48 protein-coding genes (2 of these 48 cut by a window edge) are annotated in these 57,671 nt (G+C 44.0%); 21 read left to right on the plus strand and 27 right to left on the minus strand.

Translation table 11 applies throughout. The annotated features are described in order from the left end of the window. Positions 1 to 49 carry the 3' portion of a DoxX family protein gene (locus CLV42_RS18860; RefSeq protein WP_106603477.1) on the plus strand. It extends 371 nt beyond the left edge of the window, so only the last 49 of its 420 coding nucleotides appear in the window; the start codon falls outside the window, past its left edge; the stop codon is at positions 47 to 49. A gap of 10 nt (positions 50 to 59) precedes the next feature. Then, complete coding sequence (locus tag CLV42_RS18865) at positions 60 to 431, plus strand: dimethylsulfonioproprionate lyase family protein (protein ID WP_211303487.1); 372 nt, start codon at positions 60 to 62, stop codon at positions 429 to 431. Positions 432 to 573: 142 nt separating this feature from the next. On the opposite strand, the gene CLV42_RS18870 is transcribed toward CLV42_RS18865, so the two are convergent. The 3 genes from CLV42_RS18870 to CLV42_RS18880 form a co-directional block, all read right to left on the minus strand. Next, positions 574 to 1,113, minus strand: a complete 540-nt coding sequence (locus tag CLV42_RS18870; protein ID WP_106603478.1) for a hypothetical protein — start codon at positions 1,111 to 1,113, stop codon at positions 574 to 576. 323 nt (positions 1,114 to 1,436) lie between these two features. Further along, positions 1,437 to 3,329 (minus strand): FG-GAP-like repeat-containing protein, encoded by a 1,893-nt coding sequence (locus CLV42_RS18875; protein ID WP_106603479.1) that lies wholly within the window; start codon positions 3,327 to 3,329, stop codon positions 1,437 to 1,439. A gap of 76 nt (positions 3,330 to 3,405) precedes the next feature. Then, positions 3,406 to 5,568, minus strand: a complete 2,163-nt coding sequence (locus tag CLV42_RS18880) for an FG-GAP-like repeat-containing protein (protein ID WP_106603480.1) — start codon at positions 5,566 to 5,568, stop codon at positions 3,406 to 3,408. Positions 5,569 to 6,445: 877 nt separating this feature from the next. Between CLV42_RS18880 and CLV42_RS18890 the strand changes: the two genes are divergently transcribed. Both CLV42_RS18890 and CLV42_RS18895 read left to right on the plus strand, forming a co-directional pair. Next, positions 6,446 to 7,432 (plus strand): aldo/keto reductase, encoded by a 987-nt coding sequence (locus CLV42_RS18890; RefSeq protein WP_106603482.1) that lies wholly within the window; start codon positions 6,446 to 6,448, stop codon positions 7,430 to 7,432. A 458-nt stretch (positions 7,433 to 7,890) separates the two neighbouring features. Next, complete coding sequence (locus tag CLV42_RS18895) at positions 7,891 to 8,979, plus strand: 3-oxoacyl-ACP synthase III family protein (protein ID WP_106603483.1); 1,089 nt, start codon at positions 7,891 to 7,893, stop codon at positions 8,977 to 8,979. 63 nt (positions 8,980 to 9,042) lie between these two features. Here CLV42_RS18895 and CLV42_RS18900 read toward each other — a convergent pair whose 3' ends face one another. The 7 genes from CLV42_RS18900 to CLV42_RS18930 form a co-directional block, all read right to left on the minus strand. Beyond that, on the minus strand, positions 9,043 to 9,531 hold the full coding sequence (locus CLV42_RS18900; RefSeq protein WP_106603484.1) for a hypothetical protein: 489 nt from the start codon (positions 9,529 to 9,531) through the stop codon (positions 9,043 to 9,045). A gap of 153 nt (positions 9,532 to 9,684) precedes the next feature. Next, positions 9,685 to 10,296, minus strand: a complete 612-nt coding sequence (locus tag CLV42_RS18905; RefSeq protein WP_106603485.1) for a class I SAM-dependent methyltransferase — start codon at positions 10,294 to 10,296, stop codon at positions 9,685 to 9,687. 20 nt (positions 10,297 to 10,316) lie between these two features. Continuing rightward, positions 10,317 to 11,090, minus strand: a complete 774-nt coding sequence (locus CLV42_RS18910) for a hypothetical protein (protein ID WP_106603486.1) — start codon at positions 11,088 to 11,090, stop codon at positions 10,317 to 10,319. Beyond that, the gene (locus tag CLV42_RS18915; RefSeq protein ID WP_106603487.1) at positions 11,090 to 11,470 is read right to left on the minus strand and encodes a GntR family transcriptional regulator; all 381 of its coding nucleotides are present in this window, start codon (positions 11,468 to 11,470) and stop codon (positions 11,090 to 11,092) included. Before CLV42_RS18915 ends, CLV42_RS18910 begins: the two co-directional genes overlap by 1 nt. A gap of 9 nt (positions 11,471 to 11,479) precedes the next feature. Beyond that, the gene (locus CLV42_RS18920) at positions 11,480 to 12,271 is read right to left on the minus strand and encodes a hypothetical protein (protein ID WP_106603488.1); all 792 of its coding nucleotides are present in this window, start codon (positions 12,269 to 12,271) and stop codon (positions 11,480 to 11,482) included. 14 nt (positions 12,272 to 12,285) lie between these two features. Continuing rightward, positions 12,286 to 13,122: an ABC transporter ATP-binding protein gene (locus tag CLV42_RS18925; RefSeq protein WP_106603489.1), complete on the minus strand. Its 837-nt coding sequence runs from the start codon at positions 13,120 to 13,122 to the stop codon at positions 12,286 to 12,288. A 312-nt stretch (positions 13,123 to 13,434) separates the two neighbouring features. After that, positions 13,435 to 13,797 carry a winged helix-turn-helix transcriptional regulator gene (locus tag CLV42_RS18930; RefSeq protein WP_106603490.1) on the minus strand — a complete coding sequence of 121 codons (363 nt, stop codon included), beginning with the start codon at positions 13,795 to 13,797 and terminating at the stop codon, positions 13,435 to 13,437. Between the two features lie 105 nt (positions 13,798 to 13,902). Between CLV42_RS18930 and CLV42_RS18935 the strand changes: the two genes are divergently transcribed. Beyond that, positions 13,903 to 14,664 (plus strand): SDR family NAD(P)-dependent oxidoreductase, encoded by a 762-nt coding sequence (locus tag CLV42_RS18935; RefSeq protein ID WP_106603491.1) that lies wholly within the window; start codon positions 13,903 to 13,905, stop codon positions 14,662 to 14,664. A gap of 143 nt (positions 14,665 to 14,807) precedes the next feature. On the opposite strand, the gene CLV42_RS18940 is transcribed toward CLV42_RS18935, so the two are convergent. Then, positions 14,808 to 15,917: a hypothetical protein gene (locus CLV42_RS18940; protein WP_106603492.1), complete on the minus strand. Its 1,110-nt coding sequence runs from the start codon at positions 15,915 to 15,917 to the stop codon at positions 14,808 to 14,810. Positions 15,918 to 16,117: 200 nt separating this feature from the next. Continuing rightward, a complete protein-coding gene (locus tag CLV42_RS18945) occupies positions 16,118 to 17,116 on the minus strand; it encodes a helix-turn-helix domain-containing protein (protein WP_245901691.1) in 999 nt (332 codons plus the stop codon). A gap of 90 nt (positions 17,117 to 17,206) precedes the next feature. Between CLV42_RS18945 and CLV42_RS18950 the strand changes: the two genes are divergently transcribed. The 6 genes from CLV42_RS18950 to CLV42_RS18975 all read left to right on the plus strand — a co-directional run bounded on the left by CLV42_RS18950 (position 17,207) and on the right by CLV42_RS18975 (position 22,429). Then, a complete protein-coding gene (locus CLV42_RS18950) occupies positions 17,207 to 18,316 on the plus strand; it encodes an FAD-dependent monooxygenase (protein ID WP_106603493.1) in 1,110 nt (369 codons plus the stop codon). 42 nt (positions 18,317 to 18,358) lie between these two features. After that, on the plus strand, positions 18,359 to 18,943 hold the full coding sequence (locus tag CLV42_RS18955) for a Crp/Fnr family transcriptional regulator (RefSeq protein WP_106603494.1): 585 nt from the start codon (positions 18,359 to 18,361) through the stop codon (positions 18,941 to 18,943). Between the two features lie 177 nt (positions 18,944 to 19,120). Beyond that, the gene (locus tag CLV42_RS18960) at positions 19,121 to 19,855 is read left to right on the plus strand and encodes an SDR family NAD(P)-dependent oxidoreductase (protein ID WP_106603495.1); all 735 of its coding nucleotides are present in this window, start codon (positions 19,121 to 19,123) and stop codon (positions 19,853 to 19,855) included. 56 nt (positions 19,856 to 19,911) lie between these two features. Continuing rightward, positions 19,912 to 20,661 (plus strand): SDR family NAD(P)-dependent oxidoreductase, encoded by a 750-nt coding sequence (locus CLV42_RS18965; RefSeq protein ID WP_106603496.1) that lies wholly within the window; start codon positions 19,912 to 19,914, stop codon positions 20,659 to 20,661. A 108-nt stretch (positions 20,662 to 20,769) separates the two neighbouring features. Further along, positions 20,770 to 21,345 (plus strand): Crp/Fnr family transcriptional regulator, encoded by a 576-nt coding sequence (locus CLV42_RS18970; RefSeq protein ID WP_106603497.1) that lies wholly within the window; start codon positions 20,770 to 20,772, stop codon positions 21,343 to 21,345. Positions 21,346 to 21,409: 64 nt separating this feature from the next. Continuing rightward, complete coding sequence (locus CLV42_RS18975; protein ID WP_106603498.1) at positions 21,410 to 22,429, plus strand: NAD-dependent epimerase/dehydratase family protein; 1,020 nt, start codon at positions 21,410 to 21,412, stop codon at positions 22,427 to 22,429. A gap of 92 nt (positions 22,430 to 22,521) precedes the next feature. Here the strand turns inward: CLV42_RS18975 and CLV42_RS18980 are convergent, their stop codons facing one another. Next, complete coding sequence (locus CLV42_RS18980) at positions 22,522 to 23,484, minus strand: helix-turn-helix domain-containing protein (RefSeq protein WP_106603499.1); 963 nt, start codon at positions 23,482 to 23,484, stop codon at positions 22,522 to 22,524. An 83-nt stretch (positions 23,485 to 23,567) separates the two neighbouring features. Here CLV42_RS18980 and CLV42_RS18985 point away from each other — a divergent pair, with 83 nt between their 5' ends. Further along, positions 23,568 to 24,740, plus strand: coding sequence for an FAD-dependent monooxygenase (locus CLV42_RS18985; protein ID WP_106603500.1), 1,173 nt, complete (start codon positions 23,568 to 23,570; stop codon positions 24,738 to 24,740). A 162-nt stretch (positions 24,741 to 24,902) separates the two neighbouring features. Here CLV42_RS18985 and CLV42_RS18990 read toward each other — a convergent pair whose 3' ends face one another. Continuing rightward, positions 24,903 to 25,688, minus strand: a complete 786-nt coding sequence (locus CLV42_RS18990) for an AraC family transcriptional regulator (protein ID WP_106603501.1) — start codon at positions 25,686 to 25,688, stop codon at positions 24,903 to 24,905. 94 nt (positions 25,689 to 25,782) lie between these two features. Between CLV42_RS18990 and CLV42_RS18995 the strand changes: the two genes are divergently transcribed. The 4 genes from CLV42_RS18995 to CLV42_RS19010 are packed head-to-tail and all read left to right on the plus strand — an operon-like array spanning position 25,783 to position 30,008. Beyond that, positions 25,783 to 26,028, plus strand: a complete 246-nt coding sequence (locus CLV42_RS18995; RefSeq protein WP_106603502.1) for a hypothetical protein — start codon at positions 25,783 to 25,785, stop codon at positions 26,026 to 26,028. Then, complete coding sequence (locus tag CLV42_RS19000; RefSeq protein ID WP_106603503.1) at positions 26,025 to 27,359, plus strand: TolC family protein; 1,335 nt, start codon at positions 26,025 to 26,027, stop codon at positions 27,357 to 27,359. Before CLV42_RS18995 ends, CLV42_RS19000 begins: the two co-directional genes overlap by 4 nt. Positions 27,360 to 27,369: 10 nt before the next feature. Then, positions 27,370 to 28,416: an HlyD family secretion protein gene (locus tag CLV42_RS19005; protein ID WP_106603555.1), complete on the plus strand. Its 1,047-nt coding sequence runs from the start codon at positions 27,370 to 27,372 to the stop codon at positions 28,414 to 28,416. Positions 28,417 to 28,418: 2 nt separating this feature from the next. Then, on the plus strand, positions 28,419 to 30,008 hold the full coding sequence (locus CLV42_RS19010) for an MFS transporter (RefSeq protein ID WP_106603504.1): 1,590 nt from the start codon (positions 28,419 to 28,421) through the stop codon (positions 30,006 to 30,008). A 56-nt stretch (positions 30,009 to 30,064) separates the two neighbouring features. Here CLV42_RS19010 and CLV42_RS19015 read toward each other — a convergent pair whose 3' ends face one another. Both CLV42_RS19015 and CLV42_RS19020 read right to left on the minus strand, forming a co-directional pair. Next, positions 30,065 to 30,799 (minus strand): LytR/AlgR family response regulator transcription factor, encoded by a 735-nt coding sequence (locus tag CLV42_RS19015; protein WP_106603505.1) that lies wholly within the window; start codon positions 30,797 to 30,799, stop codon positions 30,065 to 30,067. A gap of 4 nt (positions 30,800 to 30,803) precedes the next feature. Then, complete coding sequence (locus CLV42_RS19020) at positions 30,804 to 31,862, minus strand: sensor histidine kinase (protein WP_106603506.1); 1,059 nt, start codon at positions 31,860 to 31,862, stop codon at positions 30,804 to 30,806. Positions 31,863 to 32,222: 360 nt separating this feature from the next. Between CLV42_RS19020 and CLV42_RS19025 the strand changes: the two genes are divergently transcribed. Next, positions 32,223 to 34,607 carry a TonB-dependent receptor domain-containing protein gene (locus CLV42_RS19025; RefSeq protein ID WP_170117567.1) on the plus strand — a complete coding sequence of 795 codons (2,385 nt, stop codon included), beginning with the start codon at positions 32,223 to 32,225 and terminating at the stop codon, positions 34,605 to 34,607. 55 nt (positions 34,608 to 34,662) lie between these two features. On the opposite strand, the gene CLV42_RS19030 is transcribed toward CLV42_RS19025, so the two are convergent. The 10 genes from CLV42_RS19030 to CLV42_RS19075 all read right to left on the minus strand — a co-directional run bounded on the left by CLV42_RS19030 (position 34,663) and on the right by CLV42_RS19075 (position 51,661). Beyond that, positions 34,663 to 36,981, minus strand: a complete 2,319-nt coding sequence (locus CLV42_RS19030; RefSeq protein WP_106603508.1) for a hypothetical protein — start codon at positions 36,979 to 36,981, stop codon at positions 34,663 to 34,665. Between the two features lie 220 nt (positions 36,982 to 37,201). Beyond that, the gene (locus CLV42_RS19035) at positions 37,202 to 38,569 is read right to left on the minus strand and encodes an alpha-L-fucosidase (RefSeq protein WP_106603509.1); all 1,368 of its coding nucleotides are present in this window, start codon (positions 38,567 to 38,569) and stop codon (positions 37,202 to 37,204) included. Between the two features lie 25 nt (positions 38,570 to 38,594). Next, positions 38,595 to 40,673 (minus strand): alpha-N-acetylglucosaminidase, encoded by a 2,079-nt coding sequence (locus CLV42_RS19040; RefSeq protein ID WP_106603510.1) that lies wholly within the window; start codon positions 40,671 to 40,673, stop codon positions 38,595 to 38,597. 6 nt (positions 40,674 to 40,679) lie between these two features. After that, positions 40,680 to 41,822, minus strand: a complete 1,143-nt coding sequence (locus tag CLV42_RS19045) for a family 20 glycosylhydrolase (protein WP_106603511.1) — start codon at positions 41,820 to 41,822, stop codon at positions 40,680 to 40,682. Positions 41,823 to 41,929: 107 nt separating this feature from the next. After that, positions 41,930 to 43,129, minus strand: coding sequence for a DUF4998 domain-containing protein (locus CLV42_RS19050; protein ID WP_106603512.1), 1,200 nt, complete (start codon positions 43,127 to 43,129; stop codon positions 41,930 to 41,932). Between the two features lie 18 nt (positions 43,130 to 43,147). Next, positions 43,148 to 44,332: a DUF5000 domain-containing lipoprotein gene (locus CLV42_RS19055; RefSeq protein ID WP_106603513.1), complete on the minus strand. Its 1,185-nt coding sequence runs from the start codon at positions 44,330 to 44,332 to the stop codon at positions 43,148 to 43,150. Positions 44,333 to 44,362: 30 nt separating this feature from the next. Beyond that, a complete protein-coding gene (locus CLV42_RS19060; RefSeq protein WP_106603514.1) occupies positions 44,363 to 46,228 on the minus strand; it encodes a RagB/SusD family nutrient uptake outer membrane protein in 1,866 nt (621 codons plus the stop codon). Positions 46,229 to 46,239: 11 nt separating this feature from the next. Then, entirely contained in the window at positions 46,240 to 49,734 is a 3,495-nt protein-coding gene (locus tag CLV42_RS19065; protein WP_245901692.1) for a TonB-dependent receptor, read from the minus strand. Positions 49,735 to 49,830: 96 nt separating this feature from the next. Further along, on the minus strand, positions 49,831 to 50,997 hold the full coding sequence (locus CLV42_RS19070) for a FecR family protein (protein ID WP_170117568.1): 1,167 nt from the start codon (positions 50,995 to 50,997) through the stop codon (positions 49,831 to 49,833). 136 nt (positions 50,998 to 51,133) lie between these two features. Then, positions 51,134 to 51,661: an RNA polymerase sigma-70 factor gene (locus CLV42_RS19075; protein WP_106603516.1), complete on the minus strand. Its 528-nt coding sequence runs from the start codon at positions 51,659 to 51,661 to the stop codon at positions 51,134 to 51,136. A gap of 519 nt (positions 51,662 to 52,180) precedes the next feature. Between CLV42_RS19075 and CLV42_RS19080 the strand changes: the two genes are divergently transcribed. From CLV42_RS19080 to CLV42_RS19095, 4 genes are all read left to right on the plus strand, one after another. After that, entirely contained in the window at positions 52,181 to 53,077 is an 897-nt protein-coding gene (locus tag CLV42_RS19080; protein WP_146154422.1) for a beta propeller repeat protein, read from the plus strand. A 40-nt stretch (positions 53,078 to 53,117) separates the two neighbouring features. Continuing rightward, positions 53,118 to 54,227, plus strand: coding sequence for an ankyrin repeat domain-containing protein (locus CLV42_RS19085; protein ID WP_106603518.1), 1,110 nt, complete (start codon positions 53,118 to 53,120; stop codon positions 54,225 to 54,227). Between the two features lie 244 nt (positions 54,228 to 54,471). Continuing rightward, positions 54,472 to 55,185: a hypothetical protein gene (locus CLV42_RS19090; RefSeq protein ID WP_106603519.1), complete on the plus strand. Its 714-nt coding sequence runs from the start codon at positions 54,472 to 54,474 to the stop codon at positions 55,183 to 55,185. 132 nt (positions 55,186 to 55,317) lie between these two features. After that, positions 55,318 to 56,118 (plus strand): YwqG family protein, encoded by an 801-nt coding sequence (locus CLV42_RS19095; RefSeq protein ID WP_106603520.1) that lies wholly within the window; start codon positions 55,318 to 55,320, stop codon positions 56,116 to 56,118. A 74-nt stretch (positions 56,119 to 56,192) separates the two neighbouring features. Here the strand turns inward: CLV42_RS19095 and CLV42_RS19100 are convergent, their stop codons facing one another. Continuing rightward, positions 56,193 to 57,671, minus strand: partial view of an SEL1-like repeat protein gene (locus CLV42_RS19100; protein ID WP_106603521.1) — the 3' portion only. 492 nt of this gene lie beyond the right edge of the window; the window shows 1,479 of its 1,971 coding nt (coding positions 493–1,971); its start codon lies off the right edge, out of view; the stop codon is at positions 56,193 to 56,195.

The following is a 57,671-nucleotide window of genomic DNA, read 5'->3' on the forward strand; positions in this document are numbered from 1 at the left end:
AACTATTCCATATTACAGGTTCAGCATTGACCAATTACTAATCAAATAAACATCCAATTATGAAAAATACTGTTATTAGTACTGATATTAACGATTATGTTGTGAGAAAAGCACAAAAGGAATGGCAACCGTTGGTGGAAAAGGGGATACATTATACGGGTATCTCGGTAATATCCCTTCATTATGATCAACAGAAGGAACGATCAACGACTATTCTGTTAAGATTTGAGCCAGGAGCTTCTTATCCGTATCATAACCACCCGGCAGGGGAGGAAGTGTATGTATTAAGTGGAGAGGCTATTTTTGAAAATGTTGTATTATCGGAAGGGGATTATTTATATACTCCGCCCGGCTTCAAACATGCCGTTACAACAACAACAGGTTGTACGTTGCTGTTTGTTGTTCCGGAGGAGGTAGAAATATTAGTATAGAGAGCGTTTCAACTTGATCCACCTGGGATCAGGTTGAAGCCCTTTAGGCACAGCTGTGCCTACCCACTTTAAATGAGGGAACAATATATGTCAAGGCTCTCCAGCCAGGAAAGAGCCAATTCGTAAATAGTGAAGACGTTTTTTATGTAAGCAGCAATTCCTTCACCGTTTGCCTCTGTGGCAGACTTACCACATCCACGATGACTTTACCACCTGCAGGCAGCGTCTTTGCTTTATAATGCCAATCTACTCCGTTCCAGCCCAGAATAGCCTTCCCGCGCTCCTTAACAACACCGTCGGCGTCTACCACCGTTACCTCTACTTCTGCTACACGGAACTCATTTTTAGCAGTCACCACCACTTCCTCTTCCTCTAATCTGATACTTTGGATCTCAGGACTGCGGTAAGCATCCTTGACTGCTATATTATAGGCATTTTGTCCTGGTCCTGCCAGCGACGCATAGTAGGCTTTTACCTCCGGATCGGCCAATGCCCGCTGTGCACGTGCCGAAGCGATGCTCATCTTGAGCCTTGCTTCTAACTGCTTTTGTGTAGGCTTTTTCTTGGAAGGGCCGCGTTTCGTCGCCATAATAATCTGCCCATTCCGTTCGTAGATCGTGAGTTGTTTGCCGAGTGTACCCCGTACAAGTTTCAGGAGGATATTGTCTTTAACAATGGCCATAAAAAAGGTTTTTTGAGGTTATAGATTACAAGTTTACAGTCTCAGTATCTCGAATATACGAAGAACTTACTAAATGGGTACTAAAATGTTATTTAAAGGTCACTTCAATATCGAATTGATATATAGATACCCTTTTTATATCCTTTTAGTACCCTTTTAATGCCCTTTTGGTAAGTTCATCGTGAGCCGTAGGTAGTATTGCTGTATATTAAATGGTATAAAATGCAAAAACCGCTCGCAGAGCGGTTTTTGCATTTTTAGTGCCCGGTATGTATTATCCCAGCCAGGCTTCTATTCCGGCCAGCGACGCTTTTACATGCAGCCTATTTTTTTGTTCCGGGAGCTGCCATACGGGCTGGTACGTATGAATGTCCAAGGAAGATCGCGCAGATACCCTCATTCAGCTGTAGATTGGAGTATCCCGGAGCTCCTACCAACAGATCAGGATACCCGTCTCCATTTACGTCTCCTGCACCTGCAACTGAAGTTCCCATCAAACTATTGGCCTTGGCGCTACGTTGGCCGCCTCCGGGCCAAAAGTTTAGTCCTCCGTAGGGATGTCCGAGATATATCGACGAGCCTCCTTCATCCGGCTGGTCGTTTTCATTCCTTATTAGTTCGCCTTTAGGCAGGCCCACTACAAGATCATCATAGCCATCCTTGTTTAAGTCTCCGGCTAATGACAGCTGTGATGCAAAAAGTGTCGAATCCATACTCCCTACAACTACCAGCTTAGGTGTAGTGACGAGTCCCGTATTACTGCCGGTGAACAGATAAAAGGCTCCGGCCTGCAGGCGATTATGCTCCACATCAGCATAGTCTTTTGCACCTATTACGATGTCATCAAATCCATCACCGTTCACATCCCCTCCGCCGGTTATTGCACAGCCAAAAGAACCTGCATTAACAGGACGCAGTATTGTTTGAGAAGGAGTCGTTTCGACACCTGCAAAATCCGAGTAATAAATATATACTCCTTCATTTGAGGCCACCATCACCGCACGTGAACCCGCGCCCTTGATATTCCCTGCATCTGATACTTTTGTGCCAAACCCGGTTGTTCCGCTGATAGCTATTTCAGTGGTGAATGGATTTTCCAATCCCCAGCCGCTTCCATATACAACTGTAACATATCCTTCACCGTTATTTGCACCTATCAGGATATCATCATTCCCGTCACCATCAATGTCCGGTGCAATAGCCACACTGATCCCAAAATGATCTCCCTGTCTTGAAGAGCGGATTATTTCCGGGGTAGTGCCCAAACCCGTTGATGAGCCGTAATAAACATACACCTTCCCTGTGTCGTTATTAAAGGTACCTGAGTTATAAGGTGCGCCCACTACAACGTCATCGTACCCATCACCATTTACATCGCCTCCGCCGGCCAGATATTCTCCAAAATGGCCCTCTGCTACATTTTTTTCCAACAGGGTGTAATAGTTAGGATTGATGCCATAGGGGGCACTTCCATAGTAAACAAATACGGCTCCTTCATGGGATTCACCATGACTATAATAGGGGGCTCCAACTATCACGTCGGCATAACCATCGCCGTTTATATCCCCCGCGCCTGCAGCTGCAGTGCCCATTCGGGCTCCCACCTGGTCTGATTGCATCAGGGTACTGGCACCCAGAAGTGTCGACCCACCACCGATTGTCAAAATAGCAAGCGGGTATGCTGCATGCCTGGCATCTACAGAGATCTCTACGTTGTTCTGATGTACAGTAAAATGTGCCGGCAGGCTTTGACCATTTGCATCTGATACTTTCAGACTGCCATAGTTAAGCTGTTGCCCTTTATTACGAAATGTGATACTGGTCGCACTGCTATATTGCGCATCCCAGTCTTTTTCCGCCTGTAACTGAACGGTTAGTTTGCCTGCAGCAGGCGCCTCCTGGATGACAAATTTCTGCCGGATACCCCATTCGTCATTTAAGTATTCCACTTTGAAATGATGATCATGATCAAATGCCACAATATTTTCATGCATGGACATAAGGGGCTGGGCTACTGGTTTATATCCGCCTACCTTTTTTATTATGAGTTTAAACGCCAGTTGCTGACCCGCATCTCCGGATGTGATATTTAATTCATTTCCCGTGTAAGTTGCGTGTAGTCCATTTATTGGATCAAAGCTGCGGTAAGTGGCGGTATTTGCTTGTACAGTCAGCGCCGTCAAAAACAGAAAACCTGAAAAATAGTGCTTTTTCATGGTGAGGAGAATTATAGGTTATACATTAGGGTGAGTTAACTGCCCGGATCTGCTATCCGGGTAGAAGCATACATGGCTATTGCTTAATAATCTTTTCCCGGATCACTTTACTTCCATTATTAATGATCATAAAGTAGGTACCTGGAGCAAGTGTGCTTACATCAATAGCCTGATTTCCACTATCCACTTTTCCTAGCCTGACTGTTTTTACAACTGAACCCATTACATCTGATATCTGGATATACGTGTCGGCCCCCACATCCAATCCTTCAAACTGAACCGACAGATTGTTCAGTACGGGGTTAGGGAAGGTTTTCACAACTGCCGGTGTTTTTGTTTCCACGACATCATCTGGTTTAGTATTGGCCATACGGGCCAGACTATATGCGCCACCCAGGTAGATGAGTGCTACTCCTTCATCAACCTGTCCTTTGTCATATAGTGGTGCGCCTACTATGATATCATCATACCCGTCGTTATCTACATCTCCTGCGCCGGCTACTGAACTCCCTAACCAGGAATTTGCCTGGGTGGACTGTATGGTTGCTCCGGCGAGAGAATCTAATCCTGATGATTTGCCATAATAGAGCCATACTTTTCCCAGATTCGGTTGTGCCGGAATACTTTCCCACCCAGGGGATGAAACAATTACGTCCGCATGTCCATCGTTATTTACATCTCCCGCAAATGCCACCTGTGCCCCTAAAAGCGCAGAATCCTTATCACCCTTTATTGTCCGCCAGGGCGTCAAAAAGTTTGGGACAGTACCTGTAGCATCATTACCTCCGCGAAATACATATACTGCTCCTGCGTGGTTGAGGCTTCCATTTGTATAGTCTTTTGCTCCCACGATTATATCATTATATCCGTCGCCGTCTATGTCATGCTGAGCTGCTATAGAACTACCAAATGATATCCCAGGAACAGGGCTGTGTATGATCTCGTGATAGGAAGGATCTATTTCTTGGCCCGTATGATTGAATACATGGAGGTCTTCTCCCGCTGTCGCCAACAGATAGTTTCCACTCATCCCATCCAGGTTTCCGCTGATAAGTACTTTTGTACCAAAACCTGTGGTGCCGCTTGCAGTGACTTCGATGATCAATGAGTTATTTATTCCCCAGACAGAGCCGTAATAAATGGTCACATATCCGGCACCATTATTTGCTCCGATAACAATGTCTGCAGGCTTATCATAATTGAGCTTTGCAACGAACACACTGACACCAAAATTGTCGCCCTGCCTTGCGGAACGTATAATGTAGGGCGTAGGATTTATGCCCGCTGCCGAACCATAATAGACATATACATACCCCGTATCACTGCCCGGCATACCCGCTTTATAGGGAGCTCCTACTACCACGTCATCATAGCCATCGCCATTAACGTCTCCGCCGCCGGCTATAACCTCGCCAAAATGCCCGTTTGCAACATTCCGCTCAAGCACAGTAAAAACAGCATTCGGGGCGATACCATTGGCTGCACCATAGTAAACAAATACTGCGCCTTCCGCTGTTTGACCATTGCTATAGTACGGCGCACCAACAAGAACATCTATAAATCCATCGCCATTTATGTCGCCCGCAGTTGTTGTTGCTGTTCCAAATTGAATACCTGCCTGATTACGTTCAAGTACGGTTCTGGCGTGCCTTTCCGTCAACGGGCCTACGATAGTTTGAACGGAAACCGGGTAAGCTGCCTGCCCGGCATCTACAGCTATCTCTACCTGGTTTTGTTGCACAGTAAAATGCGCGGGAAGCTTTTTACCTGTTGCATCCTGTACTTCAAGATCGCTGTAATTAAGTATTTGATCCTTGTTCTTGAACGTAAGGCTATTGGCGCTACCATACATGGCCTGCCAGCTGTTCTCCGGCTGAAGTTGTACTGTCAGTTTACCATCGGCTTCGCCGGGTTCCCGGATGATGAAACGTTGCCGGATACTCTGTTCATCATTGGTGTATTCCACCTTGAAGTGATGATCATGATCGAATTGTACCGCGTTCTTTTGCCTGGTAACAAGAGGCTCAGGCACAGGTTTGTGTCCGTTTACGGCTTTTATCGCCAGACTAAAAGTCCATTGCTGTTCCGCGTCCTGCGGCATAATACGCATTTCATTAGGGGTATAGCTCGCGTTAAGGCCAATCTTAGGTCCCGGACTGTTGTCGGTAACCGGAAAGGTATTAGCTCTTACGCCAACGCCAATAAGCAATAAAATGGCTGAAAAGTAGTGCTTTTTCATGGTGCGGGTTATATGGGTTATAGAATAGGTTGAATATTTACAGGGATCTTAAGCTAACATTTTGACTGCGCGAAAATAGGAAAAATATTTTAATGTGAAATATCCCTCGCCGAATCTTGCACCAAGCATAAGCACATGTGGTCTTAAATAATTTCCGCATCGTAGACATTTTAATAATTCAATTTGTCCGGGAGTCTAACTCCTGTTTTTTTTAAGAGGAGTTTGTGGGTAAGGATAATCGGACAATAATGGTTTTGAAATAAGAATGTCCACAAGAATAATCATAATGTCACTCTTTATTAGAGAGAAAAAACTTTATTTGCGAAGAAGAAATTCCACATGATGAACATATTTCAAATCCGCAATATAATAGCCAGGAAGTAATCATCTGGATGCTATTGTACAAATGAAATCTAAAATAAGTCAGCATGCCTTTCTTATTCCGCATTATCAACCTCTGGGCTCTATTATTATTAACAGTTACAATGAACTTTTATTTTCGTCCCTTATATAAGAATGCTACTTATCTGGCTGATCTGAATAGTGCAAGCATCCCCGATTTTGGAAAAGAAAGCACATTGCTTAAAATTAAACACGTTTCAATAAGGCCCGTGTATCATATAGCGCTTAGGTTTAATGGACTATTCGCGCCAAGTCTGTGGCGTATAAAGTAATTCACTTTGGTTTTTGAAGATTTTTAAGGTTCACATCCTGTCATTCCGGATTATGCGATTTCTTTTATCGCTACAAAATTACAGGTTCCGCAATCCCTTTTGATATCGGCCTTCCCATTCAGTAATATTGGTAGGAAACCCCGTAATCTGTGTACAAAACGGCTCGCCCTTCCTCCACAATTTTGCAGCAGAAAACATACAAAATGAAAACACGACAATTAGGAACCTCAGGACTAGAAGTGTCCGAACTTGGTTTCGGCTGCATGGGATTAAGCCATGGTTACGCTAACCAGCCGGACCGGAATGAAGCCATTCGCGTGTTACGCGACGCCGTAGAACAGGGTATCACCTTCTTTGACACTGCAGAGGTTTATGGCCCTTACACCAACGAGGACATCGTGGGAGAGGCGCTGGAGCCGTTCAAGGGCAAGGTGGTGATCGCCACCAAATTTGGATTTAAGAATGGATCGAACGCTGAACTCGACAGTCGCCCTGAGACAATCCGAAAAGTGGTGGACGCATCACTCAAGCGCCTGCGCATCGATTCGATCGATCTACTCTACCAGCACCGTGTGGATCCGACCGTTCCCATTGAGGATGTGGCTGGCACCGTGAAGGATCTCATTGCCTCGGGTAAGGTGAAACACTTCGGGCTATCAGAGGCTGGGGTCGTAAACCTCCGTAAAGCCCACGCCGAGCAACCTGTGACGGTACTGCAGAGCGAGTACTCCCTTTGGTGGCGTGAACCCGAAGAAAAGGTCTTTCCCGTGCTTGAGGAGCTCGGGATCGGTTTTGTACCCTTCAGCCCACTCGGCAGGGGCTTTCTGACCGGCAAAATGAATGCTGACACACTCTTTGAGAAAGAGGATGGCCGGAGTTACTTTCCACGTTTTCAGAAAGAAAACATGGAAGCTAATCAAGCCTTTGTGGATATTCTCGCCCGCGTTGCAACGCAGAAGGGAGCCTCCATTGCGCAGGTAGCGCTCGCCTGGATCCTGGCACAGAAGCCATGGATTGTTCCGATTCCGGGTACGACGAAATCGGAACGACTGAAGGAAAATATCGGCGCGGCGGCTCTGGAGCTTTCTCCCACGGAGCTAAACACCATCACCGAGGGCGCAGATAGCATCGAAGCCAAGGGGGGCCGGTATCCAGAAAATTTGGACAAGGTGATAGACCGGAAAGCTTAGACGATTGTGCGGTCGACCTGATGGCGATTTCCATTGAGACCGGTAGCCGGCTCTATTCGTAGAGCCGGCTACCTTGATTGCAATTAGCCCACACCAATACCGATAGCTCAGGTAGAGTTGCAATAAAACCCGCTACCACGAAGAAAGTGCCAGGCTATGTCTCCAACGATAAGAACGAACAATGGAGCTGTCAAATAATCCGTTTAAGATCTGGTTTATGTCAGTAAATGTAGTCCTGTAGATTTCTTTTCCTCTTTTGTTAGCATCTTCCAATTGCAGAAAAACAGGATCTTTTGTTTAAATCCAATCGGCGAGAAGCTTTAGAGATCAGCAAGAACAGAAAAATAGGCTGATATATAAGAGAATAGATTCTAATGTATTACATTTGTTTAAACTGCCATAGTAAATTAGCAGTATTGACAGTGAGTAACCAGGCTCATAAATATCAAGGATAATTTATGGATACAAATTTCTTTACGGTCATCATCGGTAGCGGGAGTTATATTCCAACTTTAAGGATCTCCAATGATCATTTCTTAAATCATGTTTTCTACGACAAAGATGGTACGGTCTTATCGAAGGTGAATAAAGATATCATCCAGCAGTTCTGTAAAATTACCGGCATACGGGAACGCCGATATGTCTCAGATGATCTGGTTGCTTCTGATATCGCAGGACTGGCGGCAGAAGATGCGTTAAAATCAACTGGCATTGATCCGGAAACGCTCGATTATATTATTGTTGCCCATAATTTTGGAGACATCAAGGCGGAAAACAGGCGTAGCGACTTCGTTCCTGCATTGGCGTCAAGAGTAAAGCATCATCTGGGGATTATTAATCCTCTCACTGTAGCTTATGATTTGACATGGGGCTGTGCCGGATGGCTTCAGGGGATAATTCAGGCTGACTATTTCATAAAGTCCGGAAGCGCAAAAAGAGTGATGGTCATCGGTACTGAAACTTTATCCCGGGTCTGCGATCCTCATGATAGGGATAGCATGATCTATGCGGATGGAGCCGGCGCTGTTATACTGGAAGCACGGCATAGCAGTGTGCCTATTGGAATTCTTTCCCATGTGGCAAAATCCTATGCGGATGATCTGGCTTACGTTTTGGGAATGGGGTGCTCTTACAATCCTAATTTTGGAGGGGATGCATTATTCTTAAAAATGAATGGACGGAAATTGTATGAAAATGCCTTGAAAACTGTTCCATTGACAATTAAGGATTGTATTGAAAAGGCCTCGCTTTCGATTTTGGACATTGATAAGTTGCTTATCCACCAGGCAAACGAGAAAATGGACGAAGCCATCCTCAGGGAGCTGTTCAATATGTATGGAAGAGAACACGTGGTGCCTACGGATATCATGCCAATGACGATTTCCTGGCTGGGCAACAGCTCTGTGGCAACTCTTCCTACACTTTTTGATTTGATGTCTAAAGGTGAGTTTGTTAATCAGCAGATCACCAAAGGGACGACTGTCGTCTTTGCCGCTGTGGGTGCAGGAGTTAATATGAACGCAATAACATACCGGGTTCCTTCTTAAGCAGGGCCCGGTGATGATGATGGAGAAAATTAACTTTGTATCAAATGAGGGCTCTTAATAGTGTCAGAAGAGGTACATTATTAAAATATAGATCACTGCAAAGGGAATTATTACCGTTCTGGCTATTTGTCTATACCCCACATAGGCGCCAAAATATTCCGCTAGCGGATCTATGCATAAGCAATACACAAAGAATCCCCTTATCATCAATGGTATCAGAAAACCGTTGATGCTCCCTTTACCTTTGAAGTAACTGTATGCCATTCCTACGTGAATAACCAGAGAGAACAGCTGTTCCGCATAAATGTAGATCCAGCCCCATAGCTTCTTTGGTTTAGACAGCTTATAGAAGGCCCAGGGTATGTAAAACAGCGAAGAGAATTTCAGGAATAAGTAGAGGCCAAGGTGACAACTTTTACATTGTACATAATCGACCAGTATACCAAGTGTTCCGGCAATAGACCATGCATAGAAAATGGCAAGGAGAATCAGCAGGAATTTGACCCATATAATAGGGTTCTCTTTCTTAATTGGAGATATAAAAGTATTCAATATTGAGGTATTAGGGCATAAAAAGCAATAAATTTACGTGTTATTTTTTATTTTCATAATTATTCGATTAGGCTATACTTCTTCCGCTGATGTCCTTTTTTAGAGGCCGGCGAGTCGTTTATACATCAAGGGCGCTTTAGGAGGGAGATAGCATTACACTTTCTGCAAACACCAGGTGGTCATGCACCGCAGGTTTTGTACATTGGTGGTTTTTATTGGTTCGTGGAGCCGGGCGTTGAGGCTTTCTGTATACTGAAGCAGTAATTGTTCGTTCACCAGAAAACGTTCGCTGCCATCAGGCAGAAGATAGCGACCATTACCCAGGTGCTGCACCAGTGTTTCAATCCCGATATCCGACGCCAGTCTCGCAAATAGATAGCCTCCGGGCTTCAGCACCCGCCACATTGAATGGATCATATTATCAAAATGATCAGGATTGTTGGCGAAGTGCAATACCGCACTGCTGATCACCAGGTCAAAGTAATTATCATCAAAAGGTAGGTTTTCAGCCGAAGCAATTGCAAAGTTCTCTATCGGGTTAGCAGGGCTCAGTGTTTGAGATAATTGCTTAACTGCTGATACCGCATCAGGATTAGGGTCAATGCCATATACCTCATAGCCGTTTCTCAGGAAATAAACCAGGTTACGGCCGCCCCCACAGCCTGCGTCGAGCACTTTTTTACAATTATCATATGTGCCTTTAAGCAGTTGGTCGAAGAGGTATATATCTATATTTCCATAAAGTTGCTGAAGGTTCGATTGCATGGGTCAAAGTTAAACCTGATTTATTTGTTACCGGGAAAATGTTTTTTAATCGTACCACCTGAAAGAACAATTGCCGAAGTATCGGAAACTTTGAAATCAATTGAATCGATCTGTGCATGTCCGACATCTATAAACGAATTGCCGGATATTTCGGCATGGAGATTTTTAATATGAAAAGCATCCCATCCTTTTACATCAGCAGGAATTTCATTTTTATCTTCTGCTCCTCCCTTTTTTAAGATCGGTGAAATTTCAAAAACTACCGCTGTTGTATCCGAAGCTTTGATTGAAATCTTATCGAAATTATAGGACAAGCTCTCTACTTCAAAATTTGATTTTCCTGAAATATTGACGGTTAGGTCTTGTTGCTTTAGTTTCAACAATTTTAAGTTAGTATTGAAACCGGTAACGGATATTAATTCCGGAGAGAAAATGCGCACCATATTCCCATATTTAATTTGATTCTTTTCATACACGTCTTTGTACTTGTCGGGAAAATTCAGATATAGCGTATCATTTCGCACAAACGTAGTTATTCTTTTATCATGATAACCCCACCATCTCTTGAATACGCGCACAGAAGGCTTTGTGGATGGCTCATAGACAATATTAGAAATATTACCTCCCGTAATTACAAGATGCCTGAATGGTTTTTCGAGTACTGTTCCGTAAAGGAAATATATTTCTCCTTTATCATTTTTGTCGTATTCCTTTTTAAACATGAAGGCAGAAACCACCATGCTACAGCATAATATCAGCAGTATCCCAATAAGGATTTTTTTAGTCCATTTCATTATTTCTTGTTTAGAAAGTTAGTCTTTACAAATTTTTCGTATAATTTTTCTACCTGCTTTATATCAATTTTTAACAAGTACATGTTGCGTAACATGTCAGGAAGTTCATATTCCAAAAATTGCTCCCGGCGAAAGGACAGGATATTTTCTTCTGCTGCCGGATCAATAAAGAAACCAACACCCCGTTTATTAACGATGATATTTCGTTGCTGTAAAAAATCATATGCCCGCTGTACTGTATTAGGACTTATCTCAATCATTTCTCCTAAGTCACGGATGCTTATAATTTTTTCTTCTGACTTCCATTTTTTCAGCAGAATCTGTTCGCACATGTACAATGCAATCTGGATATATATTGCAGGACTGTCTTTAAAAACCATTATAATGTTTTAAAATTCTTTTTCTTTTAATCTGAGTAAAGAAAGTACCCAAAGTATAGCAGGAAGTACAAATCGAAAAGCGATTTTTACTATATCTGCATTTTCAGAAGAAAGGTCCAGCCGGGCACGTTCTTTTCCTACCCATAACCATACTATAGAAAAGGGGAATGCGGTTTGCACATTCTTAATAAGTAAGTTTATAATGAACAGATTCAGTAAAAAGCCTGCGACTAAAATTGAACAGATCACCAGGGCAGTTTTAATAAAAGCCGCTTTATTGAAGAACAAGGCACCCAGCATCATGATGCCTGTAAAATTAAAAAACATCGTAAAGTTTTGAGCGGCTGTAGAATCTGTAAAGCGTAAGATGTTTACCAGTTCGTATTGTTCTTTGTAATAAGGAGAATGAGTATTTAAATTGTGATGATATTGTGCAACAAATGCTAAATCTATCAGACGAAAATATACAAGGAAAAGAAAGAAATAAAGCCCAATAATCAGGATGCCAGATAACCATTTTTCTAACACGGAAGCTGGTAAGGTGAGGAAAGAGACACCTGTTGCGTCATTACTGAAATAGCCAAATACAACAGATGCCATCAGCGCTCCCCCCAAAGTAAGCCCAACCAGGAAGGCATCATTTTGTGCTTCAGCTATTCCCTGCAAAAGCATCACCATACCATAGAATACCAAAGTGACAATGAAGCACAATAGCATGGATCCGAAAACCGATGCGGTTTTTTCAATGAAAATTTTCCGTATAAGCCATCCAAAACGGCTTAAGCTAAGTATGTCATTCATAAGATCGAAATGTGTTATTTATTAAAAACAGCTTTTACCATTACAGGGTTTTCTGTTGCTGCATTAAAGAGTTGTTCAAGATTGATCTGGCTTTCCAGACCATTGGTATTTTCTATAATAACAGCGCGTCCCTTCAATAATTCTTCTTCATAAAAGACCGGTTGCTCGTTATAATTTTCTTCCACTATTTTAAATGACAGTTTTTGGCCAATAACCTCTACCGGCGCATTCAGCACCAACTCGCCATTATCTACAATAACAACCTGATCGATAAGATTTTCAAGATCACGTGTTTGATGAGTAGATATAAAAATGATCCTGTCATCATGCATGGAAGAAGATATTAGTTTCCGAAACCTTTTCTTGGAAGGGATATCGAGGCCATTCGTGGGTTCGTCCATAATCAATACACTTGTATTACAGGCCAGTGCAAAGGCAATAATGAATTTCTTTTGCTGCCCGAAGGATAGTGTATTTAGTTTCTTATCAGTTTGTATATCCAGCTTTTCAAGGTATGTATTGAGCATTGTGCGGTCAAAAGCAGGATAGAATGGGGCGAAAATTTTTACATAATTGTTAATTGTCAATGCAGGTACATATACTTCTTCCGGAATAAAGTAGATAGTCCTTAAAAAGGATGGCTGGCGGCCGGAAGGATTAAACCCATTCACAGAAACAGTACCAGATGTAGGATAAAGCAGTCCTATCAGGTTTTTCAGCAGTGTTGACTTGCCTGCTCCGTTTTTTCCGAGTAATCCATAGATCCTCCCTCTTTCAAGGGAAAGCTGTAGGTTCTGGTATAACAAGCTGTTTGCTTTGTACCCAAAGCAAAACTTATCGAGAAGTATCATAGTGTAGTAGATATGTTGTACACTAAAGGTAGAAACATTTTTTAATCTGACAAATTAATTCAATAGTCTTTTTCATCTGCGATCAACAGTCATGTTTCTTACTGAGTAGTGGGAAATAAAAGATGAACACTCCCTCTTCAATGATATCCATTGGGTTCAGCATAAAATACTCATTAACAAAAACGCCTCGTAAATATTATTTTACGAGGCGTTTTTGTTAATGGCAGATTGATACTATCTAACCAATGAGAATTATTTCCTACGCGGAGAAATCAGGCATCTGATGACCAGATTCATACATGATAGTTGTTTTTATGTACCGAGGATCTTGTGTCGGTGTAGCTTTCCCCATTTGGATAATTCGTCAATAATAGGGTTTAGGGTTTCTCCATAATCGGTGATCTCGTATTCAATGATTACGGGACGGCCGCTGATGACATTTCTCCTGATAAGGCCGTTAATTTCCAGTTCCTGTAGCTCCTTGGAGAGCATTTTGGAGCCGATGCCTACGACCTCGCGCTTGAGGTCAGAAAAGCGTTTCTTACCAAATCTCAGGTCACTGATGATACTGATCTTCCATTTACCATTGAGCACATCCATGGTGTCCTGGATGGCTTTCAGTTCCCTGGTGCATTGCGAGAGGGTGTGGCGTTCGCTGCAATTTACATCGTCCATAATAAGTAGGTTTGGTTTCCTCGAGGGAACAAGTTCCCTTTAGGAAACAAGTATCTTTTGTGAAGTTACTCAATTTACCTTTGTCACATCAAAATAATTAATACTATGCAAACAGCGGTAATAACAGGCGCATCTTCAGGATTAGGAAAGACATTTGCAATACGCCTGGCAGAACAGGGGTACAATCTCATTCTGGTGGCAAGGCGTCAGGCTGAACTGGAACAACTGGCAGCACAATTAAAGGGGGATGTGAAGATCATCATAGCGGATCTGACTAATACCGCAGATGTAGAGAGGGTAGCGAATGTACTCACTACGGATACTTCTATTTCTATGCTGATCAATAACGCAGGTACATCAGTTTTATCCACTTTTACAGAGGGTTCATTGGCAAAACAACTGGAGCAGATCAACCTGAACCTCGTTGCACCCGTACAATTATCCCATGCAGTAGCGCAAGGATTCAAACAACGCAACCAGGGGACCATCATTAATATTGGGTCAGCAATAGGTTTTAATTCACTCGCTTTTACGAGTGTATACAGTGGTACCAAAGCATTTTTAGACAAGTTCTCACAAGGCTTACAGGAGGAATTCAAAGGTACCAACGTAAAGATCATATTGGCAGCACCCGCAGGGGTGGCAACGGAGATCTATGAAAAAGCCGGGGTGTCCATATCATCTTTTGATCCGGCGCTGATGATGACGATTGACAATTGTGTAGATGCCATATTGAGTGGGGTTGCTAAGGGAGAGACAGTGATATTGCCTTCTGTGGAGGATTATCAGTTATTCCAGGATTATGAGCAGGCAAGAATGAAGCTGTTTGGCGCGACGCAGACAGGAAAGCCGGCTTCGAGATATTAACAGGCTTGCAACATAGGAATAAGTTGCATGCAAAGAATACAGGTATATAACATTGGCAGGTGGAATTGGGATTGGTGGTCCGGGGTTATCTGATACTGTAGAAGACAGGAGGGGCGCCTTGTTCGTAGACGCCCCGCTTGTTTTTATTTTATTGTAATTGTGACCTGGTTGGAGATTTTTCGGCTATTATCTACTAAGACGTTGTATGCCGTTACGGTATATGTTCCGGGAGACAGGTTTAGGTTCACACCTAACTGGAAAACAGCATCCCAGTGGCTCCGTTTCCAACTGGTGCCTGTGCCGCCACATTCGTTTGAATTGTTGTCGAGGTCTATATCATAGGAGCCTACGATCACACCTGCTGCAGTGCTGATACTCAAGTGGGTGGTTACTACTTTGACAGAAACACCATAAATATAGTCGGCGTAGGTATTGCTGTGAGCAACACCGAAACGGCCATCGGCAATGATGAAACCACAGCCTCCGGTAGTATTTGGATAATAATGGAGGCTGTCAATGTGGACGTCGGTATTGACTACATTGTAGGTCATTATATCGTTTCTGGCAGGATCGGCGTCATCGTATTCGACATACTGATTGTTCAATTTCAGATAGAATTGCTGCTGGTATTCAAACGGATTATGTGATAATACATTTGGGATCTGAAAGGTGAGCAAACTATCGCTAATGATCTTGATCGTTACATCGACTTTCTTAGAGGTATCGGAGGATGCTACCAGCTGGCCGGCAATGTTTTCTTTTGAAAATCCTGTTCCAAAGACCTTATGCGTGGCACCTTCTAGTGAGTAAACAAAATTGTGGTCTGTCAGAGAAATAGAATCTTCTGCGGTTAGCGGGGCTTCTTTAAATGTGAGGTATGATGTAGTAACTGTTTTTTCGTCGAGCGTTATGGAAGAAGCCCCGTGGGTGGCAGTTAGCTTTATGCTATAGGTAGTGCCTTTTACAATACCATCCGAGAGCGTGATCTTCCCATAAGTGATGGGGACATTTTTAGGCGCCTGCCATGCGGTGCCTGTGGTTTTGTTATATGTCAGGGATAATGTATACCCCTCGGTAATGCTGATAATGCCATCGGCGCTGAAGAGTTGCAGGCTTATTTTAGATGCGGAGGCGGTGTCTACACGGATCTTGATATCGTCTTCGAAAGGCCTCTCTGTTGTTGTTGTTGTCGTTTCGTCTTTTTTACAGGCAAAGAAAAAGAGGATTGCTACCAGAAATAATAATTGTCTCATTGGGTTAGGGATTTTGAGGGTGCAAATGTATGGAAAATATTTAATATATTGACAGGTATGCCAATTGTATATAGTCGAATCCAGAAAGGGCAATCGCACAGCATGGCTAATAGCACGCTGGGAGAAAAAAACGGGCTATAAAGTGGTTTTAACACTCATGCCACAACACGCATCATAGCAGCGTCGGGCCGCTTTTATCGTCATTTCGCATTGCTGCGAGTACCTGTAACGTTAAAACATTGAACATATTTTTTGGGTTTCTTACCGATGTGCTTTTCAAATACTTTCGTAAAGTGCCCCAGGTTCTCGAATCCCATTTGATAGCCTGCTTCCGATACCGTTAGCTTTTCCTCACGCAAAAGTCGTGCAGCCTCTTTCATGCGTAAGTGTTGATAGTAGTCGTAGATCCCCATGCCAAATACCTGCTTAAAAAGGCGGCGGAGTTTTAGCTCGTTCATGCCCGCAATTAGTTTTAATTCCGCTATGGTGCTGGGCTGGCTCAATGATGAAATGATTTTGTCCCGTACCAGGTAAACAGCTTCAATTTCCTTCTTGTTCAATTTCTGACCCACAGCATTTTGGCGATTTCGCAAACTCTTGAAAAGATGGTAAAGCAGTTCCATTGCCTTGATTTTGTAGTAAAAACTACTCATCGTGCCTGGCTCTTCCTTTTTGACGATGTCGTTTACGGTGCGTAAAATATCATCGGTCATCAGTTCCTCTATCCAAAAATTATTAGCACTATCAAAAAGGAACAGAAAGTGTTCAGACTCTTCCTTCAAAAAGTTTTTCAAATACTCAGCACTGATGCTGATGGAAACATGTGTTACCCGGGTGTTTTTCTTAAAATGCATCTTTTGGCTGATAGCATAAGGAAAAATACGCACATAAGGCGGTTCAGTAGTGGCGTTCGTTTTACGCACGTCCGTTTCATCGTCCGCGTTATCCTCAAAGATGTTGTGAAATACAAAACCGATACCATCGGTTATATGCGACTTCCCGGTTACGCGGGTGAAGTCACTTGTGGTGAAAAATGACCCAAAGTGCATGGCCATGTCGGGTAAGAATGTAAATCCTTTAAAGAAGTTGACCTGAAAATGTTCCAGCTCCCTTTCTAAAACTAAACCGAGCTTGTTGGTGAATTGAAAAATTCTGCTGTCAATATATTTATTGCCTTGTTCGTTCATTTTTTCGACCAAAAATAGTAGTTAATCGAATATTTTACTTGTAAAGCTACAATTAGTTTTGCGGTATAAACAATGCATACAATAAAATAAAAATTCAAAGAGATGGAAAAACAAGTGCTGATATCCGGAGCCAGCTTTGCAGGATTAACCTTGGCATACTGGCTGAATAAATTTGGTTACCGGGTGACAGTAGTGGAACTTGGTAAGGATCTGAGAACAAGCGGCTCACCTATTGATGTGCGTGGGGAAGCATTGGATATTGCCCGGGAAATGGGCATACTTGATCAGATCAAAGCCAGTGAATTTGTTCATACCGATGAGATTGTGGGGGCGGAGGATCAAACGCTGGCTACATTTGCAATAAATACTTTGCCGGAATATCTGGGTGATATTGAAATTCACCGTGGAGATCTGATAAAAATCATCTATGAGGCTATACCCAAAGATGAGGTTGAAATTGTCTTTGATAATAGTATATCCACATTGGTCGAGCATGAAGATCATGTGGAAGTCTGCTTCGAAAAAGGCGAACGCAAAACGTATGATTTGGTGTTCGGAGCGGACGGCACCCATTCTATTGTTAGAAAACTTACTTTCGGACCTGAGGAAGCGTTTAAGAAGTTTTTGGGTGTTTACTTCGCATTTGCCGGCACAGATCAAATACAAACAGGCAGACCAAAATCTACAGGTATAGTGTATCGCGAGCTGGGCAAACAGGCGGTGATTTATCAGTTCCTGAATGGAGTGAACACCATCCTTGTTTTCCGGGCGCCTAAACTGGATTGGAATTACCGGGATCGCGAACAACCGAAGCAGATTCTAAGACAATATTTTGGCGGTAATACCAATTGGAAAATCCCTGAGATACTGGATTCGATGCTTGGCGCCGATGATCTTTATTTCGATGAAGCATGCCAGATCCAGATGCCGGTTTGGACAAAAGGCCGTGTAGGCCTGATAGGTGACGCCGCCTACGCACCGAGCTTTTTCACAGGTATGGGTACCAGCCTGGCTATGCAGGGAGCAACCTTGCTCGCTAAGGAACTGCACGCCAATGAGGATCATCAAACCGCTTTTGCAAGATATAACGAACTATTTAAACCTTTTGTTGAGCGCATTCAGGCACGCGTTACTTATAGTTTAAAAGTTCAATTGCCGGAAACGGAAGAAGAACTACAAGCATCTTTGAAGGCCTGGAGCGATAGCCAGTAATCCTCATAGAAGGGGTTTTGTTAAAATTGCTAACTTTACAATATGAGTGAATTTAGCGCTATTATACAAAATGTATCTCGATTCATCACCTTGACAAAAGAGGAAGAGCAGCTTTTTACCTCTTTGTTACGTACCCATAAAGTCAGAAAAAAACAGTTTGTTGTTCAACCTGAATACGTTTGCCAGTACAGAACCTATATCAGTACAGGTGCATTGCGTAGTTATTTTGTTGGTAATGATGGACAGGAATATACGATTGCACTGGCTATAGACGATTGGTGGATTTCAGATTTTACCAGTTATATTAACCAGGAACCCGCTACGCTTTTCGTAGAAGCGGTGGAACATTCAACGCTTATACAGATCAGTTACCAGAACGAGCAAACGCTTTATGAGCAGGTGCCCAAATTTGAACGGTTCTTCCGCATACATTCACAACGAGGTGCTGCCGCTATCCAAAAAAGGATGCTATGGAGTATCAGCAAGACGGCTGAAGAACGGTATGAAGAATTGCAGAAGAAATACCCGCAGTTTCTACAGCGTTTCCCTCAGTATGTGATCGCCTCTTACCTGGGAATGACAACCCAGTTCCTCTCACGGATAAGAAACCGGAAAATAGGGGAATAGGTTTTTCATTGCCTTTTCGCGTATTGACAATAAAGCCCGGAGAGATCCGGGTTTTGTATTTACAGCCCCCTGCAAACAAGTTAAACTAGTTTACCCTTATTTCTTCCGATAGTTGATTTTTAATGGCGCCCGTTTAGAAGAGCTTTGTGTTATCGACTAATCAAAAAGAAAATTAGAATGAAAAAGTTAGAAAACAAGGTAGCAGTGATAACGGGAGCTACCAGCGGATTGGCGCTTGCAACAGCGCAACTGTTTGTTGCTGAAGGCGCATATGTTTTTATTACAGGCCGGAGGAAAAAAGAACTCGACGAAGCGGTTAAAACAATCGGACACAATGTTACCGGTGTTCAGGCGGATTCCGGAAAACTGGAAGACCTCGACAGGCTGATGGATACGGTAGGCAAAGAGAAAGGAAGGATCGATGTGTTGTATGTTAGCGCGGGGATAGGTGATTTTGGTGTTCCTATTGGTACCGTTACAGAAGAAGTATATCAGAAAACTTTCGACGTAAACGTTAAAGGAACCATATTCACCGTTCAAAAAGCGCTTCCCTTGCTTAGAGATGGTGGTTCGATCATTATGACTGGTTCGATAGCGGGCGTGAAAGGCTTTGCGGGAATGGGCGTTTACAGTGCCAGTAAGGCTGCCATCCGATCACTGGCAAGAACATGGACTGTAGACCTGCAAGCTCGTAAGATCAGGGTAAACGTCGTCGCACCCGGACACACAGACACCAATGTATTTGCCGGTTTTCCCCAGGAAGTATTGGACGGACTTGCGAAATCAGTGCCACTGGCAAGAATGGGTAAGCCCGAAGAAATTGCCAAAGCAGCCTTGTTCCTGGCGTCAGATGATTCCAGCTATATCACAGGTACAGAGGTGGTTGTTGACGGCGGTGCAGCACAGATATAACATGCACCACGGAACAGTTCATCGTATTTCTATTGACAAATTATTCAAACAAGACAATGAAGAAACTAGCAAATAAAGTTGCCGTTATAACTGGCGGTAGCAGCGGTATCGGTTTGGCCACAGCCAAAAAATTCGTAGACGAGGGCGCTTATGTATTTATCACAGGCCGGCGTCTGGCGGAACTGGAGAAGGCGGCGAAAGAGATTGGTAGCAATGTAACAACAGTACAAGGCGACATCGCCAACCTGGATGACCTTGACCATCTGTATTCTGTGATAAAAAAGGAAAAAGGGCGTCTTGATATCGTGGTCGCCAATGCTGCATTTGTTGAAGCAGTTCCTACCGCAGCAGTAACACCAGCGCACTTTGACAAGACATTTGACACGAACGCAAAAGGGTCTTTTTTCACAGTACAAAAGGCGCTCCCTATTCTTGTGGACGGGGGGGCTATTGTTGTGGTTTCGTCAGGGGCGCATCAAAAAGGTATCGCCATTTATCCGACTTACTCCGCCACCAAAGCGGCTGAAAGATCCTATGTGAGAACATGGGCGGTAGACCTTATGCCACGCAAAATTCGGGTCAACACAGTGAGCCCCGGGCCTATCGAGACACCTATTATTGACCTGCAGTTCGGGACAAAGGAAAATTCCGACGCCATGAGAAAGACGTTTTCCGAGATGACGCCAATGGGCAGGATGGGGGAGGCAGAAGAAGTAGCGAATGCAATCTTGTTCCTGGCCTCTTCAGACAGCAGTTTTACCACAGGAGCCGATATTCCTGTTGATGGCGGAATAACTCAGTTGTAATTTCTGTTTTTACCGGATTAAGTGTTGTTGAGAAGCTTTGATTGTCTCCGGTATTTGGTATGGTGCCTGGTAGTGATATCGGCACCATATTTTTTTTATCTTTGTAGTATGCATGACCAACTTGTTCGTCTTATTACACAAAACATAGCGCTTTCCGATGTAGAAAAGGGTTTGTGTGTGCAATACTTCGAACCAGTATTGTACCCTAAAAATCGTGTTATCGAGGAAGAAGGAAAGATTCCTTGTTATCTGTATTTTGTAGTTTCGGGTTTCGTACGTTTATTCCATTACAACGACAAAGGTGAAGAGGTGACAACACACATCAATTGTCCCCCCGGCTTCATTACTTCCTACTCCAATTTTGCGGGTCAAAGCAAGTCGGATGAGAATCTGGAATGTATAACGGCGTGCGAATTATTAAGAATTACAAAACCTGACCTCGATTTGTTGATCAGTCAAAGCCCGGCTTTTAAAGACTTCAGTTTGTTGGTGTTTCAACAATCATTATCCTACAATGAAAGGCGTTCCAAAGAGCTGGCTACGCTTAGTGCTGAACAACGCTACCTGAAATTGATGAATGAACATCCCGAAGTTCTTCAGCATGTTCCAATGCAATACATTGCTTCTTTTCTTGGCATGAACCCTAAAAGTTTGAGTCGTATCCGCAAACAGATCATTAAGTAACATTTGTGAAGTGGTTTTGAATGCGCAAGGTTGACCTTTGCCTTGTCATTTAAAATTATTGGATATGGAACAAAAAAAATTAGCACTGGTATCCGGCGCCAACGGACATTTAGGAAATAATTTAGTCAGACTACTACTGAAAAAAGGTATCCCTGTACGGGCTTCCGTACGTAACATTAAAAACAAAACGCCTTTCAATGGCTTGGACTGCGAGGTTGTGCAGGCTGACATTACAGACAAGGCCTCTTTTGTAAGATCCCTGCAAGGTGTGAATACATTTTATGCTGTAGGAGCTTCTTTCAAATTATGGGCGAAGGATCCCAAAAAAGAAATCTATGATGTGAACATGGAGGGAACGCGAAATACGATAGAAGCTGCTGCGGAAGCAGGTGTAAAGAGAATAGTCTATGTCAGCTCCATTGCAGCGTTAGATTATACTACGCTGCCCACAAAAGAGAGTAATGGCTACAATCCTGACCGTAGGGATATGTATTACAATTCCAAAAATGATGGTGAGAAACTGGCTTTCACAATGGCCAAAAAATTGGGAATAGAATTGGTGTCCGTTATGCCGGGAGCCATGATTGGAAGTGAAGCATTTCTTCCCCTCAATGTCTCTTATGGTGTATTGAAACTGATTTTGAATAAACAAATTCCGATGGATACCAAAATCACGTTGAACTGGATTGATGTAAAGGATGTGGCTGAAGGCTGCTACCTGGCGGCAACAAGGGGGCGTTCGGGAGAACGCTACATTCTTGCCAACGAAAAATGTATGACCATCACAGATACCACCAGACTGGCTCAAAAACTCTATCCCGAACTGAAACTCAAAGTACCCGGTTCGGTACCTAAATTTATGTTGTATGCAATTGCCGGATTGATGGAATTTTCTGCAAAACTAAGAGGGAAAGCGCCGGTCCTCACCATGAAAGATATTGCCATGTTTTCCGGACTACAACAGGACTTTGATATTTCCAAGTCAAGACATGAGTTAGGTTTTAACCCCAAAAATACCGAGCAGGCTTTAACAGAAGCATTGGCCTACCTTATGGGTAAAAGCTCCGATTTGATGCGACTGTAGGATGAATTTGACATACTTTTGAAATCTGTTTCTTTAATCCCCTGTCATCTTGTGATATGCCCCCAAAAAGTTAGACACTTTTGGGGGCATTTTTATTTGGGTAGTTGATCGACTTTACCACTCCATTTCTTGGGCTTCATGCCCATATGTTTTTCAAATAGTCGTCCAAAATAACTAAGATTGGTAAATCCAAGGCGGTAACCTGCTTCTGAAACCGATAAATTTTCCTCTTTGAGGAGCCTGGCCGCCTCTATTATGCGAATATGCTGATGATAATCAGAAAGACCTTTACCAAATACCTGCATAAAAAGTTTACGGAGTTTTTGCTCATTCATCCCACTTAACTTTACAAGATGAGCGATGGGTATTGATTTGTCTAAAGAGCTGGCCATTGCATTCCTGATCCTGTAAATACCATCGATCTCAACCACATTCATATGCTGATGTGAAATAGCCTCTCTTCTGGAAAGATTTCTGAATAAATAATAAATCATCCCCATACAGTTGAGCTTATAAAAGAAATCCGGCAACAAAATCGCTTCATTAACGCTTAATACTTCATCAACCAGGGCTGCAATTTCGGGCGACATAAATTCTTCGATCCAGAAAGTTCGTTCGAGGTCAAAAAGATAATGGAACCTTGATTCGTCCTTACCAAGAAATTGTTTCAAAAAATTCATGTCTATGAGAATCGTGATTTGCCTTAACTGCATTTCTTTAGAGAACCTTACAGTACTCCCCAGGTGTAATGGCGTAATACGCACATGAGCGCGTTCGGGCTGAAGACCATTATTGGCTGCAGCTTGTCTGTCATCGAAGACGTTCTGAAATGAAATCATCAATCCATTTTTGATAATTGTAATTGGATTGCGTTCAAAACTAAGATCCTCTTTTGCTAATACGGAACGGATCATGATTAACATGTCTGGCAACAGATCTATCACTTTAATGTTACGCAAACCCAGGCTATCCAGTGCTGCAGCGCTCATGTTAAGCGGTGTACCAATCCTGGAGGCAAGATTAAACATCAGTTCTTTGGGATTCTCCTGCTTCATTTAAGTGGACTATTTTTACTCGTTATCGGGCTATTTTATGCATGAAGCTATAAATACTTTTGTGTAAAACAAACCGGAAGAAGATGAAAAAAAGGATTATTATTTCAGGAGGTGGTATTGCTGGACTAACAGCAGCAAAGTTGTTGCATAACATGGGGCATGAGATCATTGTAATAGATAAGAGTAAGCAGTTCAATAAATCAGGATTTTTGGTCTCACTCAAAAGCTTTGGTGTTGAAATAATGGATGAAATTGGACTTAAGCACCATTTGATAGCGGAATCAACGCCATCTGAATTCATGCATTGGCTCGATGCAAACGGGGGTATGATTCGTAATATAAGTTATAAAGAAGTTAACAAAAATACCAGCCAGTCAATTTTAATTACCCGCGGCGGATTGCATAACGTACTATACGAAGATATAAGAGACAAAGTGGAAATCTTATTTAAAACCACGATTGACCACCTGGAACAAGATGGTGGAAAGGTGCACGTTAAACTTTCCAATGGTATAACAGCGGTCGCCGATATGGTCATTGTATCAGAAGGGCTGCGTTCATTAACAAGATCGAAGTACTTTCCCGAAAGCCAGCTGGAAGACTTTAACTTGTTGTACATGGGCGGCAGACTTATGGGAAAACATTCAGATAATATAGGAACAGTAAGCATTTACTTAGACGTTAATAAAATGCTATCTATTTATCCGATCAGTAGCAATGAGGTTGCCGTTCAATGTTATATTTATACAACTGACGAATTGGCAAAGGTACATTCCAATATAAAAGAAATACTGAAAGACAACTTCAAATCCTATAATGCAGAGGTACGTCAATTAATTGACGGAATAACAGAGAGTGGGCAACCGTTTGTAGACAAGATGGGTATGGTACATGCACCAGATCTTTTTAATGGTAATGTCGTTTTATTGGGAGACGCCGGTTATTGTCCGACAGCATTGTCGGGTATGGGAGCCTCACTGTCGATATATGGAGCGAAGGCACTAGCACATTTTCTTTCACAATCATCAAATGACATTTCAACTTCATTGGTTAACTATGATAAACTAATGAAGCCAATAATAAAAAAGTTTCAGGAGAATGCCAGGAACAACGCCCGCTCATTTATACCCAAAAGTGAAGCCGATCTCTCAAGGTTCTCGGAACTATTTAAAACTGCTTCAGATTCCGAGGTGAGTAAGATGATGACAGACCAGCTTATCCTGACAGCAGAACAAAAAAAATTCATTATTAATTAGCGGTAACTAACAAAAAAAATTCATAATTATCATGCTGGGTTTAGTAGCAGATGCTTATTTCGGCATCTCTGAGCTATGAGTTTATCAGTCAATAAATGGGGCACATCGTACATTTGTCAGTCATTGTTTTACTGACAGATGTATTGATGGGCCCCTTGACTATTATGAAGAAATTGCCTTAAATTCAGTAGGTCTCATGTTTGTCAATTGGTGAAAATTATTGCTGAATGCCGATATATTGGAGTATCCAATCTCATAGGCAATTTCGGTCATGTTCAGATCGGTGTCTTTCATCAGTTCCATCGCCCGGATAATCCGCAACATTTTTACATACTGAACAAAGGTGATGTGAAGTTTCGTTTGAAATAATCTTGTCAGACTTCTCACGCTCATTCCCGATTGCATGGCCGTTTCTTCCAGGGTAAGATTTTCATTGAGTCGACTTCGAAGCTGACCAACGATAGCCTGGAGCCGCTGATCGTCAGTAGTGGGCAGTTGGATCGAAAACTTTTTAAGGTTTTCTTTGGATAGCAGGTTTCTCAGTGTTGTTAAAAACTCAAATTCCCATGAACCTTTGTGATAATCACCCTGCCATTTTTCGGTGAAAGAAAGCATTTCAGATAAAAGTTTACTCACCGGATAAATTCCCATTTCGTCGTAAAAACCGCCCATACTTTTTCCTGGAAAATAGATGTTGATGATAAATAGATCCTGCGTATTAAACATCAGGTTGTGGGGATATTTTTTTGGGATCCAGATATAGTGATTGGACGGAATATAGAAATCCTTTTCATCTGTCTGCAGGTAAGCAATTCCCCCAAAGACCAATAACAACTGGGCCTTATCGTGTTGGTGTGAAGGCAAACGCTGTTCGGTTTGCTGGCGCATGACCAGGATTGATTTGGGATTTTGGTCAACACTATTTATAAGTTGCTTAAGAATATCCATATGGCCAAAATTAACAAATATTAGGCTAATTATATAAAAGGACAAGTTTCCTGAGGGGATAATTTTGCTGCATAAATAATAATAGCGAGTCATTATGAAACAGAAAATCATCAACCCGAATAAAGGCATTGAGCCTGTGGAACAAGACAAGCCTTCTGATGATGCAGTATTGCATTCAGCAGATGAAATTGATGCACCAAATATTTACTTGCCTGGTTATTCTGATCCTTTTATGCCTGTCTTGGATTTAACCTTTGTCTTTGATGAATTAAAAAAGATGGTAAATGGCTGGTTCTTAAGTAAAAGTGAACGTACAATCAATAAAAAGAGAGGTGCATGAAACCATACAAATCAATGTCAATTTTGGGGGTTATACTGCTGCTATTCGCAGCACCTCTCCATGCGCAGGATGTAGAAACTACCCGGGTATTTAGTTTGGAAGAAATATGGAAGATCGCCGAAACGAATAACCGTCAGCTAAAACTATCAGATTTAAATCTTCAACAAAGCAAGCTGGAAGTCCTTGAAGCAAAAGATCGCCTGCTACCGGAACTTTCAATAGGTGGAGATGTAAAAGCCAATTCAAAATTTCTTATTTATGATAATGGATTATTCTCATCTCCACAAGATGTACCTGTAAAAGGCTATGGCTACGGAGCAGGCTACAACTTGAATTTCACCCTCTTTAACGGTGGTAAGGAAAAAAGGAATGTCAGGATGAAGCAGGAAGAAGAGACTCGGCGTCAATATGAAGTTGATAGGCAAAAACACGGCGTAAAATACAATGTTGCGGATGCCTATTTTGGTCTATATAAGTTGCTGAACTTCCGTGATTTTCTTGCTGCAGAAATTGCTGCGGAGAGAAAACAGCTATTACTCATCGAAAGCTTACACAGAAACGGTATTGTGCTTAAGAGTGATGTGCTGAGAACCTCGGTGAAATTGTCACAGTTGGAATTAAGCCTTTCAGATATTGAAAAGAAGATCGACATCACCAAACAACGTCTGAATATATTAATGGGGCGAAATAATGAAGAGGAATTAAATATCACTTATAGAAGTGGTTTTGAAACGGACTCCAACGCAGGTGCTGGTTATGCTGATTACGTAGATATCGCACTGAACCAATCGCCCGAGTATAAAATGGTCGCCAGCGATCTTAGATTGAGCGAGATGAATATCAGGCAAATTAAGGCAGCCCTGTTACCTAAAGTTTCCTTGTATTCCAATTATAATTATACCTATCCGCAGCTCTCATTTTATCCTTACTCGAATGATTTATGGGGATTTGGGCAAACAGGAATCAAGGTGCAGTTTTCGATCGATAATTTATATAAAAGCAGGCATTCCATTGCACGTGCTCAGGTTGTAAATGATCAGGCAAAAGAAATGGCCAATATTAAGAGGGATGCAATTTCCATTCAGGTAAAAGAGGCGTTTTTACAACAGCAACAGGCTTTGGAAAGCGTAGAAACGGCGGAGAAAAATATCACTAAAACGACCGAGGCAGTCAGAGTCATCAGAAACAGTTATCTCAATCAGGAGTCACTGTTGACAGATCTTTTGGAGGCAGAAAATGCCTTGCTGGAGGCAAAGTTTAACCTGGCAACCGCACAGACCAATTTAAAACTCAGTCATATCCAGCTACTGGCAATCGTTGGAATTCTTTAATACAAACAATATGAGCAAGAACAGAACAGATATAATAATCGTGACGCTAACAAAATGGTTTGGGATCGCCTTATTTACCGCGATTATCATTTGGGCAGCCGTGTATTTTTTAAAGGGATACCGTTATGAACAAACAAATGATGCACAGGTAGATGCCTATTTATCGCCAATAAATGCAAAAGTGGGTGGCTATATCAGCAAGATTTATTACAAGGATAATCAACTGGTTAAAAAAGGAGATACGCTTGTGGTTATTGAGCTTGACGAATACGGACTAAAAAAGAATGCCGCATCAGCAGAACTAATGAGTGCGCATGCCAAGTTGCCGATTTTGGCTGCTAATGAAGAAACACAGACCAAGAGTATTGAGGTAATAAAAGCACAGCTCTCAGGTGCAAAAGCGAAATTAAACCAACAGCAAAGAGAATTTGACCGATACAGGAATCTATTAGCAGATGAATCTACTACGCGGCAAAAATTTGAAAACATCGGGGCGGCTTTGGCTATTACCCAATCTGATTATGATCAGATAAAGGCTTCCCTGAAGGTCGCGGAATCCAAATTAAACGATCTCAGCGCACAGCGTAATATGATAAAGGCTGAAATTAACATCAAGGAAGCGTTACTCGAACGGCAGGAACTGGATATTAAATATACGGTAATCACTGCGCCTTTCGATGGGCAGATAGGTAAGAAGAACATTCAGGAAGGGCAATTGATACAGCCAGGACAAACATTGGCATTTTTGGTGAACAAGTCCGAAGAAAAATGGGTGATTGCCAACTTCAAGGAAACACAGATTGGCAATTTCAGAATAGGGCAGGTAGTATCAATAGAAGTAGACGCTTTTCCAAATGAAAAATTCAGCGGGGCCATTGAATCGCTTTCCCCGACCACAGGTTCCCGGTATTCATTACTTCCGCCGGACAATGCTACTGGTAACTTTGTTAAAGTTATACAACGTATTCCTGTCAGGATCAGGCTCACAGACAAGCCGGAAAGAGTAGCCAATCTCTCTGCTGGAATGAATGCCAATGTTTACGTTTTAAAAGATTAATCATGCAAGTACATAAAATTCCGGTTTTCAAACCATGGGTATCCGAATGGATGGCAAGATCCGTGATATTTGCCATTCTCATGACTTGCCTGTTTAGTTTCGCCTTTTACAGTAGTCCGGTTGCGGCAATGGGTTTTTATGGCATACAGCCTGCCGATGTTCAATATGCCATGGTAGTTGTTTATGGCTCGACCGTAGCTTTTTTGGCCCTGGATTTTCGCATTGTGAAGTATTTTGCTCCGAGGAAATACCTGATCATGGCACTTGCCGTCAATGCGACATGTTCCATCATCTGCTTTCATGTCAAAAGTTGGAGCCTATTTGTCATTTGCCAGTTTGTGCAAGGGATTATCTGTGCGTTGATGTCAGGCATAGTTTTACAACTCACGTTTCCAAGATTGGAGTCCACACGTGCCCGCGTGATTGCGTATAGTCTCCTGTATGGAAGTATACAGATCTCCGTTCAGTTTTATTCGATCTATGCCAGTGTGGTACTTTATTTTTATGACTTCAACTGGCTATTTTATGGACTCAATATAATGCTCATCATCCTGACATTTATTGTGTTGCTGACAATGAACGGTAAGGCACGATTTACGAAAAAGATACCGCTGTATCAGGTGGACTGGTTGGGATATCTGTTTTATGTGTCCTTTATTTTGATGGTAGGATACATGTTAATTTACGGACGGCAGTTGGGCTGGTTTGACAGTCCGTTAATCGTTCGCCTTTGCTTTATCAGTTTAATCATCTTTACGCTATTTGTGATCAGAGAGTTGAAGCTTAAACGACCGTTGATCAACTTACAGATATTCAAGGTGAGGAATTTTGTCATCGGTCTGCTGCTGCTTTTTACCTTTTACATTTTCAAAGGAAGTACCGGACTTGCTTACGGGTATCTTGAAGTTATTTTGGGCAATGATCCAATCAGTACTATTCCGATATGGATCGCAGTAATTGCGGGGACTGTTCTGAGTATGTTTGTTACCTCCCGGTTTGTCCTGATGGGCTATAACCTGATAAGGATTATCATAGCAGGTTTTGGGCTTATGGCGCTCTATTATGCTTATATGATACTTTTTGTCTCCGTACAGGGAGAAACAGTTGACTTCATCCTGCCCATGTTTATCTATGGTGCTGCAACAGGCGTTTTATTTGTTCCAATTGTATTGTTCACCACCTCCGCAGCGCCGCCAAAGATTGCGGTAAATGCATCACTTATCGGGATTCTTGCGAGGTTCACTGGCTTTACAGCCAGTCTGGTGCTTAATACCGAACTTCAATTAATTTTCAAATCCGCAGTTAGGGAGAAGATGCGGGAAACACTGGTGGACATTAACCCACAATTGCCTGTTGTTTTAATGGATATCCAAAACAAGTATATAAATGCAGGCAACGATATCTATACAGCAAGAGGAGTATCAGGAGCTTATTTTAATCGACTGGTGGGGCAGCAAATACTAGCCCGTACTACGCGGGATTATTATGATTTGATGTTTGTTGGAGTAGTCTGTGTCATTGTGGTGTTGTTATTGGTCCCACAGATCCAGCATGTGGTACTTAGACTAAAGAAAGGAAATATACCTTATTAGTGTCTTTTCGATCAGGTGGTAGTGTTATTTGTCTTGTTAAGATTGACATCACGCAGTCATTCCCGCAATCCCAGGGCTTTCATGACCTCAGCCTTATATTGGCGGCCAATCGGAAGCTCCAGGTCACCCACTTCAATGACAGCCGTACTAAATGATTTGATTTTATCTGTTGCAATGATATATGCCCGATGGATACGCAGGAATTGTATATCAGGTAACTTTTCCTCCAGGTAACCGATGCGCTGGTAGGTAATTATTTCCTGGGTGGATGTTTTTACTTTAATATAATCTTTCAAGCTTTCGATGTAAAGGATATCTTTCAAAAAGACCTTCACCATCTTCTTATCTGACTTCAGATAAATGAACTGTTCCCCAGGTATTCCGGTATCCTGGGGAATTAAAATTGGCGGTAAAGGATTTGATGGCTCATTTGCGGGATGGTATTTATTAATTGCTGCCAGGAACCGTTCGAAAGGAATAGGTTTGAGCAGATAATCCAGAACATTGAGTTCAAAACCTTCCAGCGCATACTCCCGGAATGCCGTGGTGAAAATTACTTTCGGCCTGTTGGAGAGTGTTTTCAGGAAATCGATACCTGTCAGTTTCGGCATCTGTATATCAAGGAACAATAAGTCCACTTTATTCTTTTGCAAAAATAGCAATGCCTCAATGGCATTGTCGCATTTGCCCACCAGGGTCAAAGTTTCCAATTGGCCAATATAATCCTCCAGGATAGCTATTGCCAGCGGTTCGTCATCTACAACCAGGCACCTGATTTTGCTTGCTGCCATCGAATTATTGCAATTTTATTTTTAGGTCAACAGTATAATATTCCGGTTCCTTTTGTAAGATCAATCTATGCGTGTCCGGATACAGCAGGTCAAGCCTTCGCTTTACATTATGCAGGCCAATCCCACCTCCATGGGTAAGATTATCGGCCGGGCCGCTATCCGCCCCTGTATGACTGTTCTCGACCTTTACGCTTAACCACTCATCCTTTACTTTGAGGTCAATAGTAACCCATACGTTGTCTGTTTCTTGGCTTACGCCATGCTTAAAGGCATTTTCCACGAACGGGATCAGGAGCAAAGGTGCTATTTTTTTACCTTCAATTTCACCGGATACATTCAATGAAACATCAAGCCTGTTGCCGTATCGAAGTTTTTCGAGCTCGATATAATTGCTGATATGTGCTATTTCTTTATCAAGCGAGATGCCTTCCGATTGTGAATCATAAAGCATATAGCTCATCAGCCCCGATAACTTCAGCACTACTTTTGGCGCATCGGAGGAAGATTGGAGTGTAAGGGCATAAAGATTGTTCAGGGTATTAAACAGAAAATGTGGATGTACCTGGGCTTTCAAATAATTCAGTTCTGCTTCTAATTTTTCATGTAGCGTATCCTGGTGGATCCGTTCCTGGTCAAACCAATGTTCCAGTACTTTAACCAGCAGCGTAAACAACAGTACGGGCGCCAGAAACCAAAGCATCACTTTGAAAATCAGATACCATACAAATATGGCCTCATAGTAGGTGGTATCCGGAAAAAAGGTGGGCTCGATAAACCGTTCCAGTAATATGCGGTCCAGCAGAGAAGCCACAAACAGGAGCGTTATGGCAGATGTAGCATAGGCGATATATCGTTTTTGCCTAAAGAGGAGGGGAAACAATACATAGATGTTAATATAAGTTACCAGCATTGCTGCCGGTAACCTTTGTAATTCGTCCAGGAAATATTTGAAAAGGCCGTCTTCCCCATCTGCATGTACGCCGGTGTACACCAAAAGATAGCCAAGCCAGAAAAGGAGATGAGTAAGTAACCGGTTCCCCGCTATATAAAAACGTTTCGTCATTAACTGTTATTAGCCTGTTCGCGTAACTTTTTTATCAGACCAAAATTAGTGTTTTGACATTTTACACGGCAACTTTTCGACGAACAACCTTTTTTGAACCATTTTCGGCACATTTTCATACTGTATTCAGCAAAGCGATTCAACCAGGCTTTATAGAGTTTGCAATTTGTTGTTTGGCGAAATGCTGTGAAGCGGCTGTTTTAATGGTGTTCATTTGCAATGAAACATTTCAGAACAACAATGTCCACACTATACCCTGCAAACAAGTGTTCCCGGATCGGGCAAAGGCTTTATCCATCGTTGCTGCTCCCTGCAATTATACCCGGAAAGACAATTCAGACGTTCTTTTTGATGATAGGTATGATCACATACATTTACCCTTTTGCCCTTTATGGGCAGCAGCCATCAACTGCCGGCCAGGGCCACCTGAGTAAGAGTACCATTTCAGGCAAAGTGATGAACGAAAAGAGGAGCGCGCCTGTCATTTATGCAACGGTGATAATTAAAGACGGTGCGGGAAAAACAATGGCGGCCTCGTTGACCGACCAGAACGGGTATTTTAAGATCGATTCATTGCCGCCGGCCAATTATGTATTGGAAATTACTTACATGGGGTACCAGGCGTATACCCAATCACTAACGGTGACTGGCATAACGGTAATGTTGGAATTGGGCACGCTAGCTATGAAAGAAGGTACTGCGTCTCTCAACGAGGTGGTGGTGACGGGGGAAAAATCCGACCTGGAGCTGAAGCCTGACAAGAAAGTATATTTGATCGGTAAAGACATATTGTCCCAGGGTGGCTCGGCTGGTGACATTTTGAACGGCATACCTTCAGTTGCGGTTGAACCAGGCGGCGCTGTCAGGCTGAGGGGCAACAGCAACGTCACTGTCCTGATAAACGGGAGGCGCTCGGGGCTCACGCTCGGCAATGTGATGACACAAATTCCAGCTGCCAGTATTGCAAAGATAGAAATTATAACCAGCCCCTCTGCCCGTTATGATGCTGCCGGTTCTGCCGGGATTATCAATATTGTGCAAAAAAAAAATATAAGAGAAGGACTCAGCGGCCAGGCGAGGTTGGTATTGGGTGTTCCCAACGATTATAACCTGAATGCTAACCTGAACTACAAAACAGGCAAACTGAACCTGTTTGCTACCCTAGGCGGCCGCTATTCTGATTATGTCGGGTTGTATACTACGAAACAAACGACAGCAGGTATTACGGCTGCTTCGCTCAGCAAGGTGCAACATGAAAACAGGCATGATGATGGCAGGCTTGTTTATTTCGGAGGGGACTACTGCATTAATCCACGGAACACGTTTACATTGGCATTTTTTAGAAATGCCACAAAAGACATAGACGGGACGACCCTGGATTATGATTTTGGGAGTATAGGCAGCGACAGCAGTATCACCCGGAAGGGGAGATCCAGGGAAGTCCGCAGTTATAATCAACTGGAATCGAACTATACGAGGACTTTTGATAGAGAGGGCAAAAAGTTCACAATTGATTTGCAATACGATTTCTGGAACAGTGATAAAACCTGGGACCTGTTGACCCAAAAAACATTTCCCCTGGTTAGCGATCTGTATCCCATCAGAACTACTTCTATCGGGGCCAGCAAAGACCTGGCCATACAGTCGGATATAGTCAACCCTTTTAAAAATAGATCGATTTTGGAATCAGGCCTTAAAGGGGAAAACAGATCTGTGTCAAGCGATTTCAAGGCGGAGCAACGTCCTGACAAGGATTGGGTAACATTTGATAACATCGACAATAAGCTAAATTATAATGAACGCATCTGGAGCGCCTATGCACAATACCGGAGCAAACCTGGCGGGTTCAATTACCTTTTGGGCTTAAGATACGAATGGACGCAAATCGGTATCCGGGACAGGGGAGGTAGCTTTAATAAAGAGAAGTACTATGGCAGGATATTCCCAACCATAAATCTGAGCTATACAATGGGTAAAGGATCGACGCTTCAAATGAGTTATGCAAAGCGGATCAACCGGCCTGAATTATGGTATTTATACCCCTTCAATGAACTAACGGATTTCAATGCACAATTTGTCGGGAACCCTGACTTAAACCCTTCTTACACGAATGTCATTGAACTGGCATTGTTGCGGGAATGGGATAAGTTTACTTTTAATCCGACGGTATATGCACATTTCACAACGGCGCCCATTGAGCAGTATACCTATCATAACGATAAAGGCACCTTTATAACGATGCCGTTCAATCTGGACAAGGAAAGCCGTTACGGTGTTGAGTTGTCCGCTATTTATGATCCTGTAAAATGCTTAACCCTTAATGGCCAGTTCGGCGTTTATGGATTCAGGCAGACGGGTTACTATAGAGAAACTGATTTTGATTTTACATACACTTCCTGGAATGGCAGGATCAATATACGTGTTAAGCTACCCTGGAGATCCGCGTTTCAGGCCAGGTATGATTTGCAGGGCCCCGGCAACAATGCACAAAGACATACAAGCGCTTACCACTACCTCTCGTCAGGGTTAAGCAAAAACGTGCTCAGAGATAAGGGTACGCTAATCCTGGACGGAACTAATGTTTTGAACTCCCGTAAGATAAGGTCAGTGGTTACCGGGGAAAATTACCTCATAGACCAAACCGACAATCTTAATGCTGCAAGGTTCAGGCTTAGCTTTAGTTACAAATTTACCAGGAAGGAAGGACAGGTTTTCAGAAGCCGGAAAGAGGGAAATCGCGATTGACTTTGAGTTTACGATGCAATCTGTTTTGGGAAGAAACCGAGCCATAGACGTAGCCTTATCGCAAAACGAATTTTATAGATTCCGGCTGCAGCACGATGGTTTTAAAAATGGCATCCAGTGATACGGAGATGCCATAGGCGTTGATTTGTTTTATAGTGCCTGCATAGCCTTTGTACAACTGTGCGTTTTGATCCTGCTTATTGCCGATGACCATTACCTGTTGGCCGATGATATTCCTGGGACGTTCCGGCGACTGCAAGCTGATATCATATTTGACAGACAGGGCCTTTACCACATTGCTATTTTTAAGCGAGCGTGGATAGGCTTCTGCGGTGGTGTGCAGGAATTGATCAAGTGCGTACTTTTTCTTTTTCTGATTAGCCTTATCGGTTCCTCTATCCTTAATGAAGTTCCACAATTCATGCTCTTCGTCAAAACCTCCTTCGACATATTCACTGATCGTTGTCTTTTCCCTTTGGCCCAGGCTCGGGGGAAAATGTGCCAATCCACTGGCATCAAACATGCCGATCAGGTGATCCGTAATAATATTCTCTTTACCGGCCAGTTGATCAGGACTAAAGACAGCGTCGCCGTCAGTCTCGTACTTTTTCAGGAACTGGCGGTGCATCCCTTCCTGACGGCCACCAGGAACGCCTCCTTTGGAGATGGTTGCCAGGGGAGTGACATTTAGGAGGTGGAGATAAACAGCAATAAAAACCTCCAGGAAGGCAGTCTTTTTCGCGATATCCTGCTTAAATACTTCGCCCACCATACCTGTAAATTTCTTTGCGTTGTTAAATGCCCCTACCAGGAAGATCTGGTGCTTTTCATCGATCACACCGGCAAATTCAAGTTGCGGACTTTTCATGGCTTCCTGGGTCATGAGTGACAGTTGCAGCAGCGCCGTTGAGAGGGGCAGGCCGCGGAGAGAATTGATGACAGCATCCTGGTGAACGGCCCAGGCGGTGGTATGAGCTCCCATGGTACCGCTGAAAGGACTCTTGGTACGTCCTGTGGTGATAATATCGCCGATATCATCCCGGTTATTCAATAGTATGGTCGCCTGGAAGCCGGATCCACCGCCGGCAATATCTGAATAGCCAAAGGCGCCACCCCGTACACTCGATTCGTCCAGTTTATCCGATCCGCCTAGTTCTGACTCCACTTTTACCTTATCGTTCGCGTCTTTGAAGGTATAAGTCCCGGCGATGTTGGTAAACTTTTCTTCTCCATTCACGAGTTTCACGATATGTGCAGCATTCAGCGCAGGGGCCTTTAGTGTTACGTCTGTTGTGAGGAGTGCAGTATCATGCATTTGACTGAAATCGTATGCAAAAGGATAGGCCACCCTGATAGTACGCAGGAAATTCTGCAGGGATAAAGCCCAGATCTCTTCCCGCACTTCCTTTTTCTGTGTATGCTGGTTACCTTGCGCAAATACTTCCGGCGTTTCGGCGGCGAACATGGTCCAGAGGGTTCCACGGACTGTTTTTTTGTAGACTTCCAGCTCTTCGTTCTGCAGTTCACCTTTCAACAGCTTCCGCAGTTCTGTATCCATGCCCGTAAAGTTCTCATGTTTCAGTGCTTCGTCGTCCAGGGGAGTATAGGATTCCAGGCGGTTGTTGCCGGAGGGCGTCTCTTCGTTTTTCTGGAACTTCTGTGAAGCGGCGAATTCGAAATAGTTTATCTCCCCTCTGGCTACTCCTTCTCCGTGGCCCGAGGGATCACCGCCAGCTACTGTGGACATGGGAAGCAGGTTCACATAGGTAAGGTAGGCGTTAATGGCAATCCGTAACACCTGTAGTGCGTTGCTGTAATTTTGTGCGGTGATATTCGCTGCTGCCTTTTGAAGATCGTCACGGGATACCGTCAATTGGAATGCAGCGTAATCCAGTTTTTGCCATTGTTCTTTGGCGATGTAGCCATCCAGTTTACGCAGGGGCGAATCCAGATCTTCATTGATGGTGTCTAATAACCAGGTAATACCTTGACTGAGCGTAGTGCCTACAAGGTGTCTTCTTACTGCGTCGATATGTGCTACCCATGCCGTTGAGTGCGCCCCCATCGTATTGCTGAATGGCGAAACGGTGCGGCCGCCGATGATCACGTCGTCTATCTCATATTCTGATGCATTCCATTCCCCGATAATTTTTGTAAGCGCCTGCCGCTGTATAACAGGACCCGGTTCGTCGGGTATTGTTTCCGATGACAAGTCATGCGTTTGTATACTGACATCTGTTGTGGGGACCGCAGTAGCTTGCATTTTTTGTATGGAATTTACTGCGGGCCTGGATACACCGGCAGAGGAGGGGCCATTTGCAACGGCGCGGCTGGAAGGTTGAACAGCGGGTTTATGCTTATCAAAATGTGGCATGGGATCGGGCGTTGAAACCAGAACTGTGTGGTTGAAGAGTAATATACAACTTTCTGTGATATTGCGCTGATCTGAGAATCGGGAATACAAAAAGGCGGGAGATGGTAATTCACTCTTTGCTCTGGCTGGGAACAGCCGTTTCAGGTATCAGCTTATATAACAAAAATGCCCGCAGATTGATATCTGCAGGCAATGGAAAACTACTAGAGGGAATGGGTAATTAATTTAATACCAGCTCAATAACGGGTACTTCTACGTTTGGTTTTTGGGCCGGCAATTTCAGGATAAGATCGTTACCAGCAGCATCCGTTTTATCGCGCAGTATTTCTGAATTATCATGCGTAAACTGGCAGTATTTCACTTTGCCCTTATAACCCGGCAAGGTCAGCGTGCTCCCCGGATATTCCATTAAGTGGACATACAGGCGTTTTGTAAGCGGGTTATAGGTGAGCAGTGTGTTTGGCGGCGCCTTATATGTATCGGGCGCATAAGTACAGCCATAAATAGAACGGTTGTTGAATTTCATCCAGTTGCTGATATTAGTTAACGCGAGCTGTGCACGGTCGTCGAAAACACCACGTGCAGTGGGGCCAACGTTCAGTATCAGGTTGCCACCCTGACTAACGGAGGTTATTAGCAACGCGAGCAGATCGTGGGTGCTTTTCCAGGTATTCTCATCCCTGAAATAACCCCATGAGCCGGAAAAGGTCTGACAGGTTTCCCAGGTTTGTCCCCTGAATTTTTCCAGTTCCTCCGGCTTTACCTGTTCCGGTGTGAGGAAATCTGCTCCGTCTTCATACGCTTCGAGGCCCAGGCGATTATCCACCAGTATGCCTGGCTGCAGCTTGCGAATGAGCTTCAGCAATTCTACTGAGCCCCAGTCTTCACTGCTTTTACCATGGCCGTTATTGCCAGGATAGGAAAAGTCAAGCCACATGATGTCTATCTTTCCGTACTTAGTCAGCAGCTCGGTGATCTGGTTCTTCATGTACTGCCGGTATTTGGCGATGTCCCTGCCTTTATTCAGGCGGGCATAGGCAGTATCTGCATCACCAGCCGGCTGTTGGGGATGATACGCGTCAATAGGAAAGTCTGGATGATGCCAGTCCAGCAGGGAATAATAAAAACCTATTTTAATACCCTCCGCTCTGAACGCATCCACGAATTCTTTTACAAGGTCTCTTTTGGCAGCCGTATTGGTAGCCTTATAGTCTGTATATTTTGAATCAAAAAGGCAGAAGCCCTCATGGTGTTTGGTGGTCAGTACTGCGTATTTCATCCCTGCTGCTTTGGCTGACTTTGCCCAGGCTTTAGGATCAAACATATCCGGATTGAACATATCAAAATAGGGCTGATACTGGTCATTTGTCAAACGTTCCCAGCGTTTTACCCATTCATGCCTGGCTGCCTGTGCATACAAGCCCCAGTGTATGAACATGCCGAAACGGTCGTGCGTCCACCATTCCATGCGTTTTTGTTTTTGAGCCGGTGTTTCATTGCCAATACGTTTCTTTTCCTGTGCCTGTGCCTGTAACATCGTAATTGCCAGCAGGAGAAGAACGCCGAATCGATACAAGTTTTTTTTCATGATAGGAGTTTAGTTGAGTATGTCATTATTTTAATCGCTCGTTTGTTTTTACCCAGTCACGTTCCCAGGCGAAGTAGTCTGGCGCGGGGGCAGTGGCTCCTTTCATCAGCTTACGCAGATAGCCGAAATATATCTCCCAGCGTTTTTTGTAGAAAGTATCCATCATACCGCCCCATTCTTTGTAGGCATATTCATGAAGATAATCCTCTTTCCGGTTGTTAGCACCCCAGTAGGTGATCAGCACCATGGCATTATGCAGGTTGTTTTCTTTTTCTGCAGATGTATTGCCTGCGCGCCAGGCCTGTTGCTGATATGTTGACAGCCTGTAAAATGGATGTATATTTAACAGGTTATTCAGCCGTGTGCATAGTTGTAAGAAGCCGTTGGCCGCCACATCAAAAGATACGCTGTCTTTGCTGTTGTACGCTTTTACAAGTTCAGCAAATGCGTAATCAGCCTGATTGGACAACACCTGCCGGCTGAAGTTGATATGGTCAAGGAGGTAAGTTTCGCTGTTCCTGAACCGGGGAGCGGCTTCAGTAAATAGACGGACAGCGGCTGCAAACCTGGCCGTGTCATAGTTCTTCTTTAATGTACCCCAGCTGGATACGGATTTGATTTCAAGGGCAGGTCTTGCGCACAGGATATTTTCAGGCGGGCCTTCCTGGTAACCGGGAACGCTGTTGTAGGCTGTTTGCAACAGCAATTGCCAGGCCTGCAACAGGTGTTCATCCGACTTTCCGTAACGGGATTTTACGTAAGTTTTGATCCATTCGTCCACATTCACATGCTCCTGATGCCAGGCCAGCTCCATCAGTAATTCATAGGAAACAGGGTTGTTGTCAATCCCTTCAGGCATAATACCCACGCCTTTCATGTACTGCCCGAAGGCACCTGTACGGGCCCGGTGAGTCTCGTCCGCATAGCGTTGTAACTTGCCGTATAACCCTGGTCGCTCGCCGAAATTATTTACCATGCACCAGATAAAGGGCGTGCCTTCATAGCCGTTCCTTTTTTCCCAGTTGTTGGTAGTTTCGCCAAACAGTTCCTGCACAAGGATGGTCGATTTATCCACCTGCGCCAGCATTTCCTTGCGAGGATTATCCTGCCAGCCCTGTAATACCCAGATAGCGCCGGGGAAATACTGCTGCATGCTTTTCTGAATATTCACACCGGCTTTGGCCAGGTCAACGCCGGTGGTGATACCGCCTTCATGAAACGGATCACCTGAAAACAGGTGGATGTTGCTGCCATAGAGCTTTTTCGTTTCCTCATAAAAGATACCTGCAACACGGCTGAATGCTGTATCTGTAGGATCCAGTATATCCGGCCGTGTAAAAGCACCCCAGTTGCCCTGGGGAATGATATGTGCGGATGTTTTGTTTTTCAGCGAGGAGGGAACCATGCCATAAAAACCGGGCATTACCGGTGCGATGCCCAGCGACTGCATACGTGCGATCATTTTTTGCACCAGTACTTTCCGGCTGTCTATCTGGCTTTGGGGCATGGGACCTCCCCAGCCCTCTAAGTTTCCCATTAGCCACCAGGCATTGAAAGCAGGACCGGTGATATAATCGTCAATCTCCTTTTGCGTGTAGCCTATTCTTCTCAATACATTCTGCCATACTGCTTCTTCTCCATTTGCTACCAGCATGGCGTTTACACCGTTCAATGCCATCCAGTCCAGTTCATGCTCCCAGGCTTTCCAATCGTAGAAGCTCATGGTGTAATTGTAGGTACAGTAGTTGAGTGCGTACCGGTATTGGGCTGATGCTTCCTGCCTGAGCGCTGTTTGTACAACAGGAAGTGGAGATACGGGTGAGAGGTTGTCTCCCATATGCGACAAAGAACGGCTACAGTAATATTTCAGGTACCAGTTCAGCCCTACCGCTGCGGCATTGGGACCGGTAGCACCAATAACGAGCTTACCATTACGGGTCTGCAGCTCAAATACATCCTTACCTGGGACATTTAATTTTTCAAATACAAGCTGTTGGCTTAACCAGGGCGTTCTACGTGCGGCCAGGGATTTTACGCCGTCAAAATCGCCCGCGCGTAACTGGAAGGACAGCAGTAGTAACCATAAAAAAGAGTATTTCCGCATTATTTACTATTTACTTTGCTCTACCTTTCTGATCTCCGCGAATAATTTTTTGAAAGCATTGACATTATCCACTGCCAGTTTGTAATCCGATTTTCCGTAATAGGCTTTTATGAAATCGCCAGGCCCCATCCAGGAGGTTTCAAACACTCCCTTCATTCTTTCTGCCAGGGTTAGTGAGAAGTCCTCCCTGGTGCCATTCTTTCTGGCAGCGTATACCTGGGTTACCTGATCTACGGCAACATCTGCTTTGTAACAGGGACTGGCTAATACATTAAACCCCTTCATTGCAAAATAGGCGGGTGTAGGTGGCGCATCCTCGTACTTCCAGTCGCAGATGACAATATCTTTTGGTATCCTGTCAATGGCCCTGTGTGTATCATTCATGCTGGCCTGCCATCCCAGCAGGTTTGTTGTTTTGCCATCCAGCAGGCGGTCGCTCCACATCCACATTTCACAATTCTTTTCTTTCAGATGATCGTGCAATTTTGTTACGTAATCAGCGAAGATCTCCGAACGGTCGCCACCACCGCAACGGGGACATTTATTGTAAGCAATGATCCAGGCCTCATCCAGCCCCACATGCAGCACATCTGCTTCGCAAACAGCTACCAGTTCATCTATCATAGGGAACAGCACCTTGAACAGGTCGGGATGCGTCGGACAAAGGCACTTGGTATAGAAGTCGAATTGTCCACCATCTTTCCACGGAACAGGGGGATTATAATCCGGCGACTCATCGAATTGCGGATATTGCTTTAATAAGGGCCCTATTTCCGTTTTTTCTGATTGGTGGGCCAACAGGTTGACGGTGGGGACAAAGCGGATATTTGCGTCTTTACAGGCCTTTACAATGCTTTTAAGATCCTGCTCGGAGAGGGCGTTTTTCTCTGCCAGCTCCGGAGTGCTTTTAAACTGGTAGGAATATTCGATCCGCAGGGCCAGCGTGTTCACGCCTTCTTTTGGCAATGCATTGCGGATGAAATCGCATAGTACAGGTACTTCAGCCGGTGTTGGCACACTTAAAAGGAGGCCTTTGACGGGCAGTTTATTCCAGGGAAATTCTTTGTGTTTTTGCGCAGTAGTAATAGCTGGCACACATAACACACCACAGAGGAAGATGAGGACCGGGACGAATTTTTTACGAAACATATATTTTATTGCTTTACAGGAATTAATTCTGGTATTCTAAGGTACACAACACCTATCTGGTTTTGTACTGCAATGATGGATAATTGCAACAACTTCCGGATATGTGTCTATTTATATCTGATCAGGTTGACCCTGCTTACCCTGAGGGACTGATCGGATGGCGATATCATCGTGGCTACAAAACCCAGCGTAACGGTGGTGGCCTGTGTTAAAGTAAAAGGTACGTTAGCCTGCTTATCGTTGTTATCTTTTAGCTTGTAATAGCCCGCTGCGGTAGCGATATTTTCTACATCGGGTAGTGAGCTGCCTTCCGCCACGGCTACATATGTCGCTTCTAATGTAGCGTCGATATTGGATATTGTTGCGTTGAACCTGTATTCGCCTGCAGGCAGGGTAACCGTCTGGTATATTTTACCGTTGGTAAGGGAGCCATCCCAATAGATCCAGAGCGTCAGACAGGCATTAGCGGTGCCATTGATGGCGTCATACGTATACCGCTGACCAGCTGCCGCGTTGTAACTCCAGTCTGCCAGCTGCCCCCAGCGCCAGTCGGACGGCTTGGAAGGATCCAGTAAAAAAGGGCCGCCAGGATTCCGCAGGTAAGCCAGGGTTATATCTTCTTTCAGCGTTTTGGTTTCCCAGTCGGTGTAAAACGTATCTATTGCCAGTGTATCCGGCCGGTACATGGTACGATACTGGAAAGGTGTGTTGGAGGGATAATTAGCCCAGATGCTGATCTGACTTTCCATGACCGCCGGTATCAGTGTATCATGCAGTTTGTTGCCTGCATCTGTATATTTTAACTCCATACCCAGTACACCAGTGGTTGAATCTATATCTGACCAGCTGATATGGGCTTCGTTGTCCGTCCATTCTGCATTGTTAATACTCCTGTTCAGCAGTGCAGACTCGTAGGTTCTTCCATAGACGGTACCTATGGTATGTGCTTTCATAGAAGCGTGGCCCACTTTATCATAATTGATGATCTCGAAGTCGTAGGTTCTTTCTGCAAGGTTGCTGATCAGCAGGCGAATAGTATCGATACCCGCCGTACGCTTGATAGTCACTTCGGTGGAGTCAGCGTGGTTATTCCAGTAAACTTTGGATCTGACGATAGTAGGGTCTGATATCAGCAACCAGTAAAGTTCCACCCGGTTGCGGCCGGGATGTACCTGGACTGAATCTGCCCTACCGGTGTATAGTATCTCTCCACCGGTCAGGTAGCTTTTATAATCGTCCTGCTTGCGGCAGGATATGATGCCTGCCAGGGCCAGCAGAAGCCAGATGGTATTTCTCATTACGTGCATAAGAGCTGTTTTATTCAATTACTGATCATTGCCCCAGAAGGACATTTCTGCAATATTGGCTGCATAGCCACCGTCTGTCCATGTTTTCAATATTTTCACCCGTATGTATCTGACACGGGGAGCCGTCAGCGGTATATCCATCTGCTCTCCGGTTGCCGCAGCATCCAGGTCTTCCTGGCTGACCTGCCCTATAGGAAGATTGGATGGTTTCACAACGGTATGTTCCGCCAGTTTGGTCCAGTTATTCCAACTGCCGTCGGAAGGAGGGTTTACAGCGCCCCATATCTCAAATTGCTTCAGATTATTCTGTGCATATAAATATCCTTCCTGCTGGCGTTGCCATAGTCCGATGCGGCTTAGCTGTGCTGTAACGCCCATGTCAAAGGTGATCCACATCGGCATGCCATCCAGTTTGTCTGCAGAATGCCACATATCATAACCGCTGAATATGCCATTCCATAAGTTAGGCATCGGCAGGCCCCAGCCATAACCGATATCGCCCGGCAGATCTACTTCCCTGAATTTGCTTTTGTCCATCAGTTTTTCATAGAGTGGGGTATATTCCCCTCTAAGCGTGTCTGATTGATTTCCCCAGCGGTCTTTTACAAAAAATCCGAAAGCTCTTTTAGTAGCTGTAAACCCGCGGAGGGAATAGGCCGATCCGGGCGACGATGTATAGTGGATGTCTGTTTGTCCGAATATACCCAGAGAATCATCTGTAAGTGTTACAATGGCAATATCTGCCTTACTCTCGTTTTTGAAAGTGATATTCACACCGCCAAAATCTTCGCGCACAGCCAGGCTGCGGAACACCGTTATCACAGCAGGTTCCAGTGGTTTCACGCTGATGGTGACCGGACGGGATGCATGTTCACTCCGGCTGACCACATATAGGTTGATGGTATGTGCCAATGTATCACCAAAGCCATCGACGACTAAAGAGTTATTATAGAAGGATGCTTTTATTTCCCTTTTTATGCCAGGCCTGTTTTCATAGTCGGCCCTTACGTATAGTATACCTGCATTATCGGGTAGCGTATAGGTGATCCTGGCGGCTCCCGGTAAAGCAGCAACGCTTATGTTCTTTAATGTGTCGGGTATTGGTCCGTCGTCAGACAGGGGACTATGCACCTCTTTCTGACAGGCGACCAGGCCCGTTGCCAGCAGGGCAGTAAAAAAAAGCAGTAGTTTATGTGGTTGCATCTGATGAATCGTTTTTAGCACATGAAAGAATTACCAGCCAGGGTTTTGTACCAGTCTTTTATTGCCCAGCAGATCCCATACATCGAGCGGCCACAGATAATCACGCGTCTGGAATACCTGCTTATACAGCATCTTCGGACGATAATAGTAAGCCGGATCTGCCTGTTCTATATCCCATCCCATGACCTGTTTATTTAATTCCTCAAAGGCCCTTTTCCAACGGCGCAGGTCCCAGAAGCGGCTGCCTTCAAAAGCAAGTTCTATAAGGCGCTCCTGTTGAATGATCTGCCTTAGACCTTCTTTTGTCTGAAACTTTCCCGGTTGACGGGAATAGCTTGTCCAGGATGTTTGTACCGTGGGTAGTGCCGCACGCTGGCGTACCTGGTTAATATAAGTGAACGTTTCTTCAACCGGACCCCTGGCTTCGTTCAGTGCTTCTGCATAGAGCAGGTACAGGTCGGCCAGGCGCATTTCCGGCCAGGGATAAGATTCAATAGATAAGCCCAGTCCGTCCAGTATCACATATTTCCAGTTGACCAGCTTTTTTGTAAAGTAGCCTGTAGCTGAATAATTGTAGATGCCTTTACGGGACTGCCATTGACCAGATTTAGCCTGTACATTGAAAGTGCCGTTTTCCATAAACCAACGTGCACCGTCAAAAGCGATATCAGCATAGAAACGTGGCTCGCGGTTAAAGTGCAATGCTGCTGTCTGATATCCTTCCGTCAGGTATTCGCTCTCCTGGGCGGTAGCCGTCTTCAATGTATACCTGTTCGCGTAATCCCAGGTTTTATCTTCGTTGATCGGTACACCATTGGCCGTATAGAATAACTCAGCCATTTTAAGGGTGGGAGCCAGGCTCCCAAGGTTCAACTCATTTGCCAGTTTAGCGGGATCAAGCCTGGGCATGGCGTAACGTTGTAAAGTGTAGGTCCTGCTATTGGGATTATTCCATATCACTTCCTGGTTCCATTCTTCACAGACGCTGTTACGTATGCTCATTTGTGTGACCAGCTTCTCGGACAGACTGGTACCTAGTTTATTGAAAGTGTATAACCGCATGCCGACTGCATGGCAGGCATCTATTGCCGTTTTGCATGCGGCGGCCGCCTTTTCCCATTTTGTCTCATCATAGACGGGGTTAAAGAGGAGGGAACCATCATAACTTTTAACATTGCTGTAGTCTGTATTGCCATTGAATAAAGGACTGGCAGCTGTCACCAGCAGGCGGGCCTTTATAGCAAGTGCAATGGGTTGTGTAATACGCCCCAGTTCAGAAGAACTGTTGGTGATTTCAGCCGGAAGATCCCTGGCGGCTTCATCCAGTAATCCGGCTATATAATTTACTACCGAATCGGCCGACTGACGAGGTATTTGTACTTCATCGGAGGTGCTTGAAATAGGCAGGTTCTTATCTATGAGCGGAATGGGACCATACCGGCGGAACAGGCACCAATGATAGTATGCTTTCAGGAATTTGACTTCTGCACGCCATCTTGTTTTCTCAAAAGCTGGCATATCTACCACCTTATCGATATTGTCCAGGAAGATGTTGCAGTCGCGCAGGCCTTTGAACATGCTGCTCCAGATAGACATGTAAATATTATTGGCGCTCTGGTAACCCATAGCTATCTGCCAGGGAGCTTCACCCATACTATAAGGACGTATCATCCAGAACTCATCACCCGCGCAGAATGCAGGGTTGCTTTCGATATCGCCATCCAATGGAAGGTAGGAATAACAGGTGAACAGGTATTTTTCTGCCTCCTGCCGTAATGCGAATGCATTATCAATGGTAGGCACATTGTCAGGCACTACATCGAGGTAACTTTTGCAGGAAGGAATGGTGAGTAATACGCAGGCAACTATTATGATCAGTGGAATTTTTAAGTTCATTGCGTTAAGTTTTAAAAGCCAAAGTTGATACCGATGTTATAGACCCTCTGTATAGGATACCCCAGGCCATCGCCTCCCATTTCAGGATCCCAGGTGGTAAATTTGCTCAATACAAACAGGTTCATGGCATTGGCATACATCCTTGTATTGTTGAGATGCAGCCTGCGTAGTAAGCCTTGTGGGAAGGTATATCCCAGCTCCAGTGTTTTCAGTCGCAGGAAATCGCCGCTGCGCATCCACCAGGTAGAGGACTGGTTGTTATTGTTGACGAAGTAATCGCTTAACCGGGGCCAGAAGGCATACAGGTTACGGTCTTCTTCGCTCCAGTGATCTTCTGCAATGGCCGACAGCAATCCATGCTGACCGCCGCCGTTCAATACAAACGGAGAGATGCTTTCAGGCGCTACCCAGAATGAAGAACGGGCAGAGCCCTGGAAGAAGCAACTAAGGTCCCATTGGTGGTAACCGAATGAGAAACCAATTCCGTATGTAATTTCAGGCGTGGTAGGCAGGCCTATGGGCACATTATCAGCATCAGTGATCTTTCCGTCTCCGTTGACATCACGGTATTTAATATCGCCGCCCATTACCTGCTGGCCGAAGTTCTGTTCCGGGGAGTTGGCTACTTCTTTATCATCCACAAATAATCTTTCTGCGATGAGGCCAAATGTCTGGGAGAGTGAATGGCCTACCCGGTAGCGGGATGGCTCAGGATAACGGGGTTCTTCGTTCACCAGCAATTTGCTGGTGGCATAGGTGAAATTGCCACGTATCTGCAGCCACATTTTATGTGGAAATGTTTTTGTGTAATCCAGCGAGAGATCTACACCCTTACCTTCTGCTTCGCCTACATTGGCCTGTACGCTGGCATTCAGCCCCATGGTGCTGGGTATGGTATTCCTGGTCATGAGGATATTACTGCGCCGTTCCTTGTAAACGTCCACCAGTATATTCACCGCATTGAACAGGCCCAGTTCAAGACCGAGGTTTGTCTTGTAGGATTTCTCCCAGGAAATGTCCCGGTTCTCATAACGTCCTACAGACACGCCGGGACGGTAATAGTTATATCTTTCTCCGAAGCTGGCGCCACGGGTGTCGTCACTCATATTGACATTCGATAAATAGAAAAAGCGTTCCTGGTCATTACCAATCTGGTCATTACCAACCAGCCCATAGGTGGCCCTTACTTTTAATTTATTGACTGTATTTGCAAGCGGAGAGAAGAATGCTTCATTTGCGATATTCCATGCTACCCCAACAGAAGGAAAGAAACCAAACCGGTGATTTTTCGCAAAACGTTCAGACCCGTTGTAACCGAAGTTGAACTCCATCATATAACGGTTGTCGTATGCATAGGTAAAGCGTCCGGACAGGCCCTGGTTGCGGTGTGGAAGAGAGCTTTGGAGGTCGCCGGCATTGGCGGTCAGATAATTACGGAACAATGTAATGAGCATACCTGATAATGCATGTTTCTCTGCGAACACACGGTTATAGTTCAGGGCCGCTTCCAGATATGTGGTTGTATTTACGATCTTACTGCCCTCTCTGTAGTTGAGATACTCAGTGCCATTGGTATTTAAAGACGTTAGTTTCGGTGTTTTGGTCTGAAGGTCGTATGTCAGTGTATAATAAAAGGGCGTGTACTGGCGGGATACATCAAAGTAGGAATAACGTTCTGTGTAGGCCATCATACGGGCATTCAGGCCTGGAATAAGGAAGCTGAAGTCCTGCTTTAGTTCCAGCTGTGCCAGCAAGGTAGATGTGTTATATTGCTGATATCCTGATACGGCATTTGCATATGGATTGGTATACAGGTTACTGCCGTCTCCCGGTGTTTGGCTGGAGCCTGGCTTTATAGCATTTCCGAACAAGGGATGCTTTAACTGGGGCGCATAACTGGAAGGGAAAACAGTCGGGAACATTACGGGATTGGCCCATATCGCCTGTTTGAAAATGGTTGCGCCTCCGCCTACCGGTCCGTTATAATCGTCAAACTGTCCGTAGGTACGCACGATGGCCTGCGTAGTAGGGGTAAGATTGATGTTTACATTAGAGCGTACGGAGTAGTTCTTCAGTTTGATGTTACTATTGAAATTATTGAGTTTGTCTACGTTCAATACGCCGTTATCTACATTGTAGGTGCCTGCAATGTAATACTGTGCTGCTTTACCTCCGCCGGTAAGGTTGACGTTGAGCCGTTGGTTGATGGTATAGTCCTTAATCAGTTGTTGGATCCAGTTATTGTTTGGATACAGGTAAGGATCATCTCCGGCAGCAGTATGATCTATCTTGGAAGGCGAATACTGTGTAATACCCAGCGGGTTCCTTGTCATAACCGCCTCATTAGCCAGTTTCATGTAGGTAATGTTGTCGGCAAATTTGAAATTGCGCGTATTGGTGGACAGTGAGTTTTCCATGCGGATGTTAAACTTTGTTTTTCCCTCTGTGCCTGATTTGGTGTTTACCAATACTACGCCATTGGCGCCTCTTGCCCCATACAGAGAGGAAGCGGTAGCGTCTTTTAAAATAGAGAAGCCGGCGATATCATCCGGCTGTAGACGGGCGAGATCTGTTGCGGTCGATTCCATGCCATCGATCAGGATCAGCGGGTCTACTTTACCCGTGCCGAAGGTGGTAATCCCTCTGATGAAGAAGCTGGCATTATCCTTACCGGGTTCGCCGGTTCTTTGATAAGAGATAACGCCCGACAATCTTCCCGCCAGCATGGTTGTAAGGTTGCCTGTAGGGCCTTTCAATTCTTTAGGATTGATAGTGGTTACTGCGCTGACCATGGTTTGTTTCTTTTGTGTACCATAGGCCACAATGGTTACTTCTTCGAGGGTTTTGTCGTGGGGGAGTAGCACTACGTTGACAGTGGTGCGGCCGTTGACCGGTATCTCCTGTGTCAGGAAGCCAACCATGGAAAACAGCAGTACAGCGTCTTTTTTCGCGCGAATGCTGTAGTTACCGTTCATATCTGTTTTAACGCCCGTACTGGTACCTTTTACCACGACAGTAACACCGGGCGCCAGTTCATCCGGGGCATCGTTTCTGCCTTTCAGTTTTATGATGCCGGAGATGATGGTATCAGCTGCCGGTACGGGATGTTCTGGTTTAACGTCTCCGGGAAGCGTTTTTTCGGCCGTAACAATGATAGACTGATCAATGATGCGGTAGCTGACCGGCTGATCTTTAAAACAGATTTTCAGTACCGTTTCCAGCGGCATGTTGTCGGCCAGAATGCTTACTTTTTTTGTGTGCTGCAGTAATTCCCTTGTATAGATAACGCCAAAGGTTGTTTGCGTTTCTATTTCCTTAAATACTGTTTCAAGTGGGACGTTCTTCAGGCTGAAATTGAGCCGTTGGTCCTGTATATCCGATGCAGATGAAGGAGATATACTGAGCAGCAGCAATAGCAGGCAGCCCGCATATTCCAGGCGGCACAGGGAGGGCAATAATGCATAGAATGCCCTGACCCCCTTTTTGAGAGTGTACAGTAATTTCATAATGAGCACATTAATGAATAGCGTGGCTAATGCCCGCTTTACATGACGGTGATTGACTAACTTTTGGTTGATCTGCTTTTCTTGTCTGTTCTTCCTTTATCGTTGATGATATGGTAAAACCGTTATACGTCCATCATTCCATTTGAATTTGGCCGCACCCGAAAGCTCCACCATTTCCAATAGCTTGGAAAGAGATACCTGCCGGCTGACCTTTAAGGTGATGTGCGTAGGTTTATAGTCCTGTGCATAGGCTACATCTACATCATACCAACGGCTTATTTCTTCCATCAATACCGGAAGATCTACATCCCGGAAAACAAACAGGTCGTTTTTCCAGGCCGTAACAGCCGGGATATCTGCTGGTTTTACCGTGATGGCGTCGCCGGTAGCGATAGCTGTTTGTCCGGGCTGCAGGAGTCTGTTGGTGCCTGCATGCTGTACTTTTACAGCTCCGGAAACAAGCGTGGTTTGTATGTTACAGGTTTTAGTTTTATCATACCGTGGATAAGTTCTGATATTAAATGTGGTGCCTAATACGATCACTTCGGTGGAATCTGTTGCTACAATAAAAGAACGGTTTGCATTTTGTGCCACTTCCAGGTACGCTTCCCCGCTTAGCTGTATGCGCCGTTCTTTACCGGAGAAATGGACGGGATAACGTAGTGAAGAAGCGGCATTCAACCATACCTGGGTACCATCTTCCAGTACAATATGGTATTTTCCACCTGCCGGTGTTAACAGCTGATTATAAGCCAGCAGGGCATTATTGTTGCCGCCCTGGTAACTGATCCTGCCATTCGCTAATTTAATATGGGTACCATTGCCTTGTGTAAAGGAGCTGTCTCCCTGTGCATTCAATAGTATGTGGTTGCCATTGGCCAATATCAGTGTTGCTTTTTTATTGCCAGGCTCCCTGTCCTTCAAAGGCGCTGCAGCTATATTCGTTTTCTCCTGGGCCGGTGGTTGTAGTATCCACAAAAGGCTGCCCAATAGCAGCGTAATGCAGGCAGCAGCCCAAAAGATCGTCCGCCTGATGCGTAGCGTGCGTTTCTCTTTCATCCGATCAAGGAATGCCTGTAACTGCCTTTCCGTATCGTATGACTGTATGGTTTTGAGAGCGTTTTCGCTGTGTGCGTTATTCCCAAAAGCCTCAAACCATTTTTTATGCGCTTCACCAGCATTGATCCATTGCTGCAGTTCTTCCTGCTCAGCAGCAGTGATCACACCAGTGTAATACCGGGCGGTGAGTTCTGCTGCGCGCAAAAGTGATGATATTTGTTGATCCTGGTTCTGCATACAATATTTGCCAGTGTACGTGAAATGAGACGGATGAGTAGATGATTTGGTCTACAAGATTTTTTAAAAAAAAGCTGAATTCGCAAGAAAGTATCAGCTTGTGTTAATTTAATAACAAAGAGATGGCGATTGATAAGGCCCTGCTGGAAAGTAGTTTCCTGATAATAGATATACCGCGGGCGCGTTGGGTCTTTACAGTACTTACGGTTACCCCTAACTGGTCGGCTATTTCTTTCGTGGATAATCCATTTTCATAAGTCATCGTAATTACCTTTCGGCATTGTTCCGGTAACGTATGAACAGCCTGGGAAATTTCCCTTAGTGCTTCTGTGAAGTAGATTTCTTTCAGAATTTCATCTTCGGCGAGGGGGGATAGCTGTAATAATACTTTATGGTGCTTCTGCCTTATCTGGCGTTGTTCCAGCTGGTCAAGGCATTGATTACGGGTGGCGGTGTACAGGAAGGCCTTTATATTTTCAATATCTTCCGCCGTCTTCATATTCCATAATTTTTCAAAAACGTCTGCTACAACTTCCTCTGCCTTAAAGCGATCTTTCAGGATCTTTTCGGCAAAGTAGCATAGAGGGGAATAAAGGTCCCGATAAATAGTGGAAAAATGTTTGGCATTCATTATATAATGTCCATACCCTGTTAGTATCTCCTTGTCACTAAAAGTATAAATTTTTGAGATTAAAGGCAATTTTTGGAAAGAAAGAAAAGGAGAAGGAAAGGGGGAAATAAAGCCGTCAATGGAGAGAGGTACCGGTGATGTTTAAGCTAAGTAATTTAGTGCATTCCATGTTCATAATCATGAAGTTTGTCGTTGTCGCGTATTGTTGTGTGAAATATTGGTATATGTAGATCGTTTGTAGTAGGTTGAAAGTTATTCGTTTCGCTTTAAATGTGCATTTTTGAGGCCTGGTAATAACAATTTGAAAACCTATGAATAATGGTAACCGGGTATAATTAGTTTGACAGCTAGCTCATAAAATTATACTGCATATAACCCAAAACGACTGGCTCAGAAACAAAGCATGGAGCGAGGTCATTGAGGCTGATTTATGATAAAAAGCAGTATAAGAACTGGTTATGGCCGTACAAACATCAGCAACATTGCTGCCAGAAGGTCGCTAAAAATGGAATAATGACTATGAAAATAACAATAAGATATAGCAATGGCTTTGCTGAAAATGCTCAAACGGCAAGAGTAATATGCCATATCGGTGATGAACCGTATGTTCAACCCGCGCTAGCCAAATGGGGCGGTCCAAAGGAGAAATGGTCGATGGTCCCCATGAAATGGATACCGGTGAGTGTGGTGGTGTTGCCTGCACCCAATCCTTGCGTTTTTACGTTAAGTACGGATGGTACAATTGGTTTTGGATATGGTGACTATAAAGAAGAGCAAATTGATAGTTCTGATGAAGGCCCCAAAAGCAGGGGGCCGCTTCGTGAGCTCCGGGTTATCGATGGGCAGGTATATGCAACCGGTATGGGCCGCCAGGTATACCGGCGAAGTGCAGCTGGCAAATGGACAAGGATAGATGAAGGTGTTGGTTTAGCACGGGGCGTAATTGAGGTGGCCGGATTTAACTCAATAGACGGGGTAAATGAAAACGATTGCTGGGCCGCAGGTTTCCTGGGAGAGATCTGGCATTACAATGGCGCAGCATGGAAAAAGCAGGAGAGCGGAACCAGGTTGAATTTGCATAAAGTAGTGGCGGTTCAATCCAACCAGGTATATTGCGTAGGGCAAAAAGGGCAGGTGTTAAAATATGGTGGCAACAGCTGGCAGGTAATTCATAACAATGCCGCCATTGGGGATCTGTGGGATGCTGCGTGGTATGACAATACTTTGTATATAGCAACTGACAAGGCCCTGTACCGGTTGCAAAATGACCAGCAACTGGAAGCTGTGGTTGTAGATGGCATTAACAGTTTTGGCCATTTGCATGTTGCTGATGGCACGCTTTGGTCTTTTGGTACCCGTCAGGTGGCATCAACAGGTGATGGCACAAATTGGATTACCCTGCCTGGGTTTATTTAAAAGGATGGTTTGAAAAAGGAGAATAATAAAAACGACATATATGACAGAGCAGGAAATGATACATAAACAATGGGAAGTAGTAAGACTGATTGAGCAGATAGGGCGTATATTCATCGGACATCAATTTGATAAATACGAAAAGGATGAAGAAATACGCCTCAGCAAGCTGAATAAAGTAAATGAAGAGAAACGCCAGTTACTGGCAGCCATTAAAACGCTGATCGATGGTGGCGTTGATCTTAATTTTAAACAAAAATCGGTACTTGAACGGGCAGTTGTTACCGACAGTGTTGAATTGGTTGAAATGTTTATTGCAGCCGGCTTTCCCATTACTGAAGAGAACGGAAAGATGCTATTGTATTATGGAGCAGAGCAGGGCGCAGAAAATGTAGTTCGATTTCTTATTGAAGAAAAAGGCGTTAATCCCAGGCGAAGATCAAAGCGTGATTTTTCCGCTCTGGCAGCAGCCCGCTCATCACGCTTTAGCAAAGACGTGCTTCCATACCTCATAGAAATAATGCTGAAAACAAAATCAGAACGGTTACCCGCGCCGAAAAAGCTACATGAACTTACTGAAGAAAATATGCTGAGATGGTTACCGCAGATATCCATTTCGGAACACAAAAGGAAAAAATTTCAAGACATTATTGAGAGCCTTTTTATTGAAGAGCACTCGATAAAGCTGACTGATTTTTATTATACAATAGAAGAGCAGGATCCTGAAATAATTTTTGCTTGTTTAGAGCTTATTAAAAAAGCCATCACATTGGATCCTACAAACAAGACATCGAAGACTATTTCCGGAAAGACCAATATACATCATGGCGATCTGAGAATTACAGGTGATCAGGACATCCATTCATTGATGGTAACAGGAGATCTTATAGTTGCGGGACACGTTTCCAACGTACAGGGCCGCCAATTATTTGTTGGTGGCAATTTTGAATGTGAAACTATGTATACCGAAGGGCCAGTGATCATTGGCGGTAATTTAAAAGCCATAAAAGTACAAGCACATTACAACGACTATGCCCTTGAAGTTAAACAAACCCTGCAGGCGGATACTTTGATTATCAGTGAACACCGGGTAATAGCCGGCCGTTTTGAGGTAAAAGAACGGATTGATAAAACAGAACGACTTAGTTCCTAAATCCATAACACCCGCTTGTTATACAACACGATGGCACTGTATAAACGGGACCTGGCAACAGGAAAAAGCCCTCAGGTGGTCCATTGGAGAAAAAGATGTGATGAGTTTTGATGGTGTTGAATGGACAAGGATAGATTAACATGAAACCCGGAATAGTGATTATAGCTGACCTGTAGATCATTTGTAGTAGCCGGATAGTTAGGGAATCATCTTTCAAGTTGTAATTTTGACGGGTATAAATAATATGATTAGTCCGCAGCTTCTCACCCCGGGGGATATTGATCAACGTTTTAATCTGGAACGCTATTATACCAACTATTTTATGCGTTACTATCTCTACTTTGATCTTGCATATCCCCTGATTACCAGGGTTATCTTCTTCGATGGAGATATCACCGCTAAAGGTAATCTTGATACAGCCTGGGTAACAGCCATACTGGAGCAGTTTAATGCAGATGCCGCACCGGATACCGTTTTAATTTTGATAAATGGGAACCTTACGGTGGAAGGTGATATTCGTTTGAATGATCATCAATTGTTTTTACTTGTAATGGGTAATGTGCATTGCGATGTGCTGGTGAACAGCTACGACTATATTCACATTACCGGCAATGCGCATATCAAATACGTGTTCTATGGTTATTATAACCACGGTTATATTGAAGTTGATGGAACAGTTACTGTTCCCTACGTATTGACTAATGCCTATAGTGTACCAATAAAAGCGGAAGGGGCTGTTTTGGTCAGCCTGGCTTACGCCGATAAAAGTGACGTCATCAACTACGATTATACAAGGGAGGTATTAGCGGATGTTATCATTCCTGCAGCCTTTGATGGCGAGGGGAATGTAGATGAAGAGAAATTCATAGAAATCGTGAAATCAGGTAAATCACCTCTTATTGATGGATATAATAATAGATATTATCCGAAGCCTGGAAAGACAGGTCAATGTAGATAAATTGAAACTGATCAAAATAGTAACGAATAAACTGGAAGAATAAAGACTATAGATGGGAATAATAAGATTGTTATTGCATAGAGTAGCGGTTTTACGGAAATTGTTGAGTATTTTTAATCAAAAGCATCCTGTGTGTTTCCAAGATCATTGCAATCCTATCAGCATATCATAGAATCAACGGCAAAACCGGCTGTACTGTTATCATTCAAGCAGGAAAAAACGGCATTGTATCAAAGTAAAATAGGTGGGGAGCCTTATTTTCCTTATGACCATCCGCTGGAAGTTCTTAATGGTGCGGGTTCAATTTCGCCCTGGCCCAAGCACTGGAAAACGGGCACTGAACTGATGTTGCTGTTACAGCTCAATTTTGAAGAGATGCCTGCTCTGCCTTCCTTTCCGCGCACCGGGATATTACAATTGTTTGTAGATGATAAAAACTGGCATAACCTCGAAGAACAGCTACGGGTTATTTATCATCCCTACGTTGTACGGGAAGAGAAATTGCTGTTTTCAGATTTTGATAACAGGCCGGATAGATACCGGGTACAGGAGTGCTCCATTTCCTTTCAAAAGGAAACGGAATACATAACTAATTCAGATTTTAGGTTCAATCAGTTACTACAGGATTTTGGCAGTACCGGAAACAATCATCTATGGAAAGATTATCTGAATATTACCGATCTTCGATATTCGAAACAGGATAAAGAACCCGGTTACGGAAGAAATAAGATAGGTGGGTATCATTATTCTCAAAACGGCCAGGACCCGAGGACAGCACAGCCTGAGTGGCAGGATAGTATTTTATTAGTACAGTTTCAGGATTATGGAAACCTGAGCTGGGGCGATGGTGGAAGTGCACAATTCTTTATAAAGAGAAAAGACCTCGAAGCACTCAATTTTCAAAACCTGTTATTTCATTGGGACTCTACATAGTTAAGGCAAGCATAAAGCCCTTGCCAGCAACCCCATGGTCGTAATAGGTTCTTTGCTTCACTATTACCCTTGTATTACATTAATAATTCATCAGGGATTTCAAGTCCTGCTTTTTCTGCCGCCGCAATATGTGCCTTTGCCCGATCCTTATCGATAAAACCCTCTTCAAACAGGTATATTCGGGCCAGTTCAATATGTCCCCAATCATAACCACCGGCTATCGCTGTTTTAAAGTATCCTATTGCCGCTTTTAAGTCTTTTGCTGTACCTAATCCTCTCTGATGAAAAACTCCCTGGTTAAACGCGCCAATTTCAGACTCATCTTTCTGGTAATACCGGAGAGCGATTTCAAAATCCCCTTTTTCTTCATACAGGTATCCCAGGCAACCGTAGTCCGGTTCTCCAAGTTCCTCTGCCTGATGAAAGTGGTATAGTGCCTGCTCAGGATCTGTATCACTAAGTAGAAATCCTAAGTTATTATGTGCCACAGCCAGACCATCCTCTGCTGCTTGCTGCAACAGGTTAATGGCTTTTTCTATGTCAGGGATAGTTCCTATGCCATTCTGGTAACACAGGCTCAAGCCATTGAGTGCATTTGTATTGCGGGCGGCAGCTCCTTTCTCATACCAGTAAAATGCGCTGTCATTATCTACATATCCATCTATCATGTAATAAATATGCGCGAGATTGTTCATCGCATAGCCATATCCTTTTTCAGCAGCAAGTGTGTAGTGATAAATTGCTGACGCGTAATCCTGTCTATTATAAGCATCTACGCCAATATTATACAATTCTTCAACAGGCGTGTAGACATCTATAGTAGTTTCCTCATCAGGCGTTTTTGCATATGCCAATAGCCTGTCACGCACTACCTCATCATAATAAAAACTGTAGCCATCACTTTCGGCATCCTGTTGTACCAGGTCTTTATTTGCTCTTGATATCCCATATTTATCAATCAGGTAGACTTTCTCCCCCTTGATTGCCCAGGCAAAGCCCTGATGAGGGGCTTTACGTACTATTAGGTCGAACTGCTCACCATCTTCCGTAAGACTGTAAAAACCATCTTTCAGTAGCATGAATACATTGTCATGCAACAGTTCTATTTTTTCATATTTAAAACCGACGATCACTTTTGCATCTTCCCCGAGTACACCCCATTTTCCATTCTTCTGTGCAATATAATGACCATCGTACCCGACCCTGTTAAGGTTTTCATATGTTGGTGCTACAACAATTTTTCCCGAGGGATTGATTAGTGCTAAAAGACCATTGCGCTGAACAATCGCCAGATAAGAATGATCAAAATCATAGGCCTCATCCCATTCCGCGGGAGCTATGACCTTACCTGATCTGTGCACATAGCCATATTTCTGAGCCTTCATTACCACCGCAATATCCTGCTCACTGAATGCATAAAAGTCATCAAATTGAGGACTCAGCAATATTTCTCCTTCAGCACTTTTTAATCCCCATAATCCATTTTCATAGTAAATTTCTTCCTTTCCCACATCTTGATTGATATGTTTCCATCCATAAGAATAGTCCGCGTA

It is taken from the genome of Chitinophaga ginsengisoli, assembly GCF_003014595.1.
In the GTDB taxonomy this organism is placed as follows: domain Bacteria; phylum Bacteroidota; class Bacteroidia; order Chitinophagales; family Chitinophagaceae; genus Chitinophaga; species Chitinophaga ginsengisoli.

Bases quoted from the DNA above. Each gene is read 5' to 3' on its own strand.
- CLV42_RS18930 (WP_106603490.1), bottom strand. From the start codon at position 13,797: ATGGACGATGTAAATTGCAGCGAACGCCACACCCTCTCGCAATGCACC.
- CLV42_RS19015 (WP_106603505.1), bottom strand. From the start codon at position 30,799: ATGGCAGCAAGCAAAATCAGGTGCCTGGTTGTAGATGACGAACCGCTG.
- CLV42_RS19020 (WP_106603506.1), bottom strand. From the start codon at position 31,862: ATGACGAAACGTTTTTATATAGCGGGGAACCGGTTACTTACTCATCTC.
- CLV42_RS18980 (WP_106603499.1), bottom strand. From the start codon at position 23,484: ATGAAGCAGGAGAATCCCAAAGAACTGATGTTTAATCTTGCCTCCAGG.
- CLV42_RS19090 (WP_106603519.1), top strand. From the start codon at position 54,472: ATGATTAGTCCGCAGCTTCTCACCCCGGGGGATATTGATCAACGTTTT.
- CLV42_RS19045 (WP_106603511.1), bottom strand. From the start codon at position 41,822: ATGTTTCGTAAAAAATTCGTCCCGGTCCTCATCTTCCTCTGTGGTGTG.
- CLV42_RS18965 (WP_106603496.1), top strand. From the start codon at position 19,912: ATGAAGAAACTAGCAAATAAAGTTGCCGTTATAACTGGCGGTAGCAGC.
- CLV42_RS18985 (WP_106603500.1), top strand. From the start codon at position 23,568: ATGAAAAAAAGGATTATTATTTCAGGAGGTGGTATTGCTGGACTAACA.
- CLV42_RS19050 (WP_106603512.1), bottom strand. From the start codon at position 43,129: ATGCACGTAATGAGAAATACCATCTGGCTTCTGCTGGCCCTGGCAGGC.
- CLV42_RS18960 (WP_106603495.1), top strand. From the start codon at position 19,121: ATGAAAAAGTTAGAAAACAAGGTAGCAGTGATAACGGGAGCTACCAGC.
- CLV42_RS18990 (WP_106603501.1), bottom strand. From the start codon at position 25,688: ATGGATATTCTTAAGCAACTTATAAATAGTGTTGACCAAAATCCCAAA.
- CLV42_RS18890 (WP_106603482.1), top strand. From the start codon at position 6,446: ATGAAAACACGACAATTAGGAACCTCAGGACTAGAAGTGTCCGAACTT.
- CLV42_RS19075 (WP_106603516.1), bottom strand. From the start codon at position 51,661: ATGAATGCCAAACATTTTTCCACTATTTATCGGGACCTTTATTCCCCT.
- CLV42_RS18925 (WP_106603489.1), bottom strand. From the start codon at position 13,122: ATGATACTTCTCGATAAGTTTTGCTTTGGGTACAAAGCAAACAGCTTG.
- CLV42_RS18940 (WP_106603492.1), bottom strand. From the start codon at position 15,917: ATGAGACAATTATTATTTCTGGTAGCAATCCTCTTTTTCTTTGCCTGT.
- CLV42_RS18910 (WP_106603486.1), bottom strand. From the start codon at position 11,090: ATGAAATGGACTAAAAAAATCCTTATTGGGATACTGCTGATATTATGC.
- CLV42_RS19025 (WP_170117567.1), top strand. From the start codon at position 32,223: ATGATCACATACATTTACCCTTTTGCCCTTTATGGGCAGCAGCCATCA.
- CLV42_RS19005 (WP_106603555.1), top strand. From the start codon at position 27,370: ATGAGCAAGAACAGAACAGATATAATAATCGTGACGCTAACAAAATGG.
- CLV42_RS19085 (WP_106603518.1), top strand. From the start codon at position 53,118: ATGACAGAGCAGGAAATGATACATAAACAATGGGAAGTAGTAAGACTG.
- CLV42_RS18970 (WP_106603497.1), top strand. From the start codon at position 20,770: ATGCATGACCAACTTGTTCGTCTTATTACACAAAACATAGCGCTTTCC.
- CLV42_RS19030 (WP_106603508.1), bottom strand. From the start codon at position 36,981: ATGCCACATTTTGATAAGCATAAACCCGCTGTTCAACCTTCCAGCCGC.
- CLV42_RS19035 (WP_106603509.1), bottom strand. From the start codon at position 38,569: ATGAAAAAAAACTTGTATCGATTCGGCGTTCTTCTCCTGCTGGCAATT.
- CLV42_RS18950 (WP_106603493.1), top strand. From the start codon at position 17,207: ATGGAAAAACAAGTGCTGATATCCGGAGCCAGCTTTGCAGGATTAACC.
- CLV42_RS19000 (WP_106603503.1), top strand. From the start codon at position 26,025: ATGAAACCATACAAATCAATGTCAATTTTGGGGGTTATACTGCTGCTA.
- CLV42_RS19040 (WP_106603510.1), bottom strand. From the start codon at position 40,673: ATGCGGAAATACTCTTTTTTATGGTTACTACTGCTGTCCTTCCAGTTA.
- CLV42_RS18935 (WP_106603491.1), top strand. From the start codon at position 13,903: ATGCAAACAGCGGTAATAACAGGCGCATCTTCAGGATTAGGAAAGACA.
- CLV42_RS18895 (WP_106603483.1), top strand. From the start codon at position 7,891: ATGGATACAAATTTCTTTACGGTCATCATCGGTAGCGGGAGTTATATT.
- CLV42_RS18920 (WP_106603488.1), bottom strand. From the start codon at position 12,271: ATGAATGACATACTTAGCTTAAGCCGTTTTGGATGGCTTATACGGAAA.
- CLV42_RS18915 (WP_106603487.1), bottom strand. From the start codon at position 11,470: ATGGTTTTTAAAGACAGTCCTGCAATATATATCCAGATTGCATTGTAC.
- CLV42_RS18975 (WP_106603498.1), top strand. From the start codon at position 21,410: ATGGAACAAAAAAAATTAGCACTGGTATCCGGCGCCAACGGACATTTA.
- CLV42_RS18875 (WP_106603479.1), bottom strand. From the start codon at position 3,329: ATGAAAAAGCACTATTTTTCAGGTTTTCTGTTTTTGACGGCGCTGACT.
- CLV42_RS18995 (WP_106603502.1), top strand. From the start codon at position 25,783: ATGAAACAGAAAATCATCAACCCGAATAAAGGCATTGAGCCTGTGGAA.
- CLV42_RS18955 (WP_106603494.1), top strand. From the start codon at position 18,359: ATGAGTGAATTTAGCGCTATTATACAAAATGTATCTCGATTCATCACC.
- CLV42_RS18905 (WP_106603485.1), bottom strand. From the start codon at position 10,296: ATGCAATCGAACCTTCAGCAACTTTATGGAAATATAGATATATACCTC.
- CLV42_RS19055 (WP_106603513.1), bottom strand. From the start codon at position 44,332: ATGCAACCACATAAACTACTGCTTTTTTTTACTGCCCTGCTGGCAACG.
- CLV42_RS19065 (WP_245901692.1), bottom strand. From the start codon at position 49,734: ATGAAATTACTGTACACTCTCAAAAAGGGGGTCAGGGCATTCTATGCA.
- CLV42_RS19060 (WP_106603514.1), bottom strand. From the start codon at position 46,228: ATGAACTTAAAAATTCCACTGATCATAATAGTTGCCTGCGTATTACTC.
- CLV42_RS18870 (WP_106603478.1), bottom strand. From the start codon at position 1,113: ATGGCCATTGTTAAAGACAATATCCTCCTGAAACTTGTACGGGGTACA.
- CLV42_RS19010 (WP_106603504.1), top strand. From the start codon at position 28,419: ATGCAAGTACATAAAATTCCGGTTTTCAAACCATGGGTATCCGAATGG.
- CLV42_RS18865 (WP_211303487.1), top strand. From the start codon at position 60: ATGAAAAATACTGTTATTAGTACTGATATTAACGATTATGTTGTGAGA.
- CLV42_RS18880 (WP_106603480.1), bottom strand. From the start codon at position 5,568: ATGAAAAAGCACTACTTTTCAGCCATTTTATTGCTTATTGGCGTTGGC.
- CLV42_RS19080 (WP_146154422.1), top strand. From the start codon at position 52,181: ATGAAAATAACAATAAGATATAGCAATGGCTTTGCTGAAAATGCTCAA.